This is a genomic window from Nocardia sp. NPDC056541, from assembly GCF_042794235.1.
GTDB lineage: Bacteria > Actinomycetota > Actinomycetes > Mycobacteriales > Mycobacteriaceae > Nocardia.
This window is the reverse complement of record NZ_JBHTUD010000004.1, coordinates 172,217-215,497: the sequence shown is the minus strand read 5'-3', so window position 1 is coordinate 215,497 and position 43,281 is coordinate 172,217. Positions and strand designations below refer to the sequence as shown.

Annotated in this window: 38 protein-coding genes (1 of these 38 running past the window's edge); 17 read left to right on the top strand and 21 right to left on the bottom strand. The window is 67.7% G+C overall.

The window, feature by feature from the left end:
* On the top strand, positions 1-1,472 hold a 1,472-nt coding region (locus ACFQ9R_RS08725; RefSeq protein ID WP_378989745.1), incomplete at its 5' end, for a sensor histidine kinase.
* Between the two features lie 23 nt (positions 1,473-1,495).
* Positions 1,496-2,137, top strand: a complete 642-nt coding sequence (locus ACFQ9R_RS08720) for a LuxR C-terminal-related transcriptional regulator (protein ID WP_378990011.1) — start codon at positions 1,496-1,498, stop codon at positions 2,135-2,137.
* An 18-nt stretch (positions 2,138-2,155) separates the two neighbouring features.
* Here the strand turns inward: ACFQ9R_RS08720 and ACFQ9R_RS08715 are convergent, their stop codons facing one another.
* The 7 genes from ACFQ9R_RS08715 to ACFQ9R_RS08685 form a co-directional block, all read right to left on the bottom strand.
* Positions 2,156-2,671, bottom strand: a complete 516-nt coding sequence (locus ACFQ9R_RS08715; RefSeq protein WP_378989743.1) for an SRPBCC family protein — start codon at positions 2,669-2,671, stop codon at positions 2,156-2,158.
* Positions 2,650-3,303: a TetR/AcrR family transcriptional regulator gene (locus ACFQ9R_RS08710; protein WP_378989741.1), complete on the bottom strand. Its 654-nt coding sequence runs from the start codon at positions 3,301-3,303 to the stop codon at positions 2,650-2,652. The genes ACFQ9R_RS08715 and ACFQ9R_RS08710 overlap by 22 nt, the downstream gene beginning before the upstream one ends.
* Positions 3,304-3,320: 17 nt before the next feature.
* Positions 3,321-4,217, bottom strand: coding sequence for a 3-hydroxyisobutyrate dehydrogenase (mmsB, locus tag ACFQ9R_RS08705; RefSeq protein ID WP_378989739.1), 897 nt, complete (start codon positions 4,215-4,217; stop codon positions 3,321-3,323).
* Positions 4,214-5,284 carry an enoyl-CoA hydratase/isomerase family protein gene (locus tag ACFQ9R_RS08700; RefSeq protein WP_378989738.1) on the bottom strand — a complete coding sequence of 357 codons (1,071 nt, stop codon included), beginning with the start codon at positions 5,282-5,284 and terminating at the stop codon, positions 4,214-4,216. The genes mmsB and ACFQ9R_RS08700 overlap by 4 nt, the downstream gene beginning before the upstream one ends.
* On the bottom strand, positions 5,281-6,420 hold the full coding sequence (locus ACFQ9R_RS08695; RefSeq protein ID WP_378989737.1) for an acyl-CoA dehydrogenase family protein: 1,140 nt from the start codon (positions 6,418-6,420) through the stop codon (positions 5,281-5,283). The genes ACFQ9R_RS08700 and ACFQ9R_RS08695 overlap by 4 nt, the downstream gene beginning before the upstream one ends.
* A gap of 7 nt (positions 6,421-6,427) precedes the next feature.
* Positions 6,428-7,927, bottom strand: coding sequence for a CoA-acylating methylmalonate-semialdehyde dehydrogenase (locus ACFQ9R_RS08690; protein WP_378989736.1), 1,500 nt, complete (start codon positions 7,925-7,927; stop codon positions 6,428-6,430).
* A 224-nt stretch (positions 7,928-8,151) separates the two neighbouring features.
* Complete coding sequence (locus tag ACFQ9R_RS08685) at positions 8,152-8,769, bottom strand: TetR/AcrR family transcriptional regulator (RefSeq protein ID WP_378989735.1); 618 nt, start codon at positions 8,767-8,769, stop codon at positions 8,152-8,154.
* Positions 8,770-8,867: 98 nt separating this feature from the next.
* On the opposite strand from ACFQ9R_RS08685, the gene ACFQ9R_RS08680 reads away from it, so the two are divergent.
* The 7 genes from ACFQ9R_RS08680 to fadD11 are packed head-to-tail and all read left to right on the top strand — an operon-like array spanning position 8,868 to position 17,343.
* Positions 8,868-9,749 (top strand): metal-dependent hydrolase, encoded by an 882-nt coding sequence (locus ACFQ9R_RS08680; RefSeq protein ID WP_378989734.1) that lies wholly within the window; start codon positions 8,868-8,870, stop codon positions 9,747-9,749.
* The gene (locus tag ACFQ9R_RS08675; protein WP_378989733.1) at positions 9,746-10,777 is read left to right on the top strand and encodes a PDR/VanB family oxidoreductase; all 1,032 of its coding nucleotides are present in this window, start codon (positions 9,746-9,748) and stop codon (positions 10,775-10,777) included. The genes ACFQ9R_RS08680 and ACFQ9R_RS08675 overlap by 4 nt, the downstream gene beginning before the upstream one ends.
* Positions 10,774-12,270, top strand: a complete 1,497-nt coding sequence (locus ACFQ9R_RS08670; RefSeq protein ID WP_378990010.1) for an aldehyde dehydrogenase family protein — start codon at positions 10,774-10,776, stop codon at positions 12,268-12,270. Before ACFQ9R_RS08675 ends, ACFQ9R_RS08670 begins: the two co-directional genes overlap by 4 nt.
* Before the next feature lie 3 nt (positions 12,271-12,273).
* Complete coding sequence (locus ACFQ9R_RS08665; RefSeq protein WP_378989732.1) at positions 12,274-13,731, top strand: flavin-containing monooxygenase; 1,458 nt, start codon at positions 12,274-12,276, stop codon at positions 13,729-13,731.
* The gene (locus ACFQ9R_RS08660; protein ID WP_378990009.1) at positions 13,731-14,603 is read left to right on the top strand and encodes a short-chain dehydrogenase/reductase; all 873 of its coding nucleotides are present in this window, start codon (positions 13,731-13,733) and stop codon (positions 14,601-14,603) included. Before ACFQ9R_RS08665 ends, ACFQ9R_RS08660 begins: the two co-directional genes overlap by 1 nt.
* Entirely contained in the window at positions 14,600-15,547 is a 948-nt protein-coding gene (locus ACFQ9R_RS08655) for an alpha/beta hydrolase (protein ID WP_378989731.1), read from the top strand. Before ACFQ9R_RS08660 ends, ACFQ9R_RS08655 begins: the two co-directional genes overlap by 4 nt.
* Positions 15,544-17,343, top strand: coding sequence for a fatty acid--CoA ligase FadD11 (gene fadD11 / locus ACFQ9R_RS08650; protein WP_378989729.1), 1,800 nt, complete (start codon positions 15,544-15,546; stop codon positions 17,341-17,343). Before ACFQ9R_RS08655 ends, fadD11 begins: the two co-directional genes overlap by 4 nt.
* Here fadD11 and ACFQ9R_RS08645 read toward each other — a convergent pair.
* Entirely contained in the window at positions 17,330-18,559 is a 1,230-nt protein-coding gene (locus ACFQ9R_RS08645) for a PucR family transcriptional regulator (RefSeq protein WP_378989728.1), read from the bottom strand. The two genes, fadD11 and ACFQ9R_RS08645, sit on opposite strands and share 14 nt — an antisense overlap.
* Positions 18,560-18,724: 165 nt before the next feature.
* Between ACFQ9R_RS08645 and ACFQ9R_RS08640 the strand changes: the two genes are divergently transcribed.
* Together ACFQ9R_RS08640 and ACFQ9R_RS08635 are read left to right on the top strand one after the other, a co-directional pair.
* A complete protein-coding gene (locus ACFQ9R_RS08640) occupies positions 18,725-20,296 on the top strand; it encodes a GMC family oxidoreductase (protein WP_378989726.1) in 1,572 nt (523 codons plus the stop codon).
* Complete coding sequence (locus ACFQ9R_RS08635; protein ID WP_378989725.1) at positions 20,293-21,996, top strand: aldehyde dehydrogenase family protein; 1,704 nt, start codon at positions 20,293-20,295, stop codon at positions 21,994-21,996. The genes ACFQ9R_RS08640 and ACFQ9R_RS08635 overlap by 4 nt, the downstream gene beginning before the upstream one ends.
* Before the next feature lie 78 nt (positions 21,997-22,074).
* Here the strand turns inward: ACFQ9R_RS08635 and ACFQ9R_RS08630 are convergent, their stop codons facing one another.
* On the bottom strand, positions 22,075-22,548 hold the full coding sequence (locus ACFQ9R_RS08630) for a MarR family winged helix-turn-helix transcriptional regulator (protein WP_378630766.1): 474 nt from the start codon (positions 22,546-22,548) through the stop codon (positions 22,075-22,077).
* A 136-nt stretch (positions 22,549-22,684) separates the two neighbouring features.
* On the opposite strand from ACFQ9R_RS08630, the gene ACFQ9R_RS08625 reads away from it, so the two are divergent.
* Positions 22,685-23,521 (top strand): SDR family oxidoreductase, encoded by an 837-nt coding sequence (locus tag ACFQ9R_RS08625; RefSeq protein ID WP_378989724.1) that lies wholly within the window; start codon positions 22,685-22,687, stop codon positions 23,519-23,521.
* Positions 23,522-23,533: 12 nt separating this feature from the next.
* On the opposite strand, the gene ACFQ9R_RS08620 is transcribed toward ACFQ9R_RS08625, so the two are convergent.
* The 3 genes from ACFQ9R_RS08620 to ACFQ9R_RS08610 all read right to left on the bottom strand — a co-directional run bounded on the left by ACFQ9R_RS08620 (position 23,534) and on the right by ACFQ9R_RS08610 (position 26,878).
* Positions 23,534-25,486, bottom strand: coding sequence for a peptidase (locus ACFQ9R_RS08620; RefSeq protein ID WP_378989723.1), 1,953 nt, complete (start codon positions 25,484-25,486; stop codon positions 23,534-23,536).
* Between the two features lie 79 nt (positions 25,487-25,565).
* Positions 25,566-26,516, bottom strand: a complete 951-nt coding sequence (locus tag ACFQ9R_RS08615) for a M56 family metallopeptidase (protein ID WP_378989722.1) — start codon at positions 26,514-26,516, stop codon at positions 25,566-25,568.
* Complete coding sequence (locus ACFQ9R_RS08610) at positions 26,513-26,878, bottom strand: BlaI/MecI/CopY family transcriptional regulator (RefSeq protein ID WP_378989721.1); 366 nt, start codon at positions 26,876-26,878, stop codon at positions 26,513-26,515. Before ACFQ9R_RS08610 ends, ACFQ9R_RS08615 begins: the two co-directional genes overlap by 4 nt.
* 166 nt (positions 26,879-27,044) lie before the next feature.
* Between ACFQ9R_RS08610 and ACFQ9R_RS08605 the strand changes: the two genes are divergently transcribed.
* Positions 27,045-27,548 carry an SRPBCC family protein gene (locus ACFQ9R_RS08605; RefSeq protein ID WP_378989720.1) on the top strand — a complete coding sequence of 168 codons (504 nt, stop codon included), beginning with the start codon at positions 27,045-27,047 and terminating at the stop codon, positions 27,546-27,548.
* 31 nt (positions 27,549-27,579) lie between these two features.
* Here ACFQ9R_RS08605 and ACFQ9R_RS08600 read toward each other — a convergent pair whose 3' ends face one another.
* Together ACFQ9R_RS08600 and ACFQ9R_RS08595 are read right to left on the bottom strand one after the other, a co-directional pair.
* Entirely contained in the window at positions 27,580-28,392 is an 813-nt protein-coding gene (locus tag ACFQ9R_RS08600) for an alpha/beta fold hydrolase (RefSeq protein WP_378989719.1), read from the bottom strand.
* A gap of 113 nt (positions 28,393-28,505) precedes the next feature.
* A complete protein-coding gene (locus tag ACFQ9R_RS08595) occupies positions 28,506-30,209 on the bottom strand; it encodes a hypothetical protein (protein ID WP_378989718.1) in 1,704 nt (567 codons plus the stop codon).
* A gap of 119 nt (positions 30,210-30,328) precedes the next feature.
* On the opposite strand from ACFQ9R_RS08595, the gene ACFQ9R_RS08590 reads away from it, so the two are divergent.
* On the top strand, positions 30,329-31,423 hold the full coding sequence (locus tag ACFQ9R_RS08590; RefSeq protein WP_378989717.1) for an alpha/beta hydrolase: 1,095 nt from the start codon (positions 30,329-30,331) through the stop codon (positions 31,421-31,423).
* On the opposite strand, the gene ACFQ9R_RS08585 is transcribed toward ACFQ9R_RS08590, so the two are convergent.
* Complete coding sequence (locus ACFQ9R_RS08585) at positions 31,406-32,845, bottom strand: helix-turn-helix domain-containing protein (RefSeq protein ID WP_378989716.1); 1,440 nt, start codon at positions 32,843-32,845, stop codon at positions 31,406-31,408. The genes ACFQ9R_RS08590 and ACFQ9R_RS08585 overlap by 18 nt on opposite strands.
* A 578-nt stretch (positions 32,846-33,423) precedes the next feature.
* Between ACFQ9R_RS08585 and ACFQ9R_RS08580 the strand changes: the two genes are divergently transcribed.
* Positions 33,424-33,627: a hypothetical protein gene (locus ACFQ9R_RS08580; protein WP_378989715.1), complete on the top strand. Its 204-nt coding sequence runs from the start codon at positions 33,424-33,426 to the stop codon at positions 33,625-33,627.
* Between the two features lie 48 nt (positions 33,628-33,675).
* Here ACFQ9R_RS08580 and ACFQ9R_RS08575 read toward each other — a convergent pair whose 3' ends face one another.
* From ACFQ9R_RS08575 to ACFQ9R_RS08555, 5 genes are all read right to left on the bottom strand, one after another.
* Positions 33,676-34,941, bottom strand: coding sequence for a dihydrolipoamide acetyltransferase family protein (locus ACFQ9R_RS08575; RefSeq protein ID WP_378989713.1), 1,266 nt, complete (start codon positions 34,939-34,941; stop codon positions 33,676-33,678).
* 26 nt (positions 34,942-34,967) lie between these two features.
* Positions 34,968-35,951 (bottom strand): alpha-ketoacid dehydrogenase subunit beta, encoded by a 984-nt coding sequence (locus tag ACFQ9R_RS08570; protein ID WP_378989712.1) that lies wholly within the window; start codon positions 35,949-35,951, stop codon positions 34,968-34,970.
* 20 nt (positions 35,952-35,971) lie between these two features.
* Complete coding sequence (gene pdhA / locus ACFQ9R_RS08565; RefSeq protein WP_378989711.1) at positions 35,972-37,069, bottom strand: pyruvate dehydrogenase (acetyl-transferring) E1 component subunit alpha; 1,098 nt, start codon at positions 37,067-37,069, stop codon at positions 35,972-35,974.
* Between the two features lie 10 nt (positions 37,070-37,079).
* On the bottom strand, positions 37,080-38,528 hold the full coding sequence (gene lpdA, locus ACFQ9R_RS08560) for a dihydrolipoyl dehydrogenase (RefSeq protein ID WP_378989710.1): 1,449 nt from the start codon (positions 38,526-38,528) through the stop codon (positions 37,080-37,082).
* 162 nt (positions 38,529-38,690) lie between these two features.
* A complete protein-coding gene (locus tag ACFQ9R_RS08555; protein WP_378989709.1) occupies positions 38,691-39,890 on the bottom strand; it encodes a PucR family transcriptional regulator in 1,200 nt (399 codons plus the stop codon).
* 149 nt (positions 39,891-40,039) lie between these two features.
* On the opposite strand from ACFQ9R_RS08555, the gene ACFQ9R_RS08550 reads away from it, so the two are divergent.
* Positions 40,040-41,323, top strand: a complete 1,284-nt coding sequence (locus tag ACFQ9R_RS08550) for a class I SAM-dependent methyltransferase (protein ID WP_378989708.1) — start codon at positions 40,040-40,042, stop codon at positions 41,321-41,323.
* Between the two features lie 107 nt (positions 41,324-41,430).
* Complete coding sequence (locus ACFQ9R_RS08545; RefSeq protein WP_378989707.1) at positions 41,431-42,918, top strand: SDR family oxidoreductase; 1,488 nt, start codon at positions 41,431-41,433, stop codon at positions 42,916-42,918.
* 3 nt (positions 42,919-42,921) lie between these two features.
* On the opposite strand, the gene ACFQ9R_RS08540 is transcribed toward ACFQ9R_RS08545, so the two are convergent.
* Positions 42,922-43,281, bottom strand: partial view of a phytoene/squalene synthase family protein gene (locus tag ACFQ9R_RS08540; protein ID WP_378989706.1) — the 3' end only. It continues 603 nt past the right edge of the window; 360 of the gene's 963 nt are visible here — the last part of the coding sequence; its start codon lies beyond the right edge, outside the window; its stop codon occupies positions 42,922-42,924.

Sequence of the window (43,281 nt, the reverse complement as noted above, 5' to 3'; positions counted from 1 at the left end):
GTGTAGCTCGCTACACCATCGACTCGGTGGACAGCTCGATCGTATTTCCGGCCCGCGACGACAACCATGGAGTCATGACCGAGACACCAGCCGAGCAGACACTCGTGGTCGACATCGCCGGCGAACCCACCGTGGCGCTCGATGCCACGCAGGAGACACCGCAGCGCCGGACGGGCCCGCTGGGGGCGATCCTGCGCGCACCGTTCGAGGCCAGGACGTGGAAGGAGCTCGCCTATCTGGTCCTGTCGTTCGTTCTGGGCTGTGTGGCCGTGTGCTACCTGTTCTTCGGGTTCGGCGGCGGGCTGTACGCGTCGATCGTGCTCATCGGTATCCCGTTGCTGGCGGGGGTGCTGCTCGGCGGGCGGGTCTGGGGCCGGATCTACCGGTTCCTCGGGCGCGGGCTGCTCGGCGCCCACGTCGAATCACCACCGGATTTCACCAGGTCGAGCGGCTTGTTCGGTTTCCTGAAGAGCGCGTTCACCGATCGGCCGAGCTGGCGGGCGGTGTTGTTCCTGCTCGCGCAGTCGGTGCTCGGTGTCGCGGTGGGCTGGGTCGTCCTCGTGACGATCGCGATGGTCGGGTTCACGGCGATCTCCCCCGTGCCGTGGGCGCTGCTCGATCCGGTGCAGGTGGACGACAACGGCGTGGAGCACCACAGTCTCGCGCAGTTCGGAACGTTCTACATCGATACCTGGCCGCGGGCGCTCGCCATGGCCGGGATCGGCATTCTGCTGTGCTTCGCGCTGCCGTGGCTGATCCGGGCAATCTGCTGGGTGCATCGGATGCTGATCGTGCACCTGTTGGCGGCGACACCGCGCGACCGGCAACTGGCGCAATTGCGGGCCAGCAGGCGCGCCGCGGTGGACGACGCGACCGCCACGTTGAGCCGGGTCGAGCGCGACCTGCACGACGGCACGCAGGCGCGGCTGGTCACCATCGCCATGGCGCTGGGCAGGGCCGAAGAACGACTGGCCGCGGGCGGCGACGCCCGTGACCTCATCGCCGAGGCGCGCGCCAACTCCAAGGAGGCGCTCACCGAACTGCGCGAACTGGTGCGCGGCATCCATCCACCCGCGCTCGAACTCGGTCTCGGCCCGGCGCTGGAGACGCTCACTGCCCGCTGCGCGGTGCCGGTCGACCTGCGTGTGCAGATCCTGCGGCGACCGAGCCCGGCCATCGAGGCGATCGCCTACTTCTCCGTCGCCGAGCTACTGACCAATGTGGTCAAACACGCGCACGCGAACCGGGTGGCGGTGTCGGTGCTGCCCGACAGTCTGCGGTCCATCGCGGTCACCGTGCGGGACAACGGAATCGGTGGTGCGCCCCGTCCCGGCACGCAGACCGTCACCGGCAGTGGGCTGGCCGGGCTCGCCGCCCGCGCTCTCGCTGTCGACGGCACGCTCACCGTCGACAGTCCCGCCGGTGGGCCTACCGTGGTGACCATGATCCTGCCGAACGAGGGCCCGCAGTGATCGCGGGCGGTGCGCACGGACCGTTGCGGGTGGTGATCGCCGAGGACAGCGCGATCCTGCGCGACGGGCTGGCCGGGCTGCTCACCGAACGCGGTCACGAGGTGGTGGCGATGGTCGGCGACGCGACGTCGCTGAGCGAGGTCGTCGGCACCCACCGGCCCGATGTCGCGGTGGTGGATGTGCGGATGCCGCCCACCTTCACCGACGAGGGTCTGCTGGCCGCCATCGAACTGCGCAGGAAGTATCCGGATACCGGCGTGCTCGTGTTCTCGCAGTGGATCGAAACCCGTTACGCCACAGAGCTTCTCGCCGCCGGAGCCAGCGGCGTCGGCTACCTGCTCAAGGATCGCGTCGCCGACGTCGGTGACTTCGTCGACGCGCTGCACCGGGTCGCCACCGGCGGCACCGCACTCGATCCCGAAGTGGTGAGTCAGCTGATGGGCGCGTCCCGGCAACAGGATTCGCTCGCCCGGCTCACCCCGCGCGAGCGGGAGGTGCTCGAGCTGATGGCGCAGGGCCTCACCAACAACGCCATCGCCACCTCGCTCACCGTCACCGAGCGGGCCGTCGAGAAGCACATCGGCAATATCTTCACCAAACTCGATCTGCCACCGTCGGATACCCGCCATCGCAGGGTGCTGGCGGTGCTGCGGCTCAAGGGATGAGCCGCAGACGACCTACCGTCAGACGGCAGGGCCGCTGTTCGGCGCTGTCGCGGCGACACTGCCGGCGATGCCCTTGGCGATGGAGCCGGTGATCCGCTCGGTCACCGCGCTCGTCGAGCGCAGCAGCAGTTGCAGCGCGGGCTTGCCCTCCACGGCGAAGGTCCACGTCAGCCGGGTTCCCGTGGCGGTCGGCGTCAGCTCGATGTCCTCGGCGAAGCGGCGCAGGCCGGGGATCGAGGCGAAGTCGACGGTAAAGGTCATGCGCCGCTGGTCGTCCCAGCGGTAGAAGCGTTCGGTCAGCGCGGCGATGCGCCCGAGGGTGACGACGCGGCAGGTGCCGACGCCGAACGGGCGCGGCGTGGTCCACCGCAGGCCGGTGACCAGCCCGGACCACGACACCAGCGCGTCATCGGCGACCAGGGCCGCCCACACCGCCGAGGGCGGCGCGGCAATGTCGATGACGTGGACGTAGCGGTTCGCCGCGTTCGCGAGGAACGCGTCGTCGGATTCGGTCAATGCGAAAGCCTGAGCCATAACTGTCCTTGTTCTTCCTGTTGTCGATCGACTGTCGATAATCCGTTCCAGCACAGGGCGGCCGCGGTGTCGACCGCGTCGCTTTTGGAGATCGGCCGCCCTGCCTCCAGCCAATGGCCGGCCGTGAGGCGGCTGATACCCACCAGCGCCCAGGCGTGGATCTCGGCCCTGGCCTCGTCCACCCCGCCCGCGCGCAGTTCCACGCTCACCAGGGCGGCGCAGTCGCGCATCGCGGTGCGCACCCGCCATTCGACCGACGGCTCGCTGGGCACCGGCGATTCGAACACCAGCACATACCCGCCGACGTCGTGTTCGACGAAGTCGAAGTAGGACATCACCGCCCGGCGCACCCGCTGCCGTGGGTCGGTGTCGCGGGCGACGGCGGCCCGGACGCCGTCGACCATCCGGTCCAGATTGTGCTGCAGCACAGCGAGATACAGGTCGAGTTTGCCCGCGAAGTGGTCGTAGAGCACCGGTTTGCTGATCCCGGACCGCGCGCTGATCTCCTCCATCCGGGCGCCGTGGTAGCCGTGCGCGACGAACACGTCTTGCGCGGCGACCAACACCGCCTGTCTGCGGCGGGCCCGCGCGGCGGGCCCCCGCAGACCGAGCGGTGACGTGTCGGTTCGCACCTAGCTGTCTGCCTCGGTCACCGGTCGGCCTCCGCGGAACGGTCCCGGATGTCGGTGACGATGGCGGAGAAGTCGCGCCCGGCGTCGGTCTGGTTGAACCGCGCGTAGATCGCGGCGGCGAGTTCGCCGAGCCGGCCGTCGACCCCGTTGGCCTGCAACGCGTTCGCGGCCAGGGTGAGGTCTTTCGACATCAGCGCGGTAGCGAAGCCGGGCTGGTAGTCGTTGTTGGCCGGGCTGGTGGGGACCGGGCCGGGCACCGGGCAGTAGCTGGTCAGTGCCCAGCTCTGGCCGGATGCGGTGGAGACCACGTCGAAGAACGACTGATGGCTCAGGCCGAGCCGCTCACCGAGAACCAGTGCCTCCGACAGGCCGATCATGGAGATTCCGAGCAGCATGTTGTTGCAGATCTTGGCGGCCTGACCGACGCCGGAGTCACCGCAGTGCACCACCTTGCCGCCCATTACCTCCAGCACATCGCCGGCGTCGGCGAAGTCGGCGGCCGTGCCGCCGACCATGAAGGTGAGGGTGCCCGCGGTGGCACCGGCCACCCCACCGGAGACCGGTGCGTCCAGCGGTCGATGTCCGGCCGTCACAGCCTGGGCCGCAGCGGCTTTCGCGTCGGCCACATCGATGGTGGAACAGTCGAGGAACAGGGTGCCCGGCGTGGCGGCGGGCAGCAACTCGGCGTAGACGTCGAGGACGAGTTTGCCGTTGGGCAGCATGGTGATCACCACGTCACGGTCGACGGCGGCCTCGACGGCGGTGGCCACCACCGTCGCGCCGTCGGCGCGCGCCTGCTCCTGCGCGGCGGGCACCGGGTCGTAGGCGAGCACGTCGTAGCCCGCCCGCACCAGATTCGCCGCCATCGGGCCGCCCATGTGGCCGAGCCCGAGGAAACCGATCGTCTTCGTCATCGCTGTGCCTCCGCTGTCGTCGAACCCAGTTCCGCCGCACCCAGACCGGCGAAGTACGCCGCCACCTGCTCGTCGGTCACCTCGGCGAGGGTCGCGGGCCGCCACTGGGGATTGCGGTCCTTGTCGATCACCTGGGCGCGGATGCCCTCGACCAGGTCGTGCGAGCCGAGTGAGGCGACCGAGACCCGATATTCCTGGTCCAGCACCGCCTCGAGGCTCGGCAGGTCCTGCGCGGCACGCAAGGCCCGCAGCGTGACTTTCAGCGCGACAGGGGATTTCGCGAGGAGAGCAGCGGCTGCCTCGACGGCCTCGGGCGCTTCGTCGGCCTGGAGCCGCGCCGCGATCTCCTCGACGGTGTCCGCGCTGTAGCAAGCGTCGATCCAGCGCTGCTGTGCGAGCAGGTCCGAGGCCGGCGCGGACTCGGCGAACTTCGCGATCGCCGCGTCGACACCGACGGTGCCCAGCGCGTCGAGCAGCTCGGGTAGTGCGTCGGAGGGCACGTAGTAGTCGGCGAATCCGGCCGCGATCGCGTCGCCCGCGGACATCCGCGCGGTGGTCAGCGCCACGTGCGTGCCGAGCTCACCCGGTGCCCGCGAGAGCAGGTAGGTGCCACCGACGTCGGGGACGAATCCGATGCCGACCTCGGGCATCCCGATCTTGGACCGTTCGGTGACGATGCGGTGGCTGCCGTGTCCGGCCAGGCCGACCCCGCCGCCCATCACGATGCCGTCCATGATCACTACATACGGCTTGGGATAGCTGCCGATCAGCGCGTTGAGGTGGTACTCGTCGCGCCAGAACCGCCCGGTGGGCGAATCGGCGCCCGCCGTGCCGCCTTTCGCGTCGGCGTGGATGGCGACGATGTCGCCGCCCGCGCAGAGCCCGCGCTCCCCCGCGCCGGTGACCACGACGGCGCGCACCGCGTCGTCGTGAGCCCAGGAGCGCAGTGCGTCGGTGATGGCCAGTGTCATCGCGTGATTGAGCGCGTTGATGGCCTTGGGCCGGTTCAGGGTGATCACGCCGAGACCGTCACGGACGGCGATCAGCACCTCGGGTTCGTCGGTCATGCTGCTCCGATCAGCGAGCGGGCGACAACCACCCGCATGATTTCGTTGGTGCCCTCGAGGATCTGGTGCACCCGCAGGTCGCGCACGATCTTCTCCAGGCCGTATTCGTGCAGGTAGCCGTAGCCACCGTGCAATTGCAGTGCCTTGTTGGCCACGTCGAACCCGGTGTCGGTGGCGAATCGCTTCGCCATCGCGCACAGCGATACCTTGTCCGCCGCGTCCGCGTCGAGCGCGGCGGCGGCCCGCCACAGCAGCGTCCGCGCCGCCTCCAGTTCGGTGGCCATGTCGGCCAGCTCGAACTGTAGTGCCTCGTTGCGCACCAAGGGTTTTCCGAAGGCGTGGCGTTCGGTGAGGTAGCGGACCGTCCTGTCGAGCGCGGCCTGCGCGCCGCCGATCGAGCAGGCGGCGATATTGAGGCGGCCACCGTTGAGGCCGTTCATCGCGATCGAGAAGCCGTCGCCCTCCTCACCGAGGCGGTTGGCGACCGGCACCCTGGCACCGTCGAGGATCACCTGCCGGGTCGGCTGCGCGTTCCAGCCCATCTTCCGTTCGTTCGGTCCCACCGTCAGACCCGGTGTGTCGGCCGGGACGATCAGCGCCGAGATGCCGCGCGGGCCGTCCCCGCCGGTTCGCACCATCATCACGTACACGTCGTTGGCGCCGGCGCCGGAGATGAATTGCTTGGCGCCGGACAGGATGTAGTCCTCGCCGTCGCGAACGGCCTTGGTGCTCAGGGCCGCCGCGTCGGATCCGACGCCCGGTTCGGTGAGCGCGTAACTGCCGAGCAGCTCCAGCGCGGCCATTCCCGGCACCCACCGGTGGCGCTGCTGCTCGGTGCCATAGGCATCGATCATCCAGGTCGCCATGTTGTGGATGGAGATGTACGCCGCGACCGAGGGACACCCGGTCGAGAGCTGTTCGAAGATCCGCACCGCGTCGAGCCTGCGCAGTTCGGAGCCGCCGACATCGGCGCGCACCGAGATGCCGCCGAGCCCGAGCGGGCCCGCCTTGTGCAGCACGTCGACCGGGAAGTGTTTGCGCTCATCCCAATCCAGCGCGTTGGGCGCCAGGAACTCGTCGGCGAACTGGCGCGCGGTCTCGCCGATCGCGCGCTCGTCCGCATCGAGGGTGAACATCGCCGCCTCAGTCCATCGTCGGGATGACGAAAGCGTTGGACTCCTTGAGCCCGGCAGGCCAACGCTGGGTCACCGTCTTGGTCTTGGTGTAGAACCGGATCGAATCCGGGCCGTGCTGGTTGAGATCACCGAAGCCCGAGCCCTTCCAGCCACCGAAGGTGAAGTAGGCGATCGGCACCGGAATCGGCACATTGACCCCGACCATGCCGACCTGCACACGAGCGGAGAAATCGCGCGCGGTGTCACCGTCGCGGGTGAAGATCGCGACACCGTTGCCGTATTCGTGCTCGTCGACCAGCTTCAGTGCTTCTTCGTAGTCGCCCGCGCGGACCACGGTGAGCACCGGGCCGAAGATCTCCTCTTTGTAGATCCGCATATCGGCGGTGACATTGTCGAACAGGCTCGCGCCGACGAAGAAGCCGTTCTCGGCACCCTCGACGCTCAGGCCGCGGCCGTCGACCACCAGGTCGGCGCCCTCGTCGACACCGATCTGGACGTAGTCGTTGACCCGGTTCACCCCGTCGAGCCCGACCAGCGGCCCGAAGTCGGCGCCCGCGTCGTCGGAGCGCCCGACATTGAGCTTGTGCACCCGCTCGGTCAGCTTCGCGACCAGCCGATCAGCGGTCTCCGCGCCCACCGGCACAGCCACCGACAGCGCCATGCAGCGCTCCCCCGCGGACCCGTACGCCGCACCGATCAGCTGATCGGCGACATCGTCGAGGTCGGCGTCGGGCATCACGACCGCGTGGTTCTTGGCCCCACCGAAACACTGCGCGCGCTTGCCGTTGGCGGTCGCGGTCTCGTAGATGTACTGGGCGATCGGAGTCGAGCCGACGAAACCGACCGCCTTGATCCGCTTGTCGCCCAAGATCGTGTCGACGGCTTCCTTGCCGCCGTTGACCACGTTGAACACCCCCGGCGGCAGACCCGCCTCGAGGAACAGCTCGGCCAGGCGCAGCGGCACCGACGGATCGCGTTCCGACGGCTTGAGCACGAAGGCGTTACCGCAGGCCAGCGCCGGACCTGCCTTCCACAGCGGGATCATCGCCGGGAAGTTGAACGGCGTGATACCGGCGACGACACCCAGCGGCTGACGCATCGAGTACACGTCGATACCGGTGCCCGCGCTGTCGCTGTACTCGCCCTTGAGCAGGTGCGGGATACCGATGGCGAACTCGATGACCTCGAGGCCGCGCTGGATGTCGCCCTTGGCGTCGGCGATGGTCTTGCCGTGCTCGGAGGAGAGCAGCGCGGCCAGGCTGTCCATCTCGTCGTTGACCAGGTTCACGAACTTCATCAGCACCCTGGCCCGCTTCTGTGGGTTGAACGCCGCCCACACCGGCTGAGCCGCGGCCGCGTTGTCGATCACCGCGCTCACCTCGGCGGCATTCGCCAGCGGAACCCTGGCCTGCACCTGCCCGAGATTCGGATCGAAGACGTCGCCGAAGGCGCCGGAAGTGCCGGTGACGTGCTTGCCGCCGATGAAGTGCGTGAGTTCGCGAACCATGCCAGTCCTACTCCGTTGATGTCGGTCGCGCGGTGTGCGCAGTTGGAGGGTTTCCAATAGTTGGATGTCCAAGTAATTGGTACCTTCGCAGTCCGGCCCGGTGTTTGTCAATGCAGGGACCGACACTATTGACATACGGCCAACAAAGTAGTGCAGAACTCGAGACCAGCTACGCGGGGGCCGACCGGGTCACCGAGGACCGGCCCCCGACGCGGAGCCCGCGCTTACAACCCGGCTACCAGAATCGGAACCACATACGTGCGGGCGAACGCCGCCAATGCCTGCTCCGAGCCGGTGTCGATGGTGCCCACCGGCTGCAGGATCAGCGAGTGCACCACGCGGCAGACCACTTCGACCCGAGCGCTCAGGTCGGGAATGTCGGGGAATCGGCTGTCCTCGAGCACCTTTCGGAGGATCTCGGTGGACGCCGCGACCGAGAGCAGGAAGAACGACGCCCCGTCGACGGTGAGCTGGGGCAGCAGGCGGTCGGCCTCCAGCGTGAGCAGCCGCTCGACCAATGGGTGCGCCCGCCAGCGCGTGATCACGGTGGTGAACACGTCGACGACGATGTCGTCGAAGGTGTCGTGGCGCGCCGGGATCTCACCCAGATCGGCCAGCAGCCTGCGCACCTCCCGTTCGAAGGCCGCGCTCACCACATCGTCACGCGAACCGATCCGCCGGTAGACGGTGGCGCGGTCGACGTCGGCGGCCTTGGCGATGTCCTCGATCGTCGTCTTGCGCACGCCCACCCGCTCGAACTGCACGAGGGCGGCATCGAGAATTCGTTCTTCGACGGAGTCGGCGGTGGGCGAATTTCCCGAGGTCGCGGCGGTGGAGAGCACGCTTCGACGGTATCAGGCGCGGCGGGTCCCGATCACAACCGCAGATCAGATCCGCCTGCAACATTGCGATACTATTTGTTGCACTGTACGGTTCCGATATGGCTGATAACGGTGCAACGGCGCGCTCCTATCAGGAACAAGCGCACGCAATTCACGCGCGGGATGTGCATTTCGACTTCTCGTCGGTGCCCCTGCACTACATCCCGGGCGAAGTCCTCGCGACACATGTCACCAACGTGATGCATCTCGTCCTCCCCGAGGGCGAACGGGCGATGGCCACCTGCCTGGCCGAAGCCCTGCCCTATATCGAGGACGAGCGGCTGCGGGAGGAGGTCACCGGGTTCATCGGCCAGGAATCGATGCACGCCAGCAGCCACGAGGGCGCGCGGCGGCATCTGCAGTCGATCGGACTCGATGTCGAGTCCTATGTCGCCAAGATCGCCTGGATGGTCGACCGGATCCTGGGCGACCAGGGACTCACCGGCCGCGCCAAGGAGCAATGGCTCAAAGAACGCCTCGGCCTGTTCGCCGGGATGGAACACTTCACCGCCGTCATCGGCGAATGGCTGCTGGAATCGGACGTACTCGCCGAGCTCGGGATGGACCCGACCATGCTCGACCTGGTGCGCTGGCACGGCGCCGAGGAGGTCGAGCACCGCAGCGTGGTGTTCGACGCCTACATGCACGTCGACGGCGGCTACGCCCGCCGACTGCGCACCGGGCTGCTCGCCAGCGGCACCCTGCTGCCGCTGTTCGTCATCTCGACCGCGTACCTGTATCGCCAGGATCCGAGCAAGAACAAGGGCCGCTCCTGGGCCAGGCAATTCGTCAGCGCCACCGTGCGCGGGGTGATTCCGAGCTTCACCACGTTCGTCACCGAGATGCCGCGCTACCTGCGACCGAGTTTCCATCCCTCCCAGCTGGGTTCGATGGACAACGCCCTGCGGTATCTGGCGCACTCGCCGGCGGCTCGCGCGTGAACCCTCCCGCGGGTGTCGCGACACCGAGCCTGCGAGCCCTCGGTGCCGCCGTCGACATCTACAAGAAGGTTTTCACCCAGCCCGCGCTGTCGCCACCACATCCGGTGCGGCACAACGGTTTCGATCTCGACGTGCGGGTGGAAGCGGTGCACGCCGAGGCCGCCGACGTGGTGAGTCTGACCCTGGTGGGCACCGAGGGCGGGTACCTGCCGTCGTGGCGGCCGGGGTGCCACATCGATGTCTTCCTCGCCTCGGGCCGCCAGCGCCAGTACTCCCTGTGCGGTGACCCGCGCGACCGGCATCGCTACCGGATCGCGGTGCGCCGCATAGACAACGGCGGCGGCGGATCGCGGGAGATGCACACCCTGCGCGCCGGTGACGTGTTGCGCATCCGCGGTCCGCGCAACGCCTTCACCTTCGTCGAGACCGCGCCGTCGTATCTGTTCATCGCCGCGGGCATCGGGATCACGCCGCTCCTGCCGATGGCTCGTGCGGCCGGTTCCCGAGGGCAACTGGTCTATCTGGGCCGTTCGCGCGAAACCATGCCGTTCCTGGCCGAGCTCCCGGCAGGCGCCGAGGTGCGCCCCGACGACGAATTCGGCACACCCGATCTGCCCGCGCTGCTCGCCACCGCCGCCCCCGGTGCGGCGGTCTACGTGTGCGGTCCTCCCCCGGTGCTCGACACCGCCCAGCGCAGCCTGTTCGCGCTGAATCCCACTGCCTCGCTACACACCGAACTGTTCTCGGCGCGGCCGGTGACCGACGGCAAAGCCTTCGACATCACCCTCGCGCGCAGCGGGCGGACCGTGCGCGTCGAGAGCACCGAAACCGCGCTCGACGCGATCCGCCGGGTGCGCCCCGACGTCGTCTACTCCTGCCGACAGGGGTTCTGCGGCAGCTGCAAGACCAAGGTCCTCGCGGGCTCGATCGATCATCGCGACCGACTACTCCCCCCGGGCGAGCGTGCCGACCACCTCCTCACCTGCGTGTCCCGTTCCGCCGGTGGCGCACTCACGCTGGACCTCTGACCGCGAAAGGCACGCCTCCCGTGACCACCACCCTCAGCTTCGACGTCCACAGCCCCGCGACCGGTGCCCTGGTCGGTTCCTATCCCAGCCACGACGAGAGCGCCGTCGAGGCCGCCGTCGAACGGGCCCACGGTGCCGCGACCTGGTGGCGCACCGCGGGTTTCGACGAACGTGCACGTCGTCTCGATCGCTGGCGCGCCGAGATCACACGCGGCCGTGACGAACTCGCTCGCATCATGAGCCAGGAGATGGGCAAACCCCACTCCGATGCCGCGCTCGAGATCGTGATGGCGCTCGAACACCTGAAATGGGCCGCGCACAACGCGAAAGACGTGCTCGGCCCGCGATCGGTCGCGCCCAGCCTGTTGACCGTCAACCATGCCTGCCGGGTCGAGTACCGCCCCTTCGGCGTGGTCGGGGTGATCGGCCCCTGGAACTACCCGGTGTTCACCCCGCTCGGCTCGATCTCGTTCGCCCTCGCCGCGGGCAACGCGGTGGTGTTCAAACCCAGCGAGTACACCCCGGGAGTCGGCGTCTGGCTCGCCGAGGCGTTCGCCCGCGTCGTCCCCGAACAGCCGGTGCTGCAAGTGATCACCGGCGGCGGTGAGACCGGCGCGGCGCTGTGCCGCAGCCGGGTCGGCAAGATCGGGTTCACCGGTTCCACCGAGACGGGCAAACGCGTGATGGCCGCCTGTGCGCAGCGGCTCACGCCGGTGCTCATGGAATGCGGCGGCAAGGACGCACTCGTCGTCGACGCCGACGCCGACCTCGGCGCCGCCGCCGACGCCGCGCTGTGGGGTGGCATGGCCAATGCCGGGCAGACCTGCCTCGGAGTGGAGCGGGTGTACGTCCACACCGACGTCTACGACACCTTCCTCACCGAACTGCTCGATCGGGCCCGCGGCCTGCGAGCCGGGTCGGGAACAGCGAAGATCGGTCCGATCACCATGCCCAAACAGCTGGCCGTGATCCACCGCCACATCGAGGACGCCCTCGCGCGCGGCGGGCGGGCGTTGCTGGGCGGCCTCGACGCCATCGAGGGCCAGTTCGTGCAGCCGACCATCCTGGTCGACGTGCCGCACGACGCCGCGGCGGTCACCGAGGAGACCTTCGGCCCGACGCTGGTCGTCACCCGGGTCGCGTCCATGGACGAGGCGATCGAGCGGGTCAACGACTCGGAGTACGGCCTCGGCGCCACCGTCTTCGCCCGCCGCGACGGCGACGCCATCGCCGACCGCATCGACGCGGGCGCCACCTCGATCAACGCGTTCGTCGCGCACGCCACCATCCCGGCGCTGCCGCTGGGCGGGGTCTGCGCCTCCGGCTTCGGCCGGGTGCACGGTCCCGACGGTCTGCGCGAGTTCACCTACGCCAAAGCGACTACGCGGCAGCGGTTCCCCTCGCCGCTGGCGCTCACGACATTCACCCGCAGCGCCCGGATCGACACCGTCGTCGATCGCCTGGTCTCGGTGCTGCACGGAAGGATCGGCTGACCCATGCCCGCAGAACACACGCACATCGTCGTGCTCGGCGCCGGATTCGGCGGGATCGGGCTGACGATCAAACTCCGCGAAGCCGGCTTCGACGACATCGTCGTGCTGGAACGCGCCGACGACCTCGGCGGCACCTGGCAGGCCAACACCTACCCCGGCTGCGCCTGCGATGTCCCCTCCCAGCTCTACAGCTATTCCTTCGCGCCCAACCCGGAGTGGTCGCGCACCTACGGCAAGCAGCCCGAGATCCTCGACTACCTGCGCACTGTCGCCGAGTCCAACGACGTGATCCGGCACGTGCGCCTCGGCACCGAACTCCTGGACGCGCGCTGGGACGACGAGCGGTCGCTGTGGCGGATCGAGACCTCGCGCGGCGAGCTCACCGCGGACTACTTCCTCTCCGCCGCAGGAATTTTCGCGGAGGCGAAGTACCCGTCGCTGCCCGGTCTCGACACCTTCGAGGGCACGGCCTTCCATTCCCTGCACTGGGACCACGACCACGATCTGACCGGCAAGCGCGTCGCGGTGATCGGCACGGGCGCCTCCGCGGTCCAGTTCGTACCGGAGATCCAGCCGAAGGTCGCCGCGCTGACGGTGTTCCAGCGGTCGGCGCCGTGGATCGTGCCGCGGATGGACCGCCCGACGATCGGGCTCGAACGTCGCCTGCTGCGCCAGATCCCGTTGGCGCAGAAGGCTGTTCGGGGGACCTGGTACTCGCTCATCGAGGGTTTCGGGCTGGTAGGGTTCGTCGACAACCGATTCCGGCATCCCTTCGAGCTGCTGGGCCGGATCCAGCTGCGCCGCCAGATCCGCGACCCGGAGCTGCGTGCGAAGGTGACGCCGGACTACATGATCGGCTGCAAGCGAGCCATCTTCTCCGACGCCTATCTCCCCGCCCTCGACAAGGACAACGTCGACGTCGTCACCGACGGTATCGCCGAGGTGCGCGCACGCTCCATCGTGACCCGCGCCGGGGTCGAGATCCCGGTGGACACCATCATCTACGGCACCGGTTTCACCTCGACGCCGAGTGTTTTCGATCGCATCGTCGGCCACGACGGGCGCTCGATCGCCGAGCTGTTCCGGCAGCGTCCGCAGACCTATCTCGGTGCCGCGGTGGCCGGGTTCCCGAATTTCTTCTGCACCCTCGGTCCGTTCGGTGCGGCGGGCAACCAGTCGGCGGTGTTCATGATCGAGTCGCAGATCGCCTACATCGTCGACGCACTGAGCACGCTGCGCGCCCGCGGCGAAACCCGCATCGAGGTGCGGTCGCAGGTCCAGCGCGACTTCGTCGAGGAGATGGGCAGGCGCAGCGCCGAGACCGTGTGGCTCACCGGCGGCTGCGAGAGCTACTACACCACCGCCGAGGGCGGCAACGCCGGGCTGTACCCGAACTGGAGCTTCGAATACCGCCGCCGCACCAGACGATTCGACATCGAGTCCTATGAGGTGTCGGCATGATGGGCCTGTCCGATCTCGCGCCGACCTCCTGGTTCGCGCGTTCCTACGACGTGGCGGGCAAGGTCGTCCTGATCACCGGCGCGGGCCAGGGCATCGGCCGTGAGCTGGCCGCGATCCTGTCCCACCGTGGTGCGCGGGTCGTGGTGGTCGATATCGACGCGGTCGCGGCCCGCCGGGCCGCCGACGAGTTGGGGTTGGACGCCCACGGTATCGGCGCCGATGTCGCCGACCGGGCGCAGATGACAGCGGTGGTCGACGAGGTGGTGCGCCGATTCGGCACCCTCGACGTGGTGGTCGCCAACGCGGGCGTGACGCCCGAGCCCGCCACCGTGCGCACGATGGACCCGGCGGACTTCGACCGGGTGATCGGGATCAACCTCACCGGCGTGTTCAACACCGTGCACCCGGCCCTGGACCACATCGTGTCCGCGCGCGGGCACGTCGTGGTGGTGTCGTCGTGCGCGGCGTTCGCACCGGGGATGGGCGGCTCGCCGTACATGGTGAGCAAGGCCGCGGTCGAACAGCTGGGGCGGGCACTGCGCGTGGAACTCGCCGCGAGCGGGGCCAGTGCCGGCGTCGCGTACTTCGGCGTCGTCGACACCGCGATGACCCACGACATGCTCGACACCGACGACCTGGGCAAAGAGCTCGACGCGATGCTGCCGTGGCCGCTCAATGTGCGGATCACCGCCGAGTACGCGGCCAAGACGATCGCCGACGGCATCGCCCGGCGCGCACCACGCACCATCGCCCCGAGCGGGTGGGAACCCTACGCGTTGCTGCGCGGTGCGATCAACGTCGTGCTCGATCACCGGCTCGCCGCCGACTCCACGGTGCACGCGCTGATCCGGGCGATCGAGCAACGCCGATGAGCGCCGAACGCGGGTCGCTCCGGGCACGCACCGTCCGGCAGGTGTCGGCGCTCACGGTGGGTCAGCTGGCCGCGTTCGCGCCGGTGAACGCCTACACGCTGCCGCCGTCGCGGTTGCTGATCGAACAGGCACTGCGGGCGGGCGCGCCGCCGTTGCGCGCGACGGCGACCGAGCCGGTGGACGAGGACGGGATCCGCGGCGAGTGGGTGCGTGGGCCGCGCGCCGACCGTACCGACGCGGTCGTGCTCTACATCCACGGCGGCGGGTTCGTCGCCGGTTCGGCTCTCGGGTACCGCGGCGTCGCCTCCCGGCTGTCCACCGCGACCAAGCTCGCGGTGTTCACCCTCGACTACCGCCTCGCGCCCGAGCACCCGTTCCCGGCCGCACCCACCGATGTGGCCGCCGCCTTCGAGTGGCTGTCGCGGCGCTGTCCGGCGGACCGGATCGTCGTCGCCGGTGATTCCGCCGGCGGCTTCCTGGCCGCTCATCTGACCATCGAGAACGCCCGCGCCGGGCAGCCCGAACCGGGTGCGCTGGTGTTGTTCTCCCCGATGGCCGACCTGAGTCTGGCCACCGCCATCGGCCACGGGAACCAGCACCGCGACGGTCTGCTGTCCACCCAGATCGCCAGGCAGGCGATCGCCGCGTTCACCGCCGAACCGTTCGACCTGCGACCTGTCCACGGAATGCGGCTGCCGCCCACCTTGATCCACGCCAGCGACACCGAGTACTTCGGCGCCGACGCGACCGAACTCGCGCGGCGCTGGCAGGCCACCGGGGCGCAGTGCGAACTGCAGGTGTGGCCGGATCAGATGCACGCCTTCCAGACCCTGCCGATCGTCGTCCCCGAGTCGAGGACCGCCTATCGCGCAGCGGCTCGCTTCGTCGCCACCCATCTCGACACCGCCCCCGCGGTCATGACCCAGAAAGCGCCTGCCTCGTGAGCATTTCCCGATTCGACACCCTGCCCGCAGCGTTCCAGCACACCGCCTCGATCGCCCCCACCGCGATCGCCTTGCGCACCCCCGGCGACACCAAGACCCTCACCTGGGCCGAGTACGCGACCCAGGTTCGCGCCGTCGCCGCCGGACTGGCCGGTCTCGGTGTGCGTCGCGGCGACACCGTGGCACTGATGATGAGCAACCGGGTGGAGTTCTATCCCCTGGAAGTCGGTGCGCAGCATCTGGGCGCCACCTCGTTCTCGGTGTACAACACGCTCTCCCCCGAACAGCTCGCCCAAGTGCTCGGCAATGCCGGAGCGCGCGTGGTGATCTGCGAGCCGCAGTACGCGAAGCTGATCGCCTCGTCCGGGGTCGACGTCGACCACATCGTGTGCGTCGACGAGGCGCCCGAGGCAACCCTGTCGGTGAAGGATCTGCTCGCGGCGGGCCGTGACGATTTCGACTTCGACGCCGCCTGGCGCGCGGTCCGTGGCGAGGACGTCGCGACGCTCATCTACACCTCGGGCACCACCGGCGCGCCCAAGGGCGTCGAGACCACCCATGCCGCCCTGCTGTTCCAGGTGTACGGCATCGCCGACATCCTCGGCATCGAATTCGGTGACACCATCACCTCGTTCATGCCGACCGCGCACATCGCCGACCGGCTGACCGCGCTCTATGTCCAGGAGGTGCTCGGCACCCAGGTGACCAGTGTCGGCGATCCCAAGCAGATCGCCGCCGCCCTCGCCGACCTGCATCCGACCATCTGGGGCGCGGTGCCGCGGGTGTGGGAAAAGCTCAAGGCCGCCATCGAATTCAAGGTCGCGGCCGAACCCGACGAGACCCGCCGCCAGGGCATGGCGTGGGCGATGTCGGTGGCCGCGGCCCGCGCCGCCCATCAGCTCGCCGATGAACCGGTACCCGCCGAGCTCGCCGCCGAATGGGCGCGGGCCGACGAACTGGTGCTGAGCAAGCTGCGCGCCGCCCTCGGTCTGGACCGGGTGCGGTGGGCCATGTCCGGCGCGGCCCCGATCCCGCCGCAGACGCTGGCCTTCTTCGCCGGTCTCGGCATCCCGATCGCCGAGATCTGGGGCATGTCGGAACTGTCGTGCATCTGTAGCGTCAGCCATCCCCGCGACGCCAAGCTCGGGGCGGTCGGAAAGCTGTTGCCCGGCATGGAATCACGGCTGTCCGACGACGGTGAACTGCACGTGCGCGGGCCGCTGGTGATGAAAGGCTACCGAGGGATGCCCGAGCAGACCGCCGAGGCGATCGACGCCGACGGCTGGTTGCGCACCGGCGACATCGTCAGCATCGACGACCAGGGCTACCTTCGCGTCGTCGACCGCAAGAAGGAGATGATCATCAACGCGGCGGGCAAGAACATGTCCCCCACCAACATCGAGAACGCGATCAAGGCGGCCACGCCGCTGATCGGCGCGATGGCCGTGCTCGGCGACGGCCGGTCCTACAACACCGCGCTGATCGTGCTCGACGCCGAATCCGTCGAGCCCTACGCGCGCGAGCACGCGCTCCCCGACGCCTCCGCCGCCGCGCTGGCGGTCGATCCCACGGTGCGGGCCGCGATCGAAGCCGGTGTGGCACAGGGCAACAGCAAGCTCTCGCGGGTGGAGCAGATCAAGCGCTTCCGCATTCTGCCCACGTTCTGGGAGGCGGGCGGTGACGAGGTCACGCTCACCTTGAAGCTCAAGCGCAAGGTCATCGCCGAGAAGTACACCGCGCAGATCGACGAGCTCTACGCGGAGAACCCGCCCGCCGAGGTCGTCAACGCCGGATAGCGGTACCCGACTCGTCCGACCCCGCCTGGCGCGGTCGGACGAGTCGGGTTGTCTGCAAGGCGAAGTAGAACTCGGCGGCCGCGGTGGGATCGGTACAGCTGCGGCCGGTGAGGGCTTCGATTCGCCGCAGCCGTTGGTGCACGGTGTTGCGGTGGAAGTGCAGTCGTTTCGCCGCATCGGCCACCACCCCGCCCGCGGCGAACCACGCCTCGAGCGTCTCCAACAGCGTGTCCCGCTCCATCGCGGGCAGCTCGAGGACCGAGCCGAGAATTCCGGTGGCGAGCTGACGACTCACCTCCGGCAGATGCGCGATCAGCAACGGGATCGGCTGGTCACCGAAGTTGTTGACCTCGATATCGCCGGGCCGGGCGCACCGGCACGCCAGTTTCGCCTCGTGGAGCGCGTCGTGGGCTCGGCGCGGATCGTCGAACGGGCGGCTCACCCCGACCCGGCCGGTGGCCAGGCCCGCGAGGACCGCGTCGGCTTCGGCCCGCGCCGTGCCCGGTTTCAGGCTGATCAAGCCGATGTGGGTGTCGAATTCGACCGTCCAGATCGAGTGCACGCCGATCGAGCGCAGACGTTCCTCGACGCCGCGCAGTGGGGCCGCGACCGGCTCGACGATTTCGGCGCTGACCACCAGGAACGTCCCGGTCTCCGGCAGGTTCAGCAGGCGCAGGGTTTCCCACAGTGGCGCGCCGTCGTCGACGGCGGCCGACAGCAGTGAGCGCAACGCGAGGCTGCGGGTCTGCGCGTCGCGATGGGCGCGTTCGAACGCCACCTCACCGTAGGCTTCCGCGGCCGCGCTCGAGTAGTCGTCGATGATGCTCCACAGCTCGGAGCCCTTGTGCGCCAACGATTCTGTGAGCTCGCCGCCCATCTCGCCGAGCAGTCGGTCCCAGAGCAACCGGCCCGCCAGCCGGTACGCGTGCAGCAGCGCCGCCAGCGGAACCTGTTGCTCGGCCTTGAGCCGTCCGGCGGCGCGCGCGGCGTCCAGCCGCGGCCGGCAGCGACCCCCGAGTTGACCGAGCAGAGTCACCAGGTTGTCGTAGGTGGCCTGGCGCAGGTCCTGGTGGGTCAACCGGGTCGCCTCGGCATAGGCATGGTCGCCGGACAGGATTTGCGCCACCAGCACGTCGGTCAGCTCGTCCGCTCGCAGCAACAGCCTGTCGACAAGCTCCACCGATACGTCGGACGACACCTCGGGAACTGTCGTCATCCTCTTATTGTAGGCGCTGCGAAAAGCGCCTCTACCAGCTTCGTTGTGCACTTGCACACTGAGGTCACGGTAATCCGGAGCGCTGGACCATAGGCTGCCCGCCCACCGTCGGCCACGATCGAGACAAGTGATCCACCTCACTACATCGCATCGAGAGGCATTGCAATGTACGACTACGTCATCGTCGGCGCGGGTTCGGCAGGCGCCGTGTTGGCTGCCAGACTCTCCGAGGATCCGGCGGTATCGGTCGCCGTCATCGAAGCAGGGTCGGCCGACAGCGCCGACGAGATCCATATCCCGGCCGCGTTCGGCGCCTTGTTCAAGAGCGAGTGGGACTGGGATCTCGACACCGAACCCGAACCGCAGCTGGGCGGTCGGCGCGCGTACCTGCCCCGGGGCCGGATGCTGGGCGGATCGAGCTCGATGAACGCGATGATCTACATCCGGGGCAACCGTGCCGACTACGACGCCTGGGCCGCGGCCGGTGCCGAGGGTTGGTCCTACGACGATGTCCTGCCGTATTTCCAGCGAGCCGAGGACAACGAACGGGGCAAGGACGCCTATCACGGCGCCGGTGGACCACTGCGCGTCTCGGAGAGTCGTTCGCAGCACGCCATTGCCGGAGCCTTCGTCGAAGCGGCCGAGCAGGCCGGGTACGCGCGCAACGAAGACTTCAACGGCGCAACACAATTGGGCGTGGGCCGCTATCAGGTGACCCAGCGTGACGGCATGCGGTGCAGCACAGCCGTCGCCTATCTGCATCCGGCGATGACGCGGCCGAACCTGACCGTCATCACCGATGCGCTCGCCCAGAAGGTGCTGTTCGAGGGCGATCGGGCGGTCGGCGTCGAGATCAGCCGTGGCGGCGAGGTCGAGACGGTTCGTGCCGAACGCGAAGTCATCCTCTCCGGCGGCACCTACGGATCGGCGCATCTGTTGCTGCTGTCGGGCGTCGGTCCCGCCGATGAGCTCGCGCTGTTCCAGATCGAGGTGGTGCGCGACCTTCCGGTCGGCGAGAACCTGCAAGACCACTACATGACGCTGATCAACTACCGCACCGACACCGAATCGCTGATGACCGCGCTGTCGCCGGAGAACCTCGCGTTGTTGCAGGAGCAGGGCCGTGGTCCGCTCACCTCGAACATCGGTGAGGCGGGCGGATTCTTCGAGACGAGGTCCGGCCTGGAAGGTCCGGACGTGCAGTTCCACCTGGCACCGGTGCTGTTCCACGAGGAGGGACTCGGCGCACCCGTCGCGCACGGATTCGCCGTGGGACCCTGTGTGCTCCATCCGACGAGCGTCGGCAAGGTGATGCTCCGTTCGGCCGCGCCGACCACCGCACCGAGGATCGTGCACAACTACCTCGCCACCGACGAGGACCGGCGCAGCATTGTCGCGGGTCTGCGCATCGCCCTCGACATCGCGGGCCGGGCCGCCCTGGCCGAGCACATCACCGCGGACTTCGTTGCCCCCGAGTCGGATTCGGAGCAAGACCTGCTCGCCTTCGCCCGCCGATACGGCCAGACGCTGTATCACCCGACATCGACGTGTGCCATCGGGTCGGTCGTCGACAGCCGGCTGCGGGTGCTCGGCCTGCAGGGCTTGCGCGTCGTCGACGCGTCGGTGATGCCCACGGTCGTGCGCGGCAATACGAACGCGCCGACCATCATGATCGCCGAGAAGGCCGCCGACCTCATTCGCGAAGATGCCGTCGCCACCACCGGAGGAACGAAATGACCAGCACAGCAACGACAATCGACGCCGCGATCGAGGCATTGACCGAGGGCGCGGCGCGGTGGGCGGCGACTGCGCTCGCCGACCGTCGCCTGCTGCTGCAGCAGGTGCACGACCTGACCGAGCGACACGCGCAGGACTGGGTAGACATCGCCATCGGCATCAAGGGCCTGCCGAAGGATTCACCCCTGGTCGGCGAGGAATGGATCAGCGGCCCCTATCCGGTGATCACCGGCACCGGCGCGTTGATCGAAAGCCTCGCCGCGCTCGACGCCGGTCGTAGCCCGGTCGACGGCTTCGAGGTCACCGCGGCGCCCGGCAACAGGTCGGCCGTGCACGTGCTCCCGCACGGGATCTTCGATCGGCTGCTGCTCAACGGCTTCACCGCCGAGGTGTGGACCAAGCCCGGCGTCGACGCCGCCACCGTCCGGGCACGAGCAGGTTCGGGCGCACGCGCACCACGCACGGCAGGCGGTGTCGGCGTCGTGCTCGGCGCCGGGAACATCTTCTCCATTCCGCCGCTGGACCTGCTGTACCAATTGATCGCGGACAACCGGGTCGTGGCATTGAAGCTCAACCCCGTCACCGATCCGCTGCTTCCGGTGTTCGAGCGCATTTTCGCCCCGCTGATCGATCGCGGGTTCTTGCGAATCCTCACCGGCGGTGCCGATGTCGGCACCGCGCTGGTCAACCATCCCGACGTGACCTCGGTGCACATGACCGGCAGCAGCAACACCCACGACGCCATCGTGTTCGGCCGGGGAGCCGAAGGCGCGCAACGCAAAGCAGCGAACACACCGCTGCTGACGAAACCGATCACCAGCGAACTCGGCGGCGTCTCACCCACCATCGTGATCCCCGGGCAGTGGTCGGAGGCGGATCTGAAGTTCCAGGCCGAACACCTTGCGACGCAGCGACTGCACAACAACGGGTACAACTGTGTCGCGTCCCAGGTCGCCATCGTGAGCGCGGACTGGCCACAGAAGGAGAAATTCCTCGCCGAGCTGCGTGCGGCGTTCGAGCGGGCACCGGGGCGACCGGCGTACTACCCGGGCAGCGAGAGTCGAGTGGCCAACGCGCGCAAGGAATATCCGCAGGCACAGAGCGTCGGCCCGAACAACGACCGCACGCTGGTGCTCGGAATCTCGCCGTCGAAGGACGAACCAGCGCTGCACGAGGAGTACTTCTCCCCCGTTTTCGGTGTCACCGAACTGCCCGGCACCGGGTCGGCGTTCCTGCGTGCCGCGGTCGAGGTCTCGAACGAGCAGTTCATCGGCACCCTGGGCGTGAACATCATCGCCCACCCGAAGACGCTGCGTCAGCTCGGCGCCGCGCTCGATGAAGCGATCGTCGACCTTCGATACGGCACCGTCGCGATCAACGCCTGGACCGGAGTCGGCTATCTGACCGCCCGCGCGAGCTGGGGTGCGTTCCCCGGCCATACCCTCGACGATGTGCAGAGCGGTATCGGCGTGGTCCACAACGCGCTGCTGATCGAAGATCCCGAACGCACTGTCGTCCGTGGGCCGTTCCGACCCGCGCCCAGGTCGATCACGCGCGGTGAATTCACGTTGGCGCCCAAGCCGCCCTGGTTCGTGACCAACAAGACCGCCGCCACCACGGGCCGTCTGCTGGCCTATTTCTCGGCGGCGCCGGGGTGGTCCAAGCTACCGGCGATCTTCGCCTCCGCCCTGCGCGGCTAGCTGTTCGCCGCAGCGACGAAACCCCGTTCCACCGGATCGACCGGCACCGAGATCCGGTGGAACGCTCTCGCGCGGGGGTCAGCGTTGCCGCACGGCGTCGTAAGCCCGCGGCAACGCCTCGCCGGAATTCATCGCCAGCAACGCTTGGTGCAAGTTCGCGCGCTGATCCTGATCCAGACCGTCGAAGAGGTCGTCGTTCAGCGTGCGGACGAGCTCGTCGGCCTGCTCGACGGCGCGCATTCCCTGCTCGGTGATCTCGACGAGAAACCGGCGGCGGTCGCGGTGATCGCGAATCCTGGCGGCCAGGCCCGCCGACTCCAGATGGTCGATCGCGGCGACCATGGTGGTCGAGTCGATGCGCAGCCGGGTTCCCAGTTCGAGCTGAGAGCTGGCCTGGTCGCCTGCCAGCACCTTCAAGATCATGAAGTGCCTGGTCCGCAAGCCCAGGGTGGCGAGCCGATCCTCGCTCACCCGGAACATCACCTGCCCGAGCTTGATCAGCAGGCAGCTGGTGTGGTCGGCGACCATGTCCGGGATCAACGGTTCGGTCACTGGTGGGAAACCTCGATTTCTGAGCTGGACAGCAGAGGCGATCGTAGTCGGCGCCACACCCGCGTCGGTCATCGGCAGCCATCATCACCGATAATCGCTACAGATAATAGTTCGTACTACTGATAGTCTGCCCGGCATGGCGTCAGAATTCATCCAGAAGATCGACCTTGCCGACAAGGTCGTCGTCGTCGCGGGCGGCACCAGCGGCATCAATCTCGGCGTGGCCGAGGACTTCGCGCGGGCCGGTGCTCGCGTGGCGGTGCTCAGCCGCTCCGCGGACAAGGTCGACGCGGCCGTCGAACGGCTGCGCGAGCTCGGGGCCGAAGCCTTCGGTGGGAGCGCCGATGTCCGCGACTACAGCGCGACCGAAGCCGTCCTGCGATCGGTGCACGAGCAGTTCGGCGACTTCGACGTCATGATCTCCGGTGCGGCAGGCAACTTCCCCGCCGCCGCCGTCGGCATGTCCGCCAACGGATTCAAGTCGGTCGTCGACATCGACCTGCTCGGCACCTACAACGTCCTGCGCGCGAGTTACCAGTTCCTGCGCAAGCCCGGCGCCTCCGTCATCAACATCTCGGCACCGCAGTCGGAGCTGCCGACGATCACCCAGGCGCACGTGTGTGCGGCCAAGGCCGGCGTCGACATGCTCACCAAGGTCCTGGCGATGGAATGGGGCCCGTTCGGCATCCGCGTCAACGGTGTGATCCCGGGCCCGATCGATGGCACCGAGGGCATGGCCAGGCTGGCCCCGACCGAGCAGGACCGGGCCCTGGTCACCGGCAGCGTCCCGCTGCGCCGCTACGGCACCCCCCGCGACGTCGCCAACGTCTGCCGCTTCCTCGCTTCCCCGCTGGCCGACTACGTCTCCGGTGTTGTGCTTCCCGCTGACGGCGGGTGGGTCCTCGGTGGCGCGTCGCAGGCGATGGGTGTCATCGGGCAGCCGCTCCTCGACGCCGCGCACCAGGGTCAGTAGCACCTGGGCGCGTCATGACCTGACCTCGTCCCAGAGGCGCAGGTAGACCTCGGCACCGCGAAAGACGTCGGCCATGATCTCCGGGCCGCCGAGAACACGGACCGCTTCGAGCCAGTCGGCGTAGGTTCCGTAGGTCGCGGTGCCGTCGGTGTTGATGTCGAAGGTGCGCTCGCCCCATCGTTCCCTGTCGAATGTCACCGCGCCGTCGTGGGAGACGAAGGGATATCGGATGGTGCCGGGTCCGAGCGGGCCGCCCTGGCCGGCGATGCCGTTCATATCCGAACCGAAGCCGAAACCGAACTCCGCGCCGGGCCGGGGCAGCACGCGGGCTTCCCGCCAGGCTTGGACGAAGCTCGCGGGCCCACCGGCATAGGGAGTCGCGAAACCACCTGCCGCATAGACCCGTTCGGTGGTGGTGGGCGAGTCCCAGCCGTGTGAGGACAGCACACCGGGGTAGCCACGCTTTTCGATGATCGTCATGACTTCCTCCGCGGTGGCTTCGCTGAGGTGATCTATCTCGATGAGAAAACCGTGGTCGATCATCGCGTTGATCAGGTACTCGCCGAGGTCGGTCAGCCCGCGCGCATTGCAGTGAGATCCCGCCGCGTACAGCGGCAGTGGTGCGCCGCCGAGCAGCGGGCCGGTGAGATCGGCGATGAACTGGTTGATATGACCGGCGAGCGGCACCGAGAGCTGGGTGCTGTCCTGTTCGGGTCCGGGACAGGGCTGGACGTTCCAGAACGTGCCGGTCTGCATGAAGTTGCCCGCGTTCACCAGCAGGCCGGTGACATCGTGATCCATTTTCGTGCCACCGAACGCGTTGTCGAACTTGTGTACCGGGAAGAAGCTGCTCACGCCGATGGCACGAAGTTCGGTGAGCCAGCGGTCGACGTCGGCTCGGCCGCACTCCGGTTGCCCGAGGAACACGCCACACCCCATCGGGTCGGACAACTCCATGCCGAGGACCACGGCGAGCTTGCCGGACGCGGCGACGTGGCGTGCTCGGGCCGGATCGGTGACGATGCGGAAGAAGCCCTGCCCGGGCCCACCGGCCTGGGCGTCGATGTAGTCCTGCAACGCCCGCAGGCTGTCGGCCTGCCTGCGCACCGAAGCCATGTCGTCACAGGGGTTTCGGCGATCGGTCATCATGGCGCACAGTGATTCGTTGTCCACCAGATCGACGGTCATCACGCGCAGGCCCGCCTTCCACGAGCGCTCGATGCTGGTCCAGTAGGTGCCTTCGGCGGTGAGAACCGACGGTTTCGGCCAGTCGCGGAAGGTAGGCCAGCCGCGGGTGTCGGAGGCGTGGAACGGTTCGCCGTGGTCGAGGAAGTCGGCGATCACACCGTTGGTGCCGGTGCGGTACTGCGCGCAATCGGGCAACGCGTAGCTCACTCCGTAGGGGTGCCACGGGCGGCCGCAGTGAAAGTTGCCGCCCATGAATTCGTAGGCGGTGACGTGCGCGTGCGCGTCGATGGCGCCCACGACCGCGCCGTCGGCGCCGACGCTGGGGCCCGGAGTTCCCTGGGCGCCGGTCTGTGCCTCGGGGAAGTCCGCGCACCCGGTGTCCTGGACGAACGTGGCGGGCGTGCTGGTCGCGGTTTCGCTGTTGCTGAGAACGAATCCGCTCGCACCGGTGCCGTCCACCTTCCATACCGCCGACGGCGTCGGGTTCGTCGCGGGGCTGATCACCCCCTGTCCGGCTGCCAGGACGTCGCCGTTACGACCGTAGAGCAGGTATTCGCCGAGCGCTGTAGCCCGCATCCGGTACGGCCCGGCTCCCGGGACCAACGGCCCTGTCGGCGTGTCGATTCGGTAGCAGCCGTCGACCAGCGAATAGCGGGTCTGTCCTGGATCAGCGGTGGCGTGCCCCGGCACCGCGAGACCTGTGGCGATCAGGGTGACGGCGAGTATCGGTAGGTACGTCGAACCTGCTGGTCCCCGACGGGAGATGGTGGAACGCAAGACTTCTCAATTCTGAACTAGAGGTATTTCACCTTTCTCGGTCAAAATACTATGGAACATAGTTTTTTGTGGCGGGTTCTCAGACCACCAGCGCGCTCACCAGTGCCGCACTCACACCGACCACGGCCACCGCCGCCGCAGGCGCGAGCAGCATCACGGCGACCAGCATCGTGATCGCCGTTCGGCGTGCGACCGCACGAGACTCCGGCGCGGCCGCCAGGCACTCGAGACGCATCGACAGCGAGTCATCGATCAACCGCAGCGACGTGCCCGGGATCGACGGCATGCGGGAGGCGACGGTATGCAGCGCCCCGGACAGCGCCCGCGAATCGGTCGAGGCCGCGGCCGACCGATCGGCGGCGAATTCGACCAAGGTGGCGACGGCTACCGGAGCCGCGGCGAAGAGCGGAATCCACGAAAAGGCTTGGGCGAGAACCTGACAGACGCCGAGAATGTGGTGATGGAACCCGCGCAGATGCGCGTGTTCGTGCGCGAGTACCGCACGCCACTGCGGTTCGGTCAGGCAGCTCCGCAGCCCGTCGGTGACCACCACGTACCCACCGCGCCCGGCGACGCTGTACGCCAGCGGAATCGGATGATCGAGCCGGACCAGTTTCGCCCCAGCCCCATCGACCCGGCCCACCATCTCGACCAACTCCCAGTGCTTGCGGCGCAGCGCGGCCCCGCGCCCCCGGTAGCCGACGACGATCCGTGCCAGCTGTCCGGTCGGTACGATCGTGGCGACCACGGCGATCGGCATGATCAGCCCCGCCGCCCAGGTGACGACCGCCGGTTCGACCGCGGCCAGACTGCGCACCACGGTGCCCGCCAACACATTTCCCGGCGGATCGCCCGGCCACGCCAATGCGATCACGGCCAGCACCCCACAGCCGATCGTCGCGACGAGCGCACCCAGCCACGCCACCAACCCGGCGACCGGGGCGGCGGTGAAATCGACCCGGGACAGGAACGCTGGAGCGAGCACAGCCAGCGCGATACCGGCCGCCAGCAACGCGGTCAGCAGGATCATGGTCCGCGCTCGTCGTCGGAGAGTCCCCGGCGCAGCGCCTCGACCTCGGGCGCACTGGCCGTGCGGACCAGATGCAACAGCACCGCGGGAGCGTCGGGGCTGGCGTCGAGGATCTCGCGCAGCAGATCGGTCGTCGCCTCGGCCCGGGTCCGGCTGGGCCGGTATCGATAGGAACGCCCGACCTTCTCGCGCCGCACCCACTTCTTCTCCCACAGGTGCGTCACCACGGTCAGCACGGTGGTGTACGCGGGAACCCGCTGGTCGTTGTCCAACCGATCCACCAGATCATGCACCGACAGCGCCGCCGAACTCTCCCACAGCACAGCCATCACCTGGCTCTCCAGCGCCCCGAGCCCCTTCATCACTCCCCCTCGTCCGCCGCGACAACACCACCGGACCGGATGCCGCCCGCCCAATTTACTATCGGACATAGTTTTTCGGACGACATGCTGTGAGATGTCCTCGGTCCGCCGAGGCGGCGATCACCGAGCTACGGCGCCGGCACCACAGTCGGCTAGGTTCGTGCCCATGAGCCGCACCACGACCGTCTTCGACAGCATCGACATCGCTGCCGATCCGGTGTCCATCTATCAGCAGGTCAGCGATCCGACACTGATGGGTCGGTGGAGCCCGGAGAACCGTGGCGCCAAGGTGGCCCAACCGCGCGAGTCCACTTATGTGGGAATGGAATTCGAAGGGTTGAACAAGCGTGGCGGTGCTCGCTGGGTGACCCGCTGCGTGGTGATCGCGGCCGAGCCGGGACAGCGGTTCGCGTTCCGCGTCGAGGCGATCGGCGTCCGGCGGCCATGGATCCGCGCGGGTATCGCGACCTGGGACTACCGGTTCGAGCCGGACGACGGTGGCACCCTGGTCACCGAGACCTGGCACGACGATCGCAAGTCATGGCCGGACGCGGCGGTTCAGGTCTTCGACCGGATCGCCACCGGCGGCGACACCTTCGTGGAATTCCAGCGCAAGAACATCCGCCGCACGCTGCGCAACCTCAAGCAGCACTTCGAGTCGAACGACTGAACGCGGGCGCCGGAGGGGCCTAACCGTCTTCCTACCGGTCGCCGTCAAGGCTCGCCGACGGCACGCCCGTCGTGGTGGGCACGGCGCCCGTCGTCGCCAGAATCGTCGCCGCGACCAGTTTCGGATCGTCGATCATCGGCACATGGCCGACGCCCGGCAAGATCTCGAAGCGGGCCCGCGGGAAGCGCTCCTGGGCGATGCGGCCATTGACCGCCGGCGGCAGGATCGCGTCCTTCTCCGACCAGGCCAGGGTGATCGGACACGGCAACTCCGACACCGACGCGATCTGCTCCCTGGTGTCGAGCACGTCTTCGGTGACCGTGCACCCGATGAGGTCGGCGGCCGCTGTCAGTGCTTGCGCCGGTGTCAAACGATCAGCGCGACAAGCGATATCGCGCAGCGCGAGCCGCCGGACCACCGCCGATCGCATGACCACCGGTTGAACCGGTCGCGACAGCTCGACCAGGGCGCCCAAGCGGCGCAGCTTCCTGACCGCGCCGGTCTGCCCATGGCCACCACCATCCCAGAACCCGGCAGGTGAGAGCGCGCAGACGCTCAATGCCCGACCCCGCAACGCGAGCTCGATGGCCATCCACCCACCGAGCGAGTTCCCCGCGAGATGAGCCTTCCCGATACCCCGCTCGTCCAGCATGCGCTCCGCCGCGTCAACGATGTCGCGCACCTTGACCGGACGCTCGCGCACCGCCGGCCCGCCCCGATGCCCGAGCGCTGTCAGCGCGACCACGTCGTGATGATCGGTCAGGCGCGGAACGACGTCCTCCCACGCCGCCGCCGACATGGTGACGCCATGGAACAGGACGACCGAGGACTTACCGGAACTCATGGGCAGATGCTACTCACCCCGGTCGCGCTGGGCCCGGTCGACGCGTTCGGCCTCGACGCGAGCCTTCGCCCCACAGACACCCCCCGATCGGCGGCGGCCGCAGCACACCCGCACTAGGAAGCGCCGGTGGCGAATTCGGCGAGACGAGTGGAGACCACCTCGGGTCTGCCGTCGTTCTGATGAGCCGCGGCAGTGAGGACGTCGATGTGGTTGTAGCCCGGGAGGTGGATCACTTCGTCCTGGGGGCTTCCCGAGTCCGCGACCGGGATACCGCCGCTGCTGCGGAAAGTCAGGATGGGGTTGCGATCCACGCCGTCGAGATGGATGTGATGAACGGCGAACGACGGTGCCGTCGTCTGTTGGAGGTCGAGGCTGAGACGGGTGGGGAAATACCATTCGGTGAAGTCAAGGGGTGGTTCGCACAGACTGCGGGCCAGTTCACCGATGGCGGTCACTTCGCTGGTCGAGGACGTGTAGTGGGCACTCAGTTCCGCTGTGTCGTCGTAGTCCGCCCAGCGATAGAGGGTATCCGGGTGGTAGACCGTCGGCGAAACCTTCGGTGCGTCGCCGAACATCCCCATCGCCAGCGGGCTCAGTGCGATCGAGTCCGGAAGGGGAAAGGATTTCGGGCCGATCGGGCCGCCGGTGGGGAAACCCACGCTCGCTTGGAGGAATCCGAGTGGTTGGGAATTGTCGTCGAGGATCGCGCCCAGCACAGCTTCGTTGGTGGCGTTCAGGTCACGCACATCCGGTTGTCCGGTGACGAACATGGCGGCGTCCTGGGAGAGCAGGGTTCGCAGGGTTGCGGCGACATTGGGATTGTCGGGCAGTCGTCGTACGAGGTCGTTGACGCCGTCGGGACTCAGTCTGGCCGCGAGGCCTGCCAAGGCGAGCAGATTGGTGGTTTCGGGATTGATCACCGCGGGCAGGCGTAAGACCGGCAGCGCGGTATCGAGTTGCAGCGATACGGCTTCCACCGATCCGGCAATCGGCGCGGGAAGCTCGGGGACCTGAAGGCCGCGCAGGCTCAGTCCGGCTTGAATGGTGGTGTCGAGCGCGAAATAGCCCGAGCACTGGTTATATCCGGCGTCATCGGTGGTTGCCGGATCCCCGTCGAAGTCCCACTCCGCGAAATAGCCGGTGACGAAGCCGCCCAGCGAATGGCCGCCGCACAGTATCTTTCGCTTGCGCACCGCTTGGTCGGGGAATTCGATCCGCAGCACGTCGTATTGGTCGCGCAGGGTTTGTGCGAGTCCCTGATCTCGCAACCACGCTGTTGCCGCACCGTCGGCATATCCGCTGAACCGGCGACCGTCGGCCTCGGCGCCGCGGAAGTAATAGTCCGCCGCGGTATCGAACGATCCGGTCCGTAAGGCCGCGGCGACCCCGGTGTGGTCCTCCAAGCAATTCGACCGACGATCCAGTGCCCAGAATTCGATGTATCGTCCCGACTCCGCCGCCGACGCGACAGTGTTGCGCGCCACACTGTCGAAGGCGCCAGCCCCCTCGAAGACGCCGGGTTGCGCGACCAGGACACGCTCGGCGTCGGCCGAGGACCGCGGTCCGTCGATCGCCCGCCACCGCAGATACGACAGGGTGTCGCACGCCTGCGGATGCGGCAGGCTGCCCGGCGGCAACGGCACCGCGAGAGTGACTTTCGATGCGACGACCGACGTCACCGGCGACGAAGTCGAGTACACCGTTTCCGTGCGGACGGGCACCTCACCGCTCGCGACCGGGGCTGCGGCAGACACGCCGATTCCGGCCATCGCCAATGCTGTCACCAATGCCGAGACGCTGTTTCGCCGAAGTCGCATACGAACATTCCCTTATTCACGGTCACCGATATCGGACCCTGTCCCACTGTGAGGCAACCGGAATAGGCCCGCACCTGTTTTCGATCACAACAGCGAGCCCATCTCCAAGGCCGCTGAAAATGCGTGGACCGGCGGCGCACAAGTCCGTCGCATCGTCTGGGAACCCGGCAGCGTTCGCCTGCGTCGATGGTCGCGCTGATGGCTCCGTCTCCTGCCGCGCCGGCGCCACGGACCTCGGCGATGACCGCCTGAACCTTGGCTTCGGCCCGGATCTCGTCGACAGTATGCGGCGCGTCCTCGGTGAACGGACTGCCGATACTCGACGACGCAGCCACCGGCGTATAGAACCCTCGCCGATTGTTTGGTTGACTGGCCCTGTGGTTTCCACGAGCACCATCACCAGCATCCGCACCCTCGACGGCCTGCACCTGGCAGGCACCATCGTCACCCCTGACCAACCGCCGGCTCACGCCGCGCTGCTGGTGCACGGTGGTGGTGTCACCCGCGAGGAGGGTGGCTTCTTCACCCGGCTGGCGGATGGGTTGGCCGAGTCCGGGGTTGCCTCGCTGCGGTTCGATCTGCGTGGTCACGGGGACAGCGAGGGCCGACAGGAAGAACTGACGCTGTCGACGATCCTCAACGATATCCGGGTTGCGCTGGCGGCACTGCGGGCATCCACCGGTGCCGCGGCGCTGAGCCTGCTCGGAGCCAGCTTCGGCGGCGGCATCTGCGCCTATTACGCTGCCAAGCGTCCTGACGAGCTGACACGGCTGGTGTTGCTCAATCCTCAGGTCGACTACAAGAAGCGCACTATCGATAGCCGTCCGTACTGGACGAACGAGGTCATCAGCGACGAAGCCGCCCAGGAGCTGAACCAGGCCGGTGCCATCCAGTTCACCCCGTCGCTCAAACATGGTCGCCCACTGCTCAACGAGGTGTTTTGGCTGAAGCCCAACGAAGTCCTCGGCGAGATCCGAACTCCCACCCTGATCGTCCACGGTAACGCCGACACACTCGTGTCGATCGACGGCTCCCGCCAGGCCCTCGACCAGTTCACCGCCCCGGTCGAGCTGGTCGAGGTCGACGGTTCGCAACACGGCTTCGCCGTCCACGACGATCCGCAGTACCTGAACCCGAAGAGCCAGCAGTATCAGGTATTCGTCATCGAGACCGTGGCCCAGTGGCTCACCACCGGTTCATCGGGCAGGAGCTAGCACCTCGTGCAGGGCACGAACACTGGCGCGGTTCCGCCACGGCTCGAGCACCCGCAACACTTCGATGATCACGTTCATCGTTCGTTCTGAGCGCGTCTCGCGGGCAACCTTGACGGCGGTAGTGGCCAGGGATGCAGCTTCATCCGGTTCACCGCTGAGGGCGAGGGCGTTGGCCTGCCGGGCGCTGAAGAAGCCGCTGTCGCGCCGAGACAACCCGTTGCCTGCCAGCACCGTGCCGAACATCTCCACGGCCCGCTGCGGTTTGCCTGCCTCGGTGAAACAGGTCGCCGAGCGCAGTTGCAGGGTTCCTTCGTTGAAGTAGGTGCCGAACAGTTGGTCGTCGTCAGGGTGGGTTCGGGTCAGCAGTTCGGAAGCTTCGCCGAGGTACTGCTCGACCGCGATCGCCGATTCGCCGATCATGGCCAGCCCCAGGGCTTCTTGCTGTACCACCTCGGCCCGAACACGGGCAGGCAACTGCCACGGCCCCTGTTCGGCAGCCTGCGCCAGCCCCAACACCGCAGCGGCATCCTTGGACTCGTAGGCCATCTGCGACTTCTTGAGCAGGACGTAGCCCTGCATGGGCAGACTGCCCGCCGCCTGCGCCCACTCCATCGCTCGGTCGTACAGGAAGGTAGCCGTGACCGGATCGTAGAGATCGCGGTACAGCCAGCCCGCGAATTCGGCACCATCGGCGCCAACCGTCAGCAGTGACCGACGAATATCGGGCCGCACGTCCTTGCTGTGCCGCGTGATCGCACCGAGAAGCGCCAGCATCAGGGGCAATGCCCCAGTCGGGCCACGTTGGCCGTCATCGGCCTTGCACCGGGCGAGCTGATCGCGGAAGAACTCGACCACCGAACCGTCGAAGTAGCGATAGGCATCATCCAGTGCCAGTGCGATCTGCCCGAGGTCGCCGGTGTGGCTGGCAGCTGGTGGTGTCCCTCGGCCACCGGCGAGGAGCCACCGCGCGAGACGAAGACCTGCATCGCCGTCGTGGTGGTCAGATGCGGTGGCTTCGTCCTCGTCTGCCAGGCGCAACTTGAACCACAACAACTCAGCCGGAATGCGTAGCGCCTGCGCCCACTGGGTGAGGCGCGAAAGATGTTCGGGGGCGGGGCCTTTCTCGATCCTGCTCAGCTGGGCTTGGGTCAGGCCGAGCCACGAGGCGATCAGTTCCTGTGGCAGAACGCGACCATGGTGCGGATGTAGCCGATAGGCGTAGATGACCCGGCCGATATGCCAAGTAGACAGCGCATCTCGCATTTGGTCGGTTTGCCAGAATCCGGCGGGTACCTGAGGTGGGTGAGCCAGTTGTTCGCGAAAGGCGAGATCGCAAGGATGACAGAATTTCTGGGCGTTGTGACTGCTGAGTCTGTTCCCACAGTGAGCGCAGTAACGCTGCGTTCTGGGTGCCCGCGTCATGACTTGCTACTCCCGGATTCGCTCGGGTGATGCCATTTCCCCTGGTCAGGTGGACCGTACCAGCCCATGATCAGGGGCGCTATACGTTTCATGCATACCTCGACACTCCCTGCACTAAAGGGCTTTTCGGGCTCAAGGGGCGGTGTCAGAGGCAGCGAGCAGAAGCCCCGGCCATACGCCCGGCGCATACGCCGGGGCGAAGTCGCGGCATACCGCCGGGGGGCTTCGGCGACAAGGCTGAGGCAGGTATCCGGCACCGGGCGACGCCGCGAATCCCTTTCGCGGCGCACCGGTCTGCCCGTGGGTGGCAGGGCGGTGGCGAAAGCCCCGGTGCCGGGTGCGTCCAAATCCCGCCACTGAAGCTGCTGAACCGGAGACGCTATGCCCAGCCAGTCCAAGCTCGACATGTCGCCGACGAACTGACTCGAGGCCGCCCGCAGTTCGTCGTGACGATCGACGACGAACTTCACCGCGAACTACCACCCCTCCCGTGCGCCAGGCTCTGGGATTGAAGTTCGCCAGCAGCTCGCAAGTGCCCGCCATACTTACCGCTATCTCGAATCGAAGGGCGATCCGCCATGTCTACGCCAGATCCGAACGCGCAGAACATGTTCGTGGATGCCGCGGGCCTGCTGGCCGAGCACATGTGCCAGGTGCAGCTCCTCGGCTTGACCTTCACCCGCGCGTTGGAGCTTCAGGCGCTGCACAACCAGCACCGACCGGACGATTGCCGTGTGCATTTGCAGGTGGCGGGATGGCTGTGGGAATGGGGGGCGGGATGAGGTAATCGGCCTCTGCGGAAATGCATCCGCAGAGACCGGGTGTCCTTGTTACGTCACGATCCGTAGCGGATTTTCGACGAATTCCGTCAGGGTTGCCAGGAATTGGGCCGCGACCGCGCCGTCGATGGCCCGGTGGTCTGCGGACATGGTGACGCGAAGGATCTTGCGGGCGACCACTTCGCCGTTGTCGAGGCGGAGTTCGTCGGCCGCCGCTCCCACGGCGAGAATCGCGGATTCGGGCGAGTTGATCACCGCGGTGAATTGTTCGATGCCGAACATGCCGAGGTTGGAGATGGTGAAGGTGCCGCCCGACATGTCCTCGGCGCGGAGCTTGCGATCGCGGGCGCGGGTCGCCTTGTCGCGGCTCTCGGTCGCGATCTCGGAGACGCTCTTGCGGTCGGCGTCACGGATGACCGGGACGAGGAGTCCGACCGGGGTCGCCACCGCGACGCCGATGTGGATTCCTTGGTGGCGCAACAGCTTGTCGCCCGCGAAACTCACGTTGACCGAGGGATCCTTGCGCAGTGCAGTCGCGACCGCCTTGACGAGCAGGTCGTTCACGCTGACCTTGCTCTCGCCCGCCGCGTCCAGGGTGGCGTTGATCCGCGCGCGGAAGGCGAACAGCTCGGTCACGTCGATCGCGCTGGTCAGATAGAAGTGCGGCGCCTGCTGCTTGCTCTCGGTGAGCCGAGTTGCCGATACGCGCTGAATGTTGGTCAGCGCGACCTCTTCGAACTCCCCTGACGCCGGAACAGACTGCACGGCAACCGCACTCGCCTCAGGTGACGGCGTCGAGATGTCAGCGGGCGCCGCGACGCTGTGGGCCGCCTCCACGTCTCGTTTGGTGACCCGCCCACCAGGGCCGGTACCCACGACGGAGTCCATATCGACCTGCAACTCGCGGGCGATCTTGCGAGCGAGCGGCGAGGACTTGACCACGACCCTCGGCGAGACCGAGACGGGCTCACTGTGCGAACTACGTTGTGGTGCAGAGTCTCTGGCAGGAGAGTTGACAGCGGATGGCACGGCAACGGATGGCGTCACCGCAGCAGCGGCACCGGAATCCGCCGTCGAGGTGGTGCCGTCGCCGACGATCGCGATCGGCTCACCGATCGCGACCCGAACGCCCGGCTCGGCGAGGATCTTCTCGAGCACTCCGTCGTCGTAGGCTTCGAGTTCCATCAGCGCTTTGTCGGTTTCGATCTCGGCGACGATCTCGCCGCGGGTGATCTGGTCGCCGACCTGTTTGAGCCAGGCGGAGACGACGCCGTCCTCCATGGTGTCGGAGAGCCGGGGCATGACGATTTCGGGCATGATCTTGTCCGTCCTGTTCCTGGTTCTCAGCGCCGCCGGCCGACAGCGGCCAAGGTTTCCGTCACGGCGGTATAGAGCGATTCCGCGGACGGCAAGGCGAGCTTCTCCAGCGGCTTGGCATACGGCAGCGGGATCTCGGCCATCGCGACACGGCGGACCGGCGCGTCGAGATAGTCGAAGGCACCGTCGGAGATAGAGGCCGCGATTTCCGCGCCGATGCCGTAGGTGAGCCAGTCGTCCTCGCCGATCACCGCGCACCCGGTCTTGCGGACCGAGGCCACGATGGTGTCGCGATCGAGCGGACGCAAGCTGCGCAGGTCGATCACCTCCACCGAAATCCCCTCGCCGGCAAGACGTTGCGCGACCTCGGTCGCGACGGTGGCCATCCGGGAGTAGCCGATCAGCGTGATGTCGGTACCCTCCCGGGTGACCGCCGCCTTGCCGATCTGGACAGGCGCAAGATCCTCGGGCACTTCGCCTTTGGTGTTGTAGAGCGACAGATTCTCCAGGAACAACACCGGATCGTCGTCGGCGATCGCGGCCTTGAGCAGCGCCCGCGCATCAGCGGGAGTACTGGGCGCCACGACCTTCAGACCGGGCACGAAGGCGTAGTACAACTCGATGTTCTGCGAATGCGTCGCCCCGAGTTGCTGGCCGCCGCCACCGGGAGTCCGGATCACCATGGGCACATTGGTCTGCCCGCCGAACATGCCGTAGATCTTCGCGGCGTGGTTGACGATCTGGTCCAGCGCCAGCAGCGAGAAGTTGATCGTCATGATCTCCACGACCGGGCGCAATCCGAGCATCGCGGCGCCGATCGCCGCACCGACGAAACCTTCCTCGGCGATGGGGGTGTCGCGTACTCGCTTCTCGCCGAACTCCTCGAGCAGACCGGCGGTGATCTTGTAGGAGCCTTCGAAGACGCCGATCTCCTCCCCGATCAGAAAAACGTCGTCATCGCGTCGCATCTCTTCACGCAGGGTCTCGCGCAGCGCTTCGCGATAGGTCATGACAGGCACAGTGGGAGTCCTCAGTGGGTGAAGAGCGGATCGGCGGGCAGACGGCGGGAATCGCCCGGCACCGGGGTGGCGTAGGTGTAGTCGAACAGACTCGACGGCTCCGGATGCGGGCTCGCGTCGGCGAATTCGACGGCGGCGGCGACACCGTCTGCCACCTCACGGTCGAGATCGGCCAGCGACGCTTCGGTGAGCACACCGGCGGCGAGCAAACGCCGCTGCCACAACACGATCGGATCGTGTTCACGCACCGTGGCAACGGTTTCGGTGCTGCGGTACTTGGCCGGGTCGACCACCGAATGACCCTTGAGCCGGTAGCTCACCGCTTCGAGCAGTGCGGGTTTACCCTCCCGGCGGGCACCTTCGATGAGTTCGCTCGCCAGGTCGCGCACGGCCAGCACATCGGTACCGTCCACCCGTTCCCCGCGCATGCGATAGGCCGCGGCGCGCTTCCACAGATCCGGTTCGGCCGAGGACTTCTCGACCGTGGTCCCCATGCCGGTCTGGTTGTTGATCACCAGGAACACCACCGGCAGCCGCCACAGCGCCGCGATGTTGAGCGATTCGTGGAAGGCGCCGATATTGGTGGTGCCCTCCCCCATCTGGCACACCACGACGTCGTCGCCGTCGTTGTAGTCGATAGCCAGCGCCGCGCCGATCGCCAGGGGAACCTGTCCGCCCACGATGGCGTAGCCGCCCAGCAGCCGGGTCGCGGTGTCGTACATGTGCATCGAGCCACCCCACCCCTTGGAGGTGCCGGTGGAGCGGCCGTAGAGCTCGGCCATCACGCGGCCCGGTTCGATGCCCTTGGCCAGCGCGTATCCGTGTTCGCGATAGTTGGTGAACAGGTAGTCGGTGGGGCGCATCGCCGCGCCCAGGCCGACGACCGTTGCTTCCTCGCCGAGGTTGAGATGGCAGTAGCCGCCGATCTTGGCCTGCTGGTAGCTCTGTGCGGTGCGCTCCTCGAAGCGCCGGATGAACAGCATGTCGCGGTAGAGACCACGCAGGGTCTCGGGATTCTCGGCCGCGACAGCGGAGTCGACATCCGAAGCGGGCGCGGCGGTTTCGGCCGGCTTGCGGGCGGGCTTGCTCCGCGCGGTGGTCGTGGTCATGTCGAGCTCCTCAACGCTTGCGTGGCGCGATGTGTACCGGCAGTCCGAGTCCGGCCATGGCCGCCTCCATGCCGATTTCGCCGAGTGTGGGGTGGGCGTGGATGGTGTCGGCCAACTCGTCGAGCGTGGCTTCCAGCGAGATCGCCAGCGCGCCTTCGGCGATCAGGTCGCTGGCGGACGGGCCGATGATGTGCACGCCGAGCACTTCCTGATGCGCTTGCCCCGCCACGATTTTGATGAACCCCTCGGTCTCGCCGAAAGTCTTGGCCCGGCCCAATGCCGCGAACGGGAACTTGGCGGTGATCACCTCGTGGCCCGCCGTGCGGGCGGCCTCCTCGGTGAGACCGACACTCGCGATCTCCGGGTGGGTGAAGGTCGCGGCCGGGATGACGGTGTAGTCGATGTGGGCGTCGTGCCCGGCGATCACCTCGGCCGCGGTGATGCCCTGGTGGGAGGCAACATGGGCGAGCAGGGCCCGGCCGGTCACGTCGCCGATGGCGTAGACGTGCTCTACCCCGGTTCGAAGCCGGTCGTCGACTTCGATGAAACCGCGCGCGTCCGTGGCGATTCCGGCCACATCGAGACCGAGTTCGGCGGTGTTGGGGCGTCGCCCGACGCCGACGAGGACGACATCGGCGTCGAGTTCCTGTGCCGCTGGGCCGCCGACCGATACCCGCAGCGCGTCGCCCTCGGTGATCGCCGTGACGGTGGCGCCGGTGAGGACGGTGATGCCACGCTTGCGGAACGAGCGGCCGAGTGCGTCGCCGATCTCCTTGTCCTCCAACGGAACCAGGCGGTCCTGCATCTCCACGACCGTGACCTGGCTGCCGAACGTGGCGAACAGACTGGCCCATTCCGCGCCGACCGCGCTGCCGCCGATGACCACCAACCGTCGCGGTACCTCGGTCAGCCCGAACGCGCCGTCGGAGGTGACGACGCCGGGCAATCCCGCGCCCGGGATCGGTAGCCGCGCGGGCACCGAACCGGTCGCGACGATCACGTCGCGCGCGTTCACCCGGCGAATCGCCGTTCCGGCGGGCGCGGCGTAGCGGGGGCCGCCGTCGAAGATCGGTGAGGCGCCGACTTCGTGGACCTCCACGACAGTCGGTTCGACGAACCGGGCATGACCCTCGATGACCGTGACACCATTGGCCTTCAGCAAGCCGGCTACACCGTCGGTCAGTTCTTTGACGATGGAGTCCTTGCGCTGGCGCACCGCGCCGAAGTCGTAGCGCACATTGTCGGCGAGAACGCCGAATTCCGCTGCGGTGGTGAGAGTCTGGAAGACCTCCGCCGAGCGGAGCATCGCCTTGGTGGGAATGCAACCCCAGTTCAGGCACACGCCGCCGGGGCGTTCCTTCTCCACCACGCAGACCTTCAGGCCGCGTTGCGCGGCACGGATGGCGGCCACGTATCCGCCCGGCCCACCACCGATCACCAATAGATCGAATTCCAGCACTCGTGGTGCTCCTCAGCTCGAACGATCAACCCATCCACGGTCGTGGCTTGGATCATCCGTCGAGTCTCACGGTCCACAAATGCACAAACAACCAACCGACAGCCCAGAATTCGGGCCCCAAAAATGGGCGCTGCGCCCAATCGGTCACGGTTGCGGGATGGCTCAGCCGGGTGGGTTCACGCCCATCTCCAGCGCGGCCAAGGCGAGGGAGAGTTCCAGGTAGGACCGCTGTCCTTCCAGTCGCCGACCCAGCAGGGCGGAGATTCGCTGGAGCCGGTTGATCACGGTGTTGCGATGGCAGTGCAGTCGCGGCGCGGCATTCGCCGCCGAGCAGTTCTCTTCGAGCCAGATCGCCAGGGTGCGCAACAGGATCTCGCGCTCTTTGGCCGGCAGTTCCAGCACCGGGCCGAGGGTGCGCGCGACCATGAGCGCGGTCAGGTCGGGAGAGCGCAGCAACAACGCTTCGGGGTAGCGCTGCTCCAACGACACCAGACCCCGTGCTGTCGCGGGCAGGGTCTCCAAGCCGAGCATCGCCAGCGCGTGGCCCGTCTCGATCTGCGCCAATCCCTGCACCACCGGTGACGCCGCTGCCCTGCCCCGGATCCGGCTTCCCACCTGGTCCAGCACAGCGGAACCGTCTCGCTGCTCGAGCGAGACCAGCCCCACCATGGTCTCGACGCGGTCGTGCCAGACCGACCGAATGCCCATGGCCGCCAACGCGGTCTCGGTGCCGAACTCCACGTGCGGACGATCACCGCGCACCGCGACCACCAGATACCCACCGTGGGCGGGCAAGTTCAGCTCGCGCGCCGCCCGCGCGGCGAAAGTCGCGTCGCGTGCGCTGCCCGCCAGCAGGTCCTCGATCACGCCGTGCCGTCGCCGCTCGTCGCGACGAACCTGCTCCAGTTCGGTGCTGCGATAGGAGGTGACCAGCGACGACGACATGCCGTCGATGGCCGACCAGGTCGCCACTCCGATCTTGCGGACCTCACCGGGCGGGAGTTCGCCGGCCTTGTCGAGCAGCGCCTCCCACACGATCTGACCGCCGAGCCGGAACGTCCGCAACATGACCTCCAGGGGCACGCCCTGCGCGGCCCGATTGCGGCCGATGGCGGCGGCGACATCGTCGCGATCCGGGCCCGTCACGTCACCGGCGACCAGATCGAGCACCCTGGTCAGATAGCGGCAGCACGCATGGTGCAGGTCCTCCCGGCTCACCGGCGAGTAGTCGGTCCACTCCGGGATATCGGTGAAGATCGCGGCGATCAACTGCCTGGTCAGCGCGGGAATCTCGGTTCGGCACGCGGCCACCAGCTCCCTCGTACCCACCGAGGGAAGGGTGTGCTTGGATCTCGCGGCCATATCGCTAGACGCTACGCCCGCTCCCGGCTCGCCCGGAACGAGCCGATCACCGCATCCCCGAACCGACCGACTCCGCAGTCCCGCCGCCTCTGGCACAGACAGCCGCGTCGTTGCCGCAGTGGCAGCGGCAGGCGGGCCATAGTGGTCGGATGGGTAACCAGTCCACGATCGCTACCGCGTTCCAACCCCTGCTGCGAGCCACGCTGGGCCCCCGCCCCGCGGTGGGGTTCGAGTTCTGGGACGGCAGCACGATCCATCCCGACGGGGAAAGTCCCGGCACGATGCGCGTGCGCTCCGAGGACGCGCTACGTCACCTGGTCTGGGCGCCGGGTGAGCTCGGCTTGGCGCGTGCTTTCGTCTCCGGCGCGGTGGATCTCGACGGCGATATCTTCACGATGCTGCGAGCACTCCAGTCGACCGCGCCGAACGATGCCCGCCTCGGTCTCGGGGCGACATGGCAGGCCATCGGCGCGGCGCGCCAGCTCGGGGCGCTCGGTCGCCGCCTGGAACCGCCGCCGGAGGAAGCCCGTCCGCAGCGCGGACCCCTGCACACCAAGCGGCGCGATGCGGCGGCGATCAGTCATCACTACGACGTCAGCAACGACTTCTACCGGCTGGTGCTCGGACCGAGCATGACCTACTCCTGCGCGCGGTTCGTGCCGGACGACGACGGCTCGCTCGAGGCCGCCCAGCGAGCCAAGCACGACTTGATCTGCCGCAAATTGGGCCTGGCCGAGCAGTCGGGTATGCGCCTGCTCGACGTGGGATGCGGCTGGGGGTCCATGGCGATCCACGCGGCGTCGACCTACGGCGCGCAGGTCGTCGGCGTCACCATCAGCAGCGCCCAGGTCGAGCTCGCCCGCAAACGCGTCGCCGAGGCGGGGTTGTCGGACAGTGTCGAGATCAGGCTTGCCGACTATCGGGACCTGCGCGGCGAGCAGTTCGACGCCATCTCCTCGATCGGCATGTTCGAACACGTCGGCTCCGGGCGCGCCGCCGAATACTTCGACACTCTGCGCGCACTGCTGCACCCGCGCGGACGGCTGCTCAACCACGCCATCTCCTCGCCGGGCGGATCCGTCATGCGCAATCGTTCCTTCATCGGGCGCTACGTCTTCCCGGACGGCGAACTCGTCGATGTGGGCGAGGTCGTGCTCGCCATGCAACGCGCCGGATTCGAGGTCCGTGACGTCGAAGCCCTGCGCGAGCACTACGAACGTACCCTCCGCCAATGGGTCGCGAATCTGGAAAACGAGTGGGAACAGGCGGTTTCGCTCGTCGGCGATGGGCGAGCCCGAATCTGGCGGCTGTACATGGCCGCCTCCGCGCTGGGCTTCGAGGACGGCGGACTCGGGATTCACCAGGTCCTCGGCGTGGTGCCCGAAGCGACAGGCAAGGCCGAGATGCCCGCGACACGACGCGACTGGGGATAGTCCGCGCGGGTCAGCGCACGGCAACAGCTCGCACAACGATCACCATCCCGATATTATGAATCATTTATGCATCGAACAATGCCGATGACGAGCACAGGGAACGGGTGATGAGCATGCGGTGTGTGGTGTTCGGCGCGACCGGCTACATCGGTGGACGTCTGGTGCCCGAGCTGATCCAGGCCGGCCATCAGGTGCGAGTGGTGGCTCGCACCCCGGAGAAGTTGGCCGAGGTTCCGTGGCGGGATCAGGTCGAGATCGTCCGTGGCGATGTCACCGACGATGACGAGGTGCGCGCCGCCGTCGCCGACCAGGAGGTCGTCTACTACCTGGTGCACTCGTTGGCCCGGGACGACTTCTCCGACATCGATCGCGAGGCGGCGCGGCTCGTCGCGGCCGCGTCGAACTCAGCCGGTGTCCGCCGCATCGTCTATCTCGGCGGCATCATCCCCGAGCACGCGACGCTGTCACGCCATCTCGCCTCCCGCGCCGAGGTCGGCGAAATTCTGCGCGAATCCGGCGTTCCCACAGCGGAACTGCGCGCCGCGGTGATCATCGGATCCGGTTCGGCCAGTTTCGAGATGCTGCGATACCTGTCCGAACGCCTGCCCGCGATGATCACCCCGCGATGGGTGCACAACCGGATCCAGCCCATCGCCGTTCGGGACGTCCTCTACTACCTGGTGCAGGCCGCGGAGTTGCCCGCCGACGTCAATCGCTCGTTCGATATCGGCGGGCCCGACGTCATGACCTACTTGACCATGATGCGTGAATACGCTGTGGTAGCCGGGCTCACTCGTCGTGTGGTGCTGCCGGTTCCGGTGCTCACGCCGTGGCTGTCGGCGCAGTGGGTCAACCTCGTGACCCCTGTGCCACGAGCGCTGGCCGTACCGCTCATCGAGTCGCTCGTGCACGAAGTCGTGTGCGGCGAGCACGATATCGCCACCCACATCCCGGATCCCGCCGAAGGTCTCACCCACTACGCGCGAGCCGTGGAACTGGCGCTGACCCGTATTCGCCATGCCGACGTACCCACCCGCTGGTCCGATGCCAGCACATTCGGCGCACCCTCGGATCCGCTGCCCACCGACCCCGCGTGGTCGGGCGGCTCACTCTACGAGGACCTTCGTGAGCAGCACACCGACGCCGACCCCGAAACCGTGTGGGCGGTGATCGAAGCCATCGGCGGCGAGAACGGCTGGTACTCCTTCCCTCTCGCCTGGTCGCTGCGCGGCTGGATCGACCGTGTCACCGGCGGTGTCGGGTTACGCCGCGGCCGCAAGAACCCCCGCCACCTGCACTCGGGCGAAGCCTTGGACTGGTGGCGCGTCGAATACATCGACCGGCCCCATCTCCTGCGGCTGCGCGCCGAGATGCAGCTCCCGGGACTGGCGTGGCTCGAACTGGGTGTGGAATCGGACCCGACCGGCGGCTCCCGCTATCGGCAGCGGGCCATCTTCCAGCCGCACGGTCTCGCCGGGCACCTCTACTGGAAAGCGATCACGCCGTTTCACAACGCCGTGTTCGGCGGCATGGTCCGCAACATCACCGGCACCGCCGAACACGACCCCGCCGACGGCGCGGTGCCGTCCAGCTGACGATCAGCCTGCCGCGTTCGTCAGCGCGCGAGCGCGGCTGCCTCGCCGCGCCCACAGCGCACGAGCCAACGCCGAACCGGCAACGCGGGTGCGGCGCGCGTTGCCCACGGTGGCGCGCGCAGTGAACACCGCGAACTCGCTCTCCTCGATGCGGTCGAGAATTTCCGCGTACAGCACCGCCGCGGTGGCTACACAGGGTCGCGATACCGGGTGTAGTTGCGCTATTCCACTGTCGGCGTACCGATACCAGTCGCGCGCGATCGCGTGTTGCTCGGCCAGCGCTGACCGGACCTTCGCGTCGGTGCGTCGGCGAGAACGACACCACTGCAACCTGGTGCGGTCCACATCATGGGCAGCCAGCTC

What these genes read in the sequence shown, in the direction of transcription:
- ACFQ9R_RS08715 (WP_378989743.1), bottom strand. Translation starts at nt 2,671, where the DNA reads ATGGCTCAGGCTTTCGCATTGACCGAATCCGACGACGCGTTCCTCGCG.
- mmsB (WP_378989739.1), bottom strand. Translation starts at nt 4,217, where the DNA reads ATGACGAAGACGATCGGTTTCCTCGGGCTCGGCCACATGGGCGGCCCG.
- ACFQ9R_RS08700 (WP_378989738.1), bottom strand. Translation starts at nt 5,284, where the DNA reads ATGACCGACGAACCCGAGGTGCTGATCGCCGTCCGTGACGGTCTCGGC.
- ACFQ9R_RS08695 (WP_378989737.1), bottom strand. Translation starts at nt 6,420, where the DNA reads ATGTTCACCCTCGATGCGGACGAGCGCGCGATCGGCGAGACCGCGCGC.
- ACFQ9R_RS08690 (WP_378989736.1), bottom strand. Translation starts at nt 7,927, where the DNA reads ATGGTTCGCGAACTCACGCACTTCATCGGCGGCAAGCACGTCACCGGC.
- ACFQ9R_RS08680 (WP_378989734.1), top strand. Translation starts at nt 8,868, where the DNA reads ATGGCTGATAACGGTGCAACGGCGCGCTCCTATCAGGAACAAGCGCAC.
- ACFQ9R_RS08665 (WP_378989732.1), top strand. Translation starts at nt 12,274, where the DNA reads ATGCCCGCAGAACACACGCACATCGTCGTGCTCGGCGCCGGATTCGGC.
- ACFQ9R_RS08660 (WP_378990009.1), top strand. Translation starts at nt 13,731, where the DNA reads ATGGGCCTGTCCGATCTCGCGCCGACCTCCTGGTTCGCGCGTTCCTAC.
- ACFQ9R_RS08655 (WP_378989731.1), top strand. Translation starts at nt 14,600, where the DNA reads ATGAGCGCCGAACGCGGGTCGCTCCGGGCACGCACCGTCCGGCAGGTG.
- ACFQ9R_RS08645 (WP_378989728.1), bottom strand. Translation starts at nt 18,559, where the DNA reads ATGACGACAGTTCCCGAGGTGTCGTCCGACGTATCGGTGGAGCTTGTC.
- ACFQ9R_RS08640 (WP_378989726.1), top strand. Translation starts at nt 18,725, where the DNA reads ATGTACGACTACGTCATCGTCGGCGCGGGTTCGGCAGGCGCCGTGTTG.
- ACFQ9R_RS08635 (WP_378989725.1), top strand. Translation starts at nt 20,293, where the DNA reads ATGACCAGCACAGCAACGACAATCGACGCCGCGATCGAGGCATTGACC.
- ACFQ9R_RS08625 (WP_378989724.1), top strand. Translation starts at nt 22,685, where the DNA reads ATGGCGTCAGAATTCATCCAGAAGATCGACCTTGCCGACAAGGTCGTC.
- ACFQ9R_RS08615 (WP_378989722.1), bottom strand. Translation starts at nt 26,516, where the DNA reads ATGATCCTGCTGACCGCGTTGCTGGCGGCCGGTATCGCGCTGGCTGTG.
- ACFQ9R_RS08610 (WP_378989721.1), bottom strand. Translation starts at nt 26,878, where the DNA reads ATGAAGGGGCTCGGGGCGCTGGAGAGCCAGGTGATGGCTGTGCTGTGG.
- ACFQ9R_RS08605 (WP_378989720.1), top strand. Translation starts at nt 27,045, where the DNA reads ATGAGCCGCACCACGACCGTCTTCGACAGCATCGACATCGCTGCCGAT.
- ACFQ9R_RS08600 (WP_378989719.1), bottom strand. Translation starts at nt 28,392, where the DNA reads ATGAGTTCCGGTAAGTCCTCGGTCGTCCTGTTCCATGGCGTCACCATG.
- ACFQ9R_RS08595 (WP_378989718.1), bottom strand. Translation starts at nt 30,209, where the DNA reads ATGCGACTTCGGCGAAACAGCGTCTCGGCATTGGTGACAGCATTGGCG.
- ACFQ9R_RS08590 (WP_378989717.1), top strand. Translation starts at nt 30,329, where the DNA reads ATGCGTGGACCGGCGGCGCACAAGTCCGTCGCATCGTCTGGGAACCCG.
- ACFQ9R_RS08585 (WP_378989716.1), bottom strand. Translation starts at nt 32,845, where the DNA reads ATGACGCGGGCACCCAGAACGCAGCGTTACTGCGCTCACTGTGGGAAC.
- ACFQ9R_RS08580 (WP_378989715.1), top strand. Translation starts at nt 33,424, where the DNA reads ATGTCTACGCCAGATCCGAACGCGCAGAACATGTTCGTGGATGCCGCG.
- ACFQ9R_RS08575 (WP_378989713.1), bottom strand. Translation starts at nt 34,941, where the DNA reads ATGCCCGAAATCGTCATGCCCCGGCTCTCCGACACCATGGAGGACGGC.
- ACFQ9R_RS08570 (WP_378989712.1), bottom strand. Translation starts at nt 35,951, where the DNA reads ATGACCTATCGCGAAGCGCTGCGCGAGACCCTGCGTGAAGAGATGCGA.
- pdhA (WP_378989711.1), bottom strand. Translation starts at nt 37,069, where the DNA reads ATGACCACGACCACCGCGCGGAGCAAGCCCGCCCGCAAGCCGGCCGAA.
- ACFQ9R_RS08555 (WP_378989709.1), bottom strand. Translation starts at nt 39,890, where the DNA reads ATGGCCGCGAGATCCAAGCACACCCTTCCCTCGGTGGGTACGAGGGAG.
- ACFQ9R_RS08550 (WP_378989708.1), top strand. Translation starts at nt 40,040, where the DNA reads ATGGGTAACCAGTCCACGATCGCTACCGCGTTCCAACCCCTGCTGCGA.
- ACFQ9R_RS08545 (WP_378989707.1), top strand. Translation starts at nt 41,431, where the DNA reads ATGAGCATGCGGTGTGTGGTGTTCGGCGCGACCGGCTACATCGGTGGA.